The organism is Nostoc sp. DedQUE09 (assembly GCF_034530915.1).
Taxonomy (GTDB): domain Bacteria; phylum Cyanobacteriota; class Cyanobacteriia; order Cyanobacteriales; family Nostocaceae; genus Nostoc.
Window position 1 is genome coordinate 1 of sequence record NZ_JAVRCE010000031.1, and the last position, 57,671, is coordinate 57,671.

Consider the following 57,671-nt stretch of genomic DNA (forward strand, 5'->3'; position numbering starts at 1 on the left):
TTTTTCCCCTCAACACTTGCAATTTTACCTGTTTTAGGGAATGAAACAGCCCTGCTTTATAAGGGGGGATTAAGGGGGGTAAATCCAAGGTTTGGGTTTAATTGCCAGGATGTGTGTACACCGTAGCCTACAAGGAGAGGGGAGCAAAAACCCTATTTTTTCGTTACTCTTCCCTCTCCTTACGGAGACGCTTCGCGAACGTTTTTTAGGAGAGGGAGGCTGGGAGGGAGAGGTCTGTCGAACTCACGTTAATTTAGCTGTTCCCGGTTGGGAGCATCTCAATGAGTGTAAAAACACGCCTACCCTGGCGAATGGAAATCGCCTGGTATATTTGCAAAGGTGATATGCTCCCTCCTAGTTTCTGGCTGGGAACAATATAAACTGTGTTTACTGATAACTGTTAAAAGTCAGTTTTAGGAGTTTCTGTGCTATTAGGACTCTCTGTGGTTGGAGGTTGGTTAGTATCAGGAAGTTTCTGTTGGGTATTTTTCTGATTACCTTGATTTTTTAGCTCAGTTAGTGTCTGTTTCGCTAGATTTTCGGCTGCTTGTTTAAATAATGGTTCTATTCTATTTCGCCAATATTGAGTATTAGGCAATTTTTCTGGATGGTTTCTATAATCTAAAACTTTATCCCATTTACCATCATCTATTGCTTTGTTGATCTCATTAGATAATGCCTCCGCCTTCGCCCAATCTTCCTGCCACTGGTCAATCATTTTGCCTGTTTCTTGGATACCAGAAGCAGCATTTTCCGGAACCGATCTTAAAAGTGCGATCGCACCAATTATATCCCCTGAATCATACTTCTTTTTTGCTTGTTCTATAATATTGGCACTGTTATCATTAGGCTGCGATCGTTCTGATTTCCCAGCATCGTCAGTTGACCCCTTCGGCTTTTCTGATAATGGACTTACTACATCCTTAGATTTTGGTTTTGCCTTGGGAATTGTTCGAGTCGCAATTAAGCTACTATCATCTACAATCCTAGTTGCAATGCCCTTTTCACGCAGGCAAGAACCCCATTCCTGATTATTAGTTATCACATCCGAGTGTGCCCAAGCCGAACCACCAGATTTAAGCTTAACTTCTATCCAACCTCGTTTTGTCCGCTTGCCAGTAACCTCGAAATTGGTGTTATTCGCAACAGTTTGCACAATATTATTAGAATTTATCGAACTAGGTTCAGAACGGATATTAGAATTGCCGACGACAACGGCCGAGCATTTATTTGCTAAGACGGTATCCTTACCTGTAAGATTTAAAGCTAAATTTTTCACATTTGGATATACATTCGCTACCAAGGCAGCCGCACCACCTGCCAGTAATATGCCAATTAATATCGGCCAGGGGTCGGATTTACTAGAGTCTTTACGCGCAGGTTTAGCAGGGACAGGATTTGCTGGTGCTACTGCAATAGTTTGCAACCGAGATACTTGAGGCTGGGATTTGGCTACTTGGTAACTGGGATTTTTGGCGGCTTCTTGAGGTATGGAAAGTGCAGGTACAGGATTAATCACGTCTTTACACGCTTGCAGTGCTTCCGTAGCGTTTTGGTAGCGGTCTTTGAAGTGATAACGCACCATCTTGGACAACACTTCTGCCAGCCGATAATTTACGGTTACTGAATGCCGCCAGATAATTTCCCCTGTTTCCGGGTCTTCTTGCAATTCTGTTGGCTGTAATCCTGTTAATGCTTGAATGGCGATGATGCCAAGGGAATAGATATCGCTGTTGGGACGAGGTTTACCTTGCCCTTGTTCTGTGGGCATATAGCCAGGAGTGCCGATAACCACTGTAGCAGATGCTTGTCCGCCCACTGTCACTAGTTGTGTACGCAGTTGCTTCACTGCCCCAAAGTCTACTAAAACTAACTTATTATCTGAGGCGCGGCGGATGATATTATCCGGTTTGATATCGCGGTGAATCACGCCTTGGCGATGGACAAATTCGAGAATCTCTAGAACTTCCTGCAACAGTTGAACTACCTGGCTTTCACTCCAGCGCTTACCAGGTATCAGTTCTTCAGCTAGGGTATGTCCTTCAATATATTCTTGTACTAGATAAAATTCTTGGTTTTCGTCAAAATACGCTAGCAACCTGGGTATTTGGTCATGATTGCCCAGTTTTTCCAATGTTTCGGCTTCGCTGTTGAACAGACGTTTAGCAGTATCAAAAACTCTGGGGTCAGTTCCGGGTTTGAGGTGTTTAACAACGCAAATGGGATTGCCGGGTCGCCTAGTATCTTGGGCAATGTAAGTTTGACCAAATCCTCCCATCGCGAGGACTCGAATTACTTGGTAACGATGGTCTAGTAGCTTGCCTATCATGTTCACTCCCCAGAGTTATTACCTAATTTTCCAGCTGGTAATAAATATCTCCAAATTTTCTTCAATGAAATCCGCTATCTTGAGAAAAGATTTAGATTAAAAACGCAGCTTTTTAATAAACGCAGACTGTTTATTTTTCTTTTAGTGCCCCTGTTTATTACCAATGCCACCTAAAATAACAAATCCAGTTGCATGGCAGCAGGCTGAAATCCTCATGCAGCCTGCTTTCATTCGCGTTATCGACAACATCCGCAAGCAGCTTGATGAATCTTCCTGGACAGGAACTTACCATGATGTCCTGATTTGGCCGCCTAGCACCACTGATGAAATCAAAGCATTGGTGACTGAACTGTTGCGAGCAATGGAAACTGCAACGCCCCAAGAAGCAGATGAAATCAGAGGAACTCTGGCTCGTCTGCCGATGCCCCATCCAGGATATCATCTACGTTTGCAGCGTCAACAGCAAGAAGCGAGTATCGATTTGTGGGAACTGTGTTATGAAGTGTGTTTTCTTGAATACACACCACAGAACGAAGTTGCTGATATTGATACTAGTTTAATCGATGAATTCGGTGAAGTGGATTGGCTGCGTTTGGATGCTAAGTCAAAGGAGTTGGTTGAGCAGGCGTTTGCTAAATTGCCAGAGAGTTAAAGCCCTCAAAATAGAATTCTGGGGCTATACGAACCAAACCTAGCTGCGTGCGTGGGTTAATGAGCTTTTTAAGCCTGTCTTAGCCGCCTACCTAATAGTTTATACTGGCTTCCAATTATTTAAAGATGCTTGAATAGGAGCCAATTCGCTCAAATATTCATTAAGTTTTACTTTCTGAGTTTCAACAGTCGCAAGAATTTGCTCCTTTTCGGTCTCTCTAGTTTCGCGTTCTCTCAACACGCTGTCAAACTGCTCTTGAAACTTGTTCATGTATTCATTAATTTGCTGTTCTGCATGTCTGAAATCTTTCGATACCTGTTTATCAATAACTTTCTCTAGTAGGTGTTGGTTTTTTAAAACTTGCTCATCTATCTTTTGCTGAATTAACCTTGCTGTTTCTTTTAAGTCAATGTCGTAAACATTTCCTTGAATTGGAATATCAACATAATAATCTGGTTGACAGCAAGTCCCGCTTATCTTTTTTGATTTGTTTCCAATAATGACATCTTGTTGATGTTGAATTACTGCGTCAATACCTTTAAATTTAAATTTAGGAAATTGAATTTTATTAATATTAAGCTCAATTTCTAAACTTTGTCCCAGATAATCAGATAACTCATTTGATATCATTTGAATATCATTTTGGATTATTTGCACTAATTCTTCTCGGAATTTTGTTCCGTCCCTAACCAACCTATCTTGCGTTTCTAACCATAAATTTTGAATATGCGGAGCGCAAAATTGATTAATTGTGAGTTTAATCGTTTCAGCATCTTTTTTAGACTTAACTCTTATTTTATATGGATCAGCAATTTTAGTTTGCTCTATCTCCACATAAGAATCTTGGCTATTCAAATATTCAGGAAAAGATTTCGTAAGAGAATTTAATAAAGATTCTCCAACTTTAACACCTACTCTAAATATTTTACTTAAACCTCTTAAACCAGGAAAAAATTCAAGTATACCTTCAGTAAAATCCTCTATAATTCCTCCCAAATTATCTGTATTAAATTCTTGTGTTTCCATTTCTTGAGAGTTATTTGGAATTTTTGTTGTTTGAGATTTAGCAGACCTAGAGTGAGCAATCTGATCAATTTCATCTTGTATGTTAGTTTTAGCACCCTCAGCAAACATATTAATTCCTTTGCTAAAGCCCTTCATTAACTTCTGTTTTTGTTGCTCTACAGAGTTCTTGACATCTTCAACCTTTCTTTTAGCCGAAATAGCACGTTTTCTGTACTCTTCTACTTTTTGTTTAAGGGTTTCAATCTCCATCTCCCAGCCGATGAACCGTGTGTTCAGAGTATCTTCAATGGACTTACCTGCCTTAATAAGACTTGCCAAAACATCACTTAGAAGATTCCACCCAGAGTTTTGGACTACAGTTTGAATCACTGATTCTTCAATAGTCGGAATAAAACTATCTTTTAAAGCCCGTAGTGCAATTTTCTTTGGAGCAGGGGTTACAGAGTCGCCTTCCTCATTCTCTATCGCATATTTAGCACTAAAGAATCTTTTGAAATTCTTTAAATGGCTATCGCTGGCTGTATCTTGTTGGATTAATTTAGCTAAAAGTCCTTGCCATGCACTCGTAGGGTAAATTATGGGATCTGGAATGCCAAATCCTATCAAAGCCTGCTTCAAATCTGCTATTACATCATTAATGTCTCGATCTCCTTCTGCTTTTCGATCAACTTTGTTGAGAATGAAGTAGATTTTTCCTGTGTTATTTGCAAGAAATTCTCCACGCTGCGCTATCAAGTCTTGAAGCAACTCTGAATTAGTATTGTCCCTAAAAGATGAGTAATCTAAAACAAACAAAATAGCATCACATGTTCGCAGCGCTTCCAAAGCTGTTTGCTTGAGTGCAACTGTGCTAAAGCCTGCGGATTCCCACTCGTTGGGGCCTGGAGTGTCAACCAAGGTAAAACCAGTTAGTGATGACAGTTTGCTGATCGCTTCTATGGGATGCTCTAATTCAAAGCGTGTGGTATTGTCATGATTAGCTGTAGCTCGAAGCTTGTGAGTGTGATCTAAAAATTTTTGCCGAATCACACTAGAGTCACCTTCGGCAATAACAACAGGTTTCTTTTGCCCCTGTCGATACTCCAACAGTCTTGGCGTAGCGCTAGCGTCAATTGGTCGGATATCAGTACGGCAGACTGTACAGGCTTCTGATTCACTTGCCAGAACATCAGCGCCAATCACGGCATTCAAAAAGGTACTCTTGCCAGCCTTCATTGCTGCAATCACAGCTACCTGATACTTTTGCTCTTTCAATGCGTGTAGGGCTTTGTTGATCTCATCTTCGACATTCTGCAAACCTTTGGTATCGTCTCCTTCGCTGAGGCGGCCTTGGCGAATTTCTTGAAGGTACTGTAAAAGACGTGTGCCAGTGTTGTATATGCTGTTGTGTGCTGCTTGAAACTGTTCAGAGGACATAATTAATTATGTGAGGGAAAGTTTAGCTAAAGCACGTACAGCTTAAATTACTAATGAAAATACTTGCCTCAGTGATTGCACTGCCATACTAAAGGCGATCGCACCCCATCCTAATTAACTAATCATCCAGGTACTCGCATTCAAAGAAAGCTATATGAAGAATCTTGAAAAACTAGAAATACACTTAAGACCCCGTGCGACAGAAACAGTATCAATAAAGATACCAACAGATACATTGCGATCGCTCGAAAAAGTTGCAGATAATCGAGATATATCACTTCAAGCCTTGCTAAAGTTAAGTAAGTCGCGACAGCTTTAATATTTTCCACAAAATAACGATTTTCATTAACAAAAGAATGATTTTACTAACCACAGCTTAAATGTTTTTTACAAAATCACGATTTTCATGAACAAAATAATGATTTTGCTAACCACAGCTTTAATATTCTTCACAAAATCGCGATGTTGATAAGATTTTGATTAACGCTAGAAGAAAACCGGAGGTAGATTGAAGCCGCAAACGCTTATTTGCTAAGATTTCCAGTGCGACAACATTGAAACAGGGCAACTTCTCATCGCTATGCCAACATCTACACTTGACGATAAAGACGCAGCAGCTATCCAAGCCGCCAGAGTTGGGGTTGCAATCTGCGATCGCACCGCTTGGGGACGGATTAAAGTAGCTGGCGACGATCGCTTGAATTTCTTACACAACCAAAGTACTAATAATTTCCAAATACTCAAGCCAGGACAAGGTTGTGATACGGTTTTTGTCACTTCCACAGCCAGAACAATTGATTTAGTAACCGCCTACGTTAGAGAAGATGCAGTCATCTTGCTGGTTTCACCTAACCGTCGCCAGTTTTTGATGGAATGGCTGGATAAATATATTTTCTATGCCGACAAGGTGGAATTATCTGATATTACACAATACACCAATACCTTCAGCCTCATTGGCCCAGGAAGCGACGCTGTTTTAGAAAAGTTGGGTATTGGCGAACTTATTGGACAACCTTACGGTAGTCACCAAGTATACACAATCGCTCCGGCTGAGGGAGTGCGGATTGCTGTAGGTAGCGGGTTAGCTGCGCCTGGATACACCTTAACTTTCCCTTATACTGACAAAGAAACAGTGTGGAACAAACTGTTAGAAGCAGGAGCGGTAGAAATGAGCGATCGCGCTTGGGATGCTTTGCGAATCTTACAAGGCCGCCCCGCCCCAGATGCAGAACTCACAGATGATTACAATCCTCTGGAAGTTGGTTTGTGGCAAACAATTTCTTTTACTAAAGGTTGCTATATTGGGCAAGAAACTATTGCGCGGTTAAACACATATAAAGGTGTAAAACAACACCTGCTTGGTGTTCGCCTCAGCGCCCCTGTGGAAGTTGGAAGTGCGATCGCAGTTGGAGATGAAAAGGTCGGCAAACTTACCAGTTACACCCAAACTGCCGATGGTTACTTTGGACTAGGTTACATTCGCACCAAAGCTGGTGGTGTAGGTTTAAAAGTCAAAGTGGGAGAAACTGAGGGTGAAGTCATAGAAATCCCGTTTGTTTCTCACGAATATCCGTAAGTAGTTCAAATAAAAATATCTTTCTCTTTCTCCCTAGCACCGTAACAAAATTCATCTACCCAAGAAGCTATACTACGGGCATTTGTGGTTGGTAAATTCACTTTGCTTTTAACCTCTTGTGGTTGAATATTCGGTTCTTTGCCGTTGTTTTTAACTTCAGTAGTAATTGCTAGCGATCGCCCTGGTTTACCATTACTATTAATCTCAGTGGTAATTGCCAATGATGCGCCCACAGGGATTCGGGCAGGTGGTGCGTTGCTTTTAACCTCAGTAGCTAATGCCACAGATGGCATAGTTTTGGCTTTGCTGTTAACCTCACTGGTCATTGTCGCCGATCCTCGTGAAGGTAACTGGCCAGAGTGCCAGCGTACTGGTTGATATTCTCTTGGCAAACCAGAGGATGGCGTTTTTACCGGAGTGTCTGGAGCAATTTTAGTTGCAGCTACTACCAACTCCGGTTTGCGTGTGCGAACTACTTCAGTAGTAGCTGTAATCGATGGCATAAGTTCATCGGCGCGTGACAAGTTGGAATCTAGAGTATTGGCAAGAGAATGAGAGGCAATCTTGCTGGCACTTACAACCGATGACAGATGTTTATCCTCAGAATGCTTCTCATCTGCCAACTCGCTTTCAACTTGGCTTGTAGCCATAGAATGCTCTGATTTTATTAAACGTAACTCTTGATCAGGATTAAAGTTAAGACCTAAAGCGGCGACTATTTTATCTGGATCGTTATTCAGCTCCAACATAAAAGCAAGTATTTCATCAAACTGGGGTTCTAAAACAGACAGTGTTGCCAAAATAAAACCGGACAAAGGACGGCGCAGACCATCGTAAGTGGCCCAAATTCGCATTTTGACCAGCCAGGAAGTATTTTGCTTGTAGTAAATAAGCCACTTTTGTTTTAAGGATTGACGCAGCTGCTGGATATTCATTGGATGCCTCACTTCAGTCAACAAGATTGCAGACCTTGATATTTTTAATTAGCTTGATTTCTGGGGATGAAACCGATAATAAAGCATCTGTTTGACTCTTTGACCACCTAGCAAATGATTTTCTATCAGTAGAGATACTTCATCCGGTTGCACACCGCTATACCAGACCATATCGGGTAATATCAGCACCATTGGCCCATTACCACATTGTCCCAAACAGCTGCTAGCCGTTACAGTTACACCAGGGATTGGCAAAGCTGTAAAAGCTGCTAAAACCTTAGTTGCACCTTGCTTTTTACAAGTACGATTTTGACAGACTCGCACACATTTAGGAACAGAGTCCCGATCTATTTTTGAGAAGTCTGGTGGTTGAATGATGTTGGTCATTTGTTCTTTGTCATTTGTCATTTGTCATTTGCCAAAAGTCAGAAGTTGGAAGCTAATGACCAATGACTAATGACTAATGACTAATCTATTGCAAGTCCTTTTGAGGCTAGCCATTCAGAGTTGAATATCCGCGATTGATACCGGGAACCACTATCACACAAGATGGTGACGATGGTGTGTCCTGGTCCTAATTGCTTCGCTAAGGCAACAGCTGCCCCAACATTAATACCCGTTGAGCCGCCCATTAACAAACCATCTTTCCTCAGCAGTTGGTAAACTACTCGCAAAGCTTCTTGATCATCGATTTGGATGGCATCATCAGCAGGTGCGCCTTCCATATTGGCTGTGACACGACCGTTACCGATGCCTTCAGTGATTGAATTTCCTTCTATGTTGATTTCGCCAGTTTTGACATAGCTATAAAGTCCACTACCCAGCGGATCGGCAACAACACATTTAATTGCTGGATTTTGTTCTTTTAAGTACAATGCTACACCAGCATAAGTACCACCAGTACCTGTTGCAGTTGTCCATACATCTATTTTACCATCTGTCTGCGTCCAAATTTCCGGCCCTGTGGTTTCGTAGTGGGCGAGGCGGTTGGCTAAATTATCAAACTGATTTGCCCAAATGGCATTTTCCAACTCAGCTGCGACTCTGCCAGATAGCTTGACGTAGTTGTTTGGGTCTTTGTAGGGTACGGCGGGGACGGGACGAACTTCTGCTCCTAGTGCTGTCAGCGCGTCTATCTTTTCTTGTGACTGGGTATCGGGAATAATAATTAGGCATTTGTAGCCTTTGGCGTTGCAAATATGTGCTAGTCCAATGCCAGTATTACCAGCAGTTCCTTCTACAACGGTACCACCAGGTTTGAGTAGACCTTTCTTTTCTGCATCTTCGATGATGTAAAGTGCGGCGCGGTCTTTGACAGAACCCCCAGGATTGAGAAATTCTGCTTTTGCAAGGATTTCACACCCTGTTTCTTCGCTAAAACTGTTTAAGCGAATTAAAGGGGTGTTGCCAACAGCGCCAACGAAGCCATTCTTTATATCCATTTTGACTGTACTTGTGTGAGTCCCTATAAAAATTTTGGCTTATAGCTGTAGCATGATTTACAACTGATTTGCCTAAAATTCTATGATACTTACATTAGGCACCTTGCCGTTGGTGTACTCCCTATCTCACTCCTAACTCCCCACTAATTCACTTTCCGTAGTAAACCCTGGCATTACCGTATCCGAGCTTTCGCATATACTTGTTCCATTCCTCAGCTTGGAATCGATTGGGGAAAGGCCCGACTGCTACGTGTGGACCCCGTGGTTGCGTTCTTTCGAGGACTCCGCCAGATCGTCCTAAATCTTGGGTCAATCCGCCTAGATTCTGCCTAACTTGTGCTGCGATCGCAGGTAACTGTTCGGAAGTGGTGGGAATGGCGACATAATATCTAGAGACTCGCCTATTAGCATTTATATTATTGCGATCGTCTCTATAGTTATAGTTGCCATTGTCTGCATTTATTTCCTGTCCGTTACCAAAGCTGATAATTCGGGCGTTATATATGCCTAGTGACTGTAGCTCATTCACCCGTTGTTGGGCGTTGGCTACTCTGTTAAAAACTCCTGACTGAATTACAGTCCGACCTTGGAACTGGCGAATGTAAGCACTGGGTTCAATCTGACGTATGGCTTGTAGTGTTTGGAAATCACTACCATCAACATAAACTAAATAGCGCTCAAAGTTCTGGTTATATTGACTAAACTGTGAACGTTGAGAGGGCTGAAAGTTCTGCTCAAATTGATTGTTCGGTAATGGTTGAGAAGGCTGAAAATTCTGCTCAAATTGATTGTTCTGTAATGGCTGGGAAGGCTGAAAATTCTGCTCAAATTGAGTGTCTTGTACTGGTTGGGTGGGCTGAAAGTTCACTTCCGGTTGATTGAAGTCCTCTGCTTGACTTGGTTGTAACTGCGGTGATGGCTGTTGACCAAAAGGAATTGGCGGTAAAATCTCACCAGTTTCTTGAGCCAGTAGCACGTTGCTGTTGGAAATTTGTGCTTGCGCTGGGGTAGAGTCGGGAATCAGTACTAACCATCCTCCTACTAGCAAAAAAAGAAGTCTGATCGTAGGCTTCCAACCCTCAGAACTTCGGCGCCACATCTGAAATGGGATAAATTTACTTGATATTCCTCTCGACATAATAGTTAGAAAGTAGTCACAGTATTTTTTAGGTAATTTCCATCAGGAACTAATTAGTTCACCGTTGTAGCAACTATATAGCGTTAACGTAAAGTTACCTCATCTGCGTGGCAAAAAATACATCTGTAATTAATCTTAGATGAAGGAGTGAATAGCGATGTCTAGGATGGGCTACGCCGACGCTAATTCAAAGACTTGAAAACTGAAGTGCTTTAGTAGCAAGGCTTTGAAGAGTATATGCTACAATTGGACAACCACGCAGCTATCGTGTCGTGCTTTGTATGAAAAAAGTCGTCGTTGGTCTTTCTGGTGGCGTTGACAGTTCCACCGCCGCAGCTATCCTGCACCATCAGGGCTATGAAGTGATTGGTTTGACTCTTTGGCTAATGAAAGGCAAAGGTCAATGTTGCTCTGAAGGTATGATCGACGCGGCTGAACTCTGTGAACAACTGGGCGTTCCCCATCAGGTTGTAGATATTCGGGATGTCTTTCAGACGCATATTGTCGATTACCTGGTGACTGGTTACAGTGCAGGGATTACACCTTTGCCTTGCTCCCAATGCAATAAAACGGTGAAGTTTGGGCCAATGGTGCAGTATGCTCGTGAAGAATTGGGATGCGATCGCATTGCCACTGGTCATTATGCCCGCATTAGCTATGACGAATCAACTGGACGTTACCAATTATTAAGGGCTGTTGACCGTAACAAAGACCAATCATACTTTCTCTATGATTTGTCTCAAGATTTACTTGCAGCAACTATATTTCCTCTGGGTGAACTAGAAAAAACTGAGACGCGCCGGATTGCAACTGAATACGGACTGAAAACTGCTGACAAGCCAGAAAGTCAAGACTTATGCTTAGTGGAAAGTAACGGTTCCATGCGGGCATTTTTGGATAAATATTTAGCTCCCAAAACAGGCGATATTGTCGATACTACAGGCAAAGTTTTGGGTCAGCATGATGGTGTCCATCACTACACTATTGGCCAGCGCAAAGGCTTGGGAATTGCTGCTGCTGAACCGTTGTATGTGATTGAATTAGATGCGAAAAATAATAAAGTAGTAGTAGGCGATCGCACCAAGGTAACTCAACCAGAATGCACTATCGGACGGGTAAATTGGGTTTCCATTGCTGAACCATCCACCCCAATTCATGCCGAAGTGCAAATTCGCTATCGTTCAACGGCTACACCAGTGACGGTGATTCCGTTAGAAAACTCCCGTGTGCGTTTGGTGTTTGATGAACCCCAATTCAGCATTACCCCCGGACAAGCGGCGGTGTGGTACGACGGCGAGAAAGTGTTAGGTGGCGGAATAATTGAACAGTTTACTTAACAATTAATCGCTGATGTAGAGACGTTGCAATCCAATGTCTCTTTAATTATGTCGAAGAATCATCTTCGGTATTGGGATTTTGCAAGATATCCAAAATGCGATGATTTTCTGTTTTTAATCCGCGAACTTCTGCCTGCATTTGCAAACCTTTTTCTTTACATAAGCTCACATAGCGTCAGGTAGAGATCCTATATTGATACTTTTCACTAGTATTACTTTTCTAATTTTTACTCGAACATATCATGGCAAAAATTGCCATTTATTGACATATCAGTATCAAATTGCAGCAACGAATTTTAACAAGCGATCGCACGCTGCCAGCAATTGTACAATCAACTGTTAAGCATGAGTACCTACACTTCTAAGGGGTCGATAGTTTGGATATTTTTTACTGAATTCTATTTCAAGCACCAGGATCTCATTTTTAATTTGTTTCGATTGGTTATCGTATAACCAAGGTAGCCAATACAGGGTTTTATATACAGACAATGGAGCAATGTTTATATGAGCTTTGATAATCTCAAGTACTCGTCTATGACCTAAACCTGGTAAAACTGCTTTAATCCACCACTTTACTGAACTTGCATCACCGTAAACAAGTCCTTTTTCGAGAATCACTTCTAAAAAAATGGGCTTGAGTTGCGAACGCTTGGCTAATTCGCATCCTTTCCAAGCATTTGCACTTAGCACGCGCCAAACAAAGGTAAATTTCTGCTCGTCATCAAGTTGATGAAGCCATTTCAGTAACTCATTTTCTTGTTTTGAGTCCATTCGTTCATCAGCGTACTCTATCGGGTCAAACATACTTGATGCAATATTAGAAATTAATCAAGAAATACTTTTGTTAATTGCCCCTTCAAACTCCTCCAAAGCTTGTACGGTTCCTACTTGCCAAGCTCGTTCAACTATAGCGGCAATAATTTGAGTTACAGGGATATTTGGAAAATTAGGACTGCGATCGGATTCGATGTAATGTCCATCCCTAAGTAGATAAATCCTCAGCTTTTTACTATCGTAAATCCATAGTTCTGGAACAGCGATCGCTTCATAAGCATCAAGAGTTGTTTTTGATGTCACATCTGTTTCAATTGCCAAATCAGGAGGCGGATCGTTTGGTTCGAGTTTGCGACGACCAATCATTCTTTGGTAATTCTGGATGTAGAAACAAGCATCTGGTTCTACCCCTGCTGTATTTTCCCGCTTGAAGGTGGTTGAACCAAAGGGTTCATAACTTTTCCCTGCGATCTTCAACAAGATTTTTACAATATCCGAAATTAAGTCCTTTGATTTTTCATGTTCGGATAGAGGAACCATAATTTCCAACGTAGACTTGCTGTAAGCAACTCGTAGTGATCGCTTTTCCCCCAGTTCTTGCAAGATCGACTCAAATTCTTCCCAGCTGACATCTTGAATAGACACTGTACTATCAGGCGCTAGCCGCATTTGGCTAACAGGTTTAACAACGGGGGGTACAGCAGTCATAAGCATTTTCCTTATAAAGGAACATATTCTGATTGAGGCCGGATTAGCTTTAGAGTAACCTAATCAGCTCGCTTACAGGCTAGTTGCAAAATTTTCCTCCATTCCCTAAACTCTTTTTCTCTACGTACCAGCATTTGATAAGTTAGTACATAATCTGAAACAATAACAGTTAATACAAAGAGGGGATTACGTTGAGTCAAAATCCAGATGCCATAGCCCCGCACGGTGGACAGTTGGTTAACCGTATCGCCACACCAGAACAAAGAGCAGAGTTTCTCTCAAAAGCTGACTTTTTGCCGCGAGTACAACTTGACGCTCGCGCCGTTTCCGATCTAGAAATGATTGCGATCGGTGCTTTTAGTCCACTGACGGGTTTTATGAACCAAGAAGACTACGATCGCACTGTTACAGAAATGCGACTAGCTAACGGTCTTGTGTGGTCAATCCCGATTACACTATCGGTAAGCGAAGAAGTAGCTTCCCCGTTACAAGAAGGCGGCTTAATCCGTCTGGATAACTCCAGAGGCGAATTTATCGGAGTTTTGCAACTCACGCAAAAGTATAACTATGACAAAACCCGCGAAGCAATAAAAGTCTACCGCACTGATGATGTCAAACATCCTGGTGTGCAGGTACTCTATAACCAAGGTACTGTACATCTGGCGGGTGATATTTGGTTGTTACAACGCGAACCTCATCCCCAGTTTCCCACTTATCAAATCGATCCAGCTGCCTCACGGCAACTATTTAAAGACAAGGGTTGGAAAACCATCGTCGGCTTTCAAACTCGCAACCCCATTCACCGCGCCCATGAATATATTCAAAAGTGCGCTTTAGAAATTGTTGATGGTTTATTTTTGCACCCATTAGTTGGGGCGACAAAAGAAGATGATATCGCTGCTGATGTGCGGATGCGTTGCTATGAAATTTTGCTGGAACATTACTACCCCTTAGAGCGGGTAGCTCTGGCAATCAATCCAGCCGCAATGCGCTATGCTGGGCCTCGTGAGGCTATATTCCATGCTTTAGTCCGCAAAAACTACGGCTGTACTCACTTTATCGTCGGGCGGGATCATGCTGGTGTCGGTGACTATTACGGCACTTACGACGCTCAGTACATCTTTGATGAATTTGAGCCAAGTGAATTAGGCATTGTGCCGATGAAATTTGAACACGCTTTTTACTGCACGCGCACTAAGCAGATGGCAACATCTAAAACCAGTCCCAGCAGGCCAGAAGAACGCATTCACCTATCAGGGACAAAAGTTAGAGAAATGCTGCGGCGCGGTGAATTACCTCCACCAGAATTTTCTCGTCCAGAGGTAGCAGCAGAGTTGGCACGGGCAATGCGGATAGAAGTAACGGCTTAGGGTATTGGTAAAACAGTGCTGAGTGCTGAGTACTGAGTGCTGAGTGAGGAGTTAAGAGTTACGAGTTAGGAGTTACGAATTCTCCCCCTGCTCCCCTGCTCCCCTGCTCCCCTGCCCCCTGCTCTCCACACTTTTGTAACTTTACAATACAGAGTTCAGCCCTGTAAGCTGCTAACTGAATAGCTGAGGGCTGATAACTAATTATGAAACGTCGCGCGTTTTTAGAGAGAATTGGCTCAATACTCGCGGTATTGGGGATCGCTGAAGCTGAGTGGTTGCCTTTAGGAAATCGCTATTATCAGGCTTTGGCACAACCCAGTCCGCGCAAGTTGGCATTGTTAATAGGTATTAACCAATACCCAAAAATTCCAGCCCTCAGTGGTTGTTTGACGGATGTGGAACTACAAAGAGAACTTTTGATTCATCGCTTTGGTTTCCAAGGGTCAGATATCCTAACTTTAACTGAGGAACAAGCTAGTAGGGAATTCATTGAGGCGGCTTTTTTGGATCATCTGGGTAAGCAAGCTAAACCCAGTGATGTAGTCCTCTTTCACTTTAGCGGTTATGGCAGTCGTGTCAAATTAGAGACATCACTAGAGACAATGCAAAACGCTTTGGTGCCAACTAATGCCAGTTTCATATCGCAAGACGAGAAAATAGTCAACTATATATTAGAAGAAACTCTACTGCTATTATTGCGATCGCTCCCTACAGATCGAGTCACAGCAGTATTAGATACTAGCTATTATGCGCCAACCCCAGTATTAGGATTAAAAAGTCGCGCCCTTCAGGAATCATTAGAAACAAAGCTAGCAGCAGAAGAACTCGACTTTCTTCAACAACTTAAAACTCAAAAGTTACCCAGCACTCCAATCGTCTTAGCAGCTACCTCAAATCCAAAGCAGTCTGCTAGGGAAGAACTCTTTTCTGGTTTTAGTGCTGGGTTATTTACCTACGCCTTGACGCAGTATTTGTGGGAATTCACCCCAACTACCAGAATTCAAGTCGCTCTCTCTTATATGGAAAATTCTCTATCCAAATTGGGTAGTAAACAGCAAGCAGCGTTATTAGGTAGTCAAAAAAATCAACATTTAACGTCTCTACCGTCAGACAGTATTATTGGTGCAGAAGGCGCGGTGACAGCGATTGAACAAGACGGCAAAACAGTCCAGTTGTGGTTAGCAGGATTACCGCCACAAGTGCTGCTATACTACGGAGTTAATTCTCGATTTACCCTGGCAACAACAACAGAAGAATTAGTATTGCGATCGCGGACTGGGCTAACAGCAAAAGCGCAAATTTCCCAAATTGAAGGTGCAAATCCCCTACAAGTTGGGCAACTTGTCCAAGAAGCTGTCCGGGTTTTAGCCCGAAATATTCATTTAATAATTGCTTTGGATACTGGATTGGAAAGAATTGAGCGGGTAGACGCCACAAGTGCCTTCGCTGCCTTTCCCCATGTCTCCACCGTAGTCGTAGGGGAAAAACCAGCTGATTATTTATTTGCCAAACTACAGGAAATTCCCAGTCGTTATGGTCTATTTTCTCTTGGTGGCGAGGTAATTCTCAATACCACTGGAGAAGTAGGAGAAGCAGTGAAATTAACAGTGCAAAGGTTAGCACCAAAATTCTCAACTCTGCTTGCAGCCAAGTTATGGCGACTTACAGAAAATCAAGGTTCTTCCCGCTTGGCTCTCAAGGCTACTTTAGAAATAATTAGTGGTATATCACCACAGGTAGTGATGCAGCGTGAAACAATACGAACTTTAAAACCTGAAACTTCGATAAAAAAATCACTCCCCGCTCCGATTGTGCCTATCGGTAGTCGAATGCAATATCGGCTAGAAAACCAGAGCGATCGCCCAGTATATTTAATCTTGCTGGGATTAAATAATAATCATACAGCGATCGCTTTCTATTCTTGGGAAACCCCCCAAGAACTAAACGCTGCGGACACCAAACCTCTGCTTAAAGAAGCCGTCATTGCGCCAGGTGAAACCCTCACTCTACCCCAAACTAATGCTGCTTCTGAATGGGTGATTTCAGGGCCAGCTTGCTTTTGCGAACACCAACTAATTTTTAGTACTGCCCCCTTTAGCGAAACTCTCGCCGCCTTGAACACTACCAAGTATTCCACAGCCGAACAAGGGCCAATTAGCCCATTGTTGAATTCCCTAGACGTTGTACAAGCTTTGCTACAAGACTTACATAACGCTAGTGCCCTCAAAGCGGAGATGAACGGGACAACAGCCGATTCACATAGCTTGGATGTGAATCATTGGGCAAGTCTTAGCTTTAGTTTTCAAGTGTTGTAAGTTAATGTGATTGAAGAAGAATGCAGAATTCAGAATTCAGAATCAAGACACTCTCTACAAGAACTGCGCTATTCGCTTTTTCGGTCAGAATTCCCACTCCTGGCTCATGCTTCGTGCCTTATCCCAACGACAAATATTTACGCCCACCTACTTAATGCCTCTACTAAAGCCTGATTTTGATCATCTGTCCCAACAGTGATGCGTAATTTATCATCTAATCCAGGCTGCTTGAAGTAGCGGATTAAAATTCCCTGTTCCTTGAGTTTTTGATAAAGGTATTCTGCGTTTCCTTCTCTTGGCTGTGCCAGCAAAAAGTTAGCTTGAGAATCCCAGATATGAAAACCTAATTGTTTCAAGTCTGTTGCTAACTTAGTCCGTGATGCTTTAATCTTGGCTACACAAGCATTTTTATAAGCTTGGTCAGTGATGGCAGCCGTGCCAATTGCACAAGCGATCGCATCAATGTTATAGCTATCTTTAACCTTAAACAATCCCTGCAACAGTTTGGGATTCGCCACCCCAAAGCCCAATCGCAATCCTGCCAACGAGTACCCTTTAGATAGTGTCCGAAGCACAATGACGTTTTCGTATTCCTTAACCAAAGCCAATGCATTCTCTTCGGTAAAATCTATGTATGCTTCATCAATCACTAAAACTCCAGATAACTGGCTGGCTAATTTTCGCAAATGATTTGTTGCCACCACATGCCCCGATGGACTATTGGGCGACGCAATAAATGTCACCGCCCCATCGGCAGCAACTAATTCTTTCAAAGGTAGGCTGTAGTCTTTGCTGTAGGGAATCTCAATAATTTCCGCCGCTTGCATTTCTGTTAATGTGCGATATAGCACGTAAGTAGGCATCGGATAAACTACCTTTTTCCCAGGTTCAGCACAGGCTCGAATCACCACACTCAACAATTCGTCACTGCCATTTCCGACAATTATCCAATCACTAGGAATTCCTAACACTTTACTTGCAGCTTGCCGGAACTCCCCCCCGAAAGGTTCTGGATACCGCCGCAACCACTCACCATCAATATTTCGTAGCACAGCTAATGCCGCAGGAGAAGGAGGATAGGGATTCTCGTTGCTGTTAAGTTTAATAATCTGTGTACCACGTTGAGGCTGCTCACCAGGAATATAGCTAGCCATTGCATCAACATTAGAGCGAAAGTAGTTGGTCATAGGGCATGGTAAATTGGGTGGGATGTCTACGACGGGCGTAGCTGCAACACCTTATGGCGTATCTTAAGCAAATTTCAACCCGCAATTTTTGACGATATCGTTTTTTTGTCGCTTACATCAGAAAATAGGGCTTTATAAATTACGAATTACTAATTGTAAAAATATGTTAGATAAATGGAATCCAGAACTATACGAACGATTTCAAGCTGAAAGAAGTCGTCCATTCTACGACTTGGTAGACATGGTACATCGGCAAGAAAACTTACGAGTTCTCGATTTAGGGTGTGGAACTGGAAAGTTAACGAAATATCTGCATGAAACCTTAGCAGCACAGGAGACTTTAGGGATAGATGCTTCTGAGAAAATGCTGGAAAAGGCGCGTCAGTTTCAAGGCAATGGACTACGGTTTGAGCAAAGACGGATTGAGGAAAACCCAGGAGATGAAGAATTTGATGTGGTATTTTCTAATGCGGCATTGCAGTGGTTGACGGGACATGAGGTTTTATTTGAGAAATTGCGGGCAAAACTGCGACCTGGTGGGCAGCTTGCCGTACAAATACCAACGATGGATAATGAGCCAGTGCATCAAATAGCAGTTGAGACTGCACAGGAATTCAGTCAAGAATTAAGAGGATATGTGCGGCGTTTAGAGGTACTTCCTCCAGAAACATACGCCCGAATGCTTTATAAATTGGGGTTTGTCAACCAGGAAGTCAAGCTGCAAATTTATGGGCATGTCTTGCCCTCACGAGAAGCCGTAGTAGAGTGGTATCGCGGGACATTGCTAACGGCTTATGAGTCCCAATTGGATGCCCAAACCTATGAGCGATTTGTGGAACGCTATCAGCAGAAGCTATTCGAGTTGTTAGAGGATGAGCGCCCGTTCTTTTTTCCCTACAAGCGCATCTTAATGTGGGGGCGTATTTAAGAAACTGAAGCTAGTTGTGATTTTAAGCATAATCTGGTTCTTGTCAGCTTTTGGTGATCTCGGTTGGGGGAAGGCAGAGGGCAGAGGGCAGAAGGCAGAAGTCAGAAAGATATAATCGAGATACTTCAAACTTCACTCCTTCAAACATTTGAGGTATAAGCCTCAGCAAGTTCTATGTCGGTGCTAACTCACCTATTACCAGATTCAAGCAATCTGAGACTTGAGAATTGCCAACTTGACAAAATAAAAACTCAGATAAATTTGATTGTTTCGGCAATCAGTAGAGTAGTTAACTGTCCAGTTTGTAACCACCCAACTCAAAAAATTCATAGTCGCTATGAACGCTTATTAGCAGACTTACCCTGGGCTGATTACAGCATTACCTTACAGTTACGGGTAAGGAAGTTTTTTTGCATCAATAGGTTGTGTAAACGGCGCATTTTTACACAAAGGCTGACCAATGTAACCACACCTTGGGCTAGAAGAACTCTACGTTTAGCTCAACGACTGAGTGTGATTGGTTTAGCTAATGGTGGTGCAGCAGGGGAAAGACTCTTACAGCAATGGGGGATAAAAGTTTCTCGCAACACACTGTTAAATTTAGTCCGCTCAATCCCACTGCCACCAATCGTAACGCCACATACTCTTGGGGTAGACGACTTCTGCTTTCGTAAATGTAAAACTTACGGGACAGCACTAATTGACCTCGAACGCAGCCGACCAATTGCTCTACTAAAAGATGCAAAGGCTGAAACCTTGACAGAATGGTTAAAAGCGCACCCTGGTGTCAAAGTCGTCTCACGAGATCGGTCAAAAACTTATGAAAGTGGTATTCGTCAAGGCGCGCCAGAAGCTATTCAAGTTGCAGACCGTTTTCACTTATTGCAGAACTTATCTCAAACGCTCTATCAAGTCTTTGGTATGAATACCAAAGTACTTAAAGAAGTGGAAAAACAAGTATTTAGTACTGATACTAAAGTGCATTTAGAGGTGGAAACATCACTAATTGAGGGCATTCGGGAATTGGATGAGGATACATACTCCACCCAATTGCAGACCACTGAAATTCAAAACGAGTCTGGGGATGTTAAACCCTTTTTGGCAGAGAATACAGACGGATTGACTGCACAGGAAAACCCTCAAACCAACATTCTGCCGTCTGCCGTCTGCTCTCTGCCTTTCCCCGATAACCTTTCCATGATTGCTGAGACTAATAAGAGTCCAGTTGTGCCAAGGTTTCCCCAAAACACATCTTTAAAAAGAAAGGTTCAATCCGCCAAAGCACGGGATAGACGGAGGGAAATCCATGAGCAAGTTTGGAGACTGCGGACTATTGGCCTCTCAGGACTAGCAATCGCTCAATCCCTTGGAGTTTCTAAAACTACCGTATTCAATTACTTGCGTAGCTCAACTTTTACCGAACGTCGTGAACGTAGCGACCACGGTCTGAGTCTTCTCAACCCTTATCATGATTACCTCCTCAGTCGCTGGAATAGCGGGAACCACAACACCCAAGAACTGTTTGAAGAAATTCGCACCTGCGGCTATATCGGTGGTTATGCCACGGTCGCTCGCTTCACTCGTTATCTCAAGACCTTGCGCGGATTTGAGCCAGCAAAGTGTTCAAAGAAAAACGCGTCCCCCAGGGTGAGTTCTTCCTCCCATCGTCCTCTCACCCCCAGTCGCGTCACAGCTTTAGTCTTGCGACGACCAGAATTTATACAGCCTAATGAGCGTGAAATCATCGCTCAACTACAAACAGCCCATTCTGATTTGAAATCAGTTATTGAACTAGCTCAACAGTTTGCATCTCTTGTACGTCAACGTCTACCTGAGCAGCTCGATGCTTGGTTAAACACAGCTAAAAACAGCTCTGTTTCTTTGTTGCGCTCCTTTGCTGTTAGTTTAGAGTCTGACTACGATGCTGTGAAAGCAGGTGTAACTATGTCAGTCAGCAATGGCCCCGTTGAAGGACATATTAATCGACTGAAAATGTTAAAGCGGCAGATGTATGGTCGCGCCAAAATAGATTTACTGGAGCGACGGTTTTTGTTGGCTATTTGAGGAGAAAACTTTGACAATTTACACTTGATTATATGAGTTATAGAAATCAGTTTATCTGGCAAAGGGCGGTTCAACTTGCTATCAATTGTTATAAATTTACCCGCCTATTTCCTCAGTCAGAATTGTATGGTTTAACCAGCCAAATCCGACGTTCTTCTGTATCTGTAGCATCCAATATAGCCGAAGGATATGGAAGACGTTCAAAGCAAGAATATGTACAGTTTTTACATATTGCTTTAGGCTCTTTGAGAGAACTCGATACACAATTAATCATTGCTAAAGAAGTAGATTTAGCTGACAAAAACCTTTTCACTCCCCTATTGAATGAGGTCGAGGAAATGCAAAGTATATTAGTTGCTAGCTTAAACAAACTCAAAGCTTGAATTTATTACTTCTACCCTTCCGACTTCTGCCTCCTGCCTTCTGCCCTCTGCCTTCCCCCAACCGAGATCACCAAAAGTTGCCAAGAACCCATAATCTTGCTTGATTTAGAAGTTAAAGTTGCACAACCTGTCCAACTTCTGCTTCAAGTCACATAAACATGTGAGTGGAATGATAACTTTGCCGCCATTGGAAGCATAACTTTGCCGTTAACAAAGCTGTGATAATTATTCTATCGTTGGGCGATCGCATTCATATTTTAGCCATTAGAAGCATAACTTTGCCGGAAACCGAATTTGGAAGCATAAGCTTGCCGCAAGTCACACTTATTCTAGAGGGTTGCATCACCTACAAGTAGTTTACATAAGACAATGCTAATACTTTCTAGCATTTGGTAGTTTAGAGGTTAGAAATTTAACGCTTCCTTTAAACCTCCAAAATTACGGTTAAGAAAAATGAATACATTACTTTTTCAAGCTCAACTTATAATGTTCCATTTATCTCTATTAGCTGCCGAAAGTGAAGTCAGAGAACTTAAACTCATAGCGCCATCAATAGCAAGTATGGCAGCATTACGCGGAGTTGCATTACATAAAAAGTTCGGCGGCGGTAGAAATTTGACTTTAGCTGAAGCGATCGCACACGAAAAACCTCTGACCCTTGAAGATATTAATACAATGGTGGATTTTTTTGAAAAATTCAAACCAGACATGGACGATCCTGGGTGGTACAACCCTGAAAAACCCTCTGTAGGTTGGATTCGCTGGTCTCTCATGGGAGGACAGTCTGGTAAAAACTGGTCACTAGACACTAAAAAGATGGTTGAAGAAGGTTTGAAAGATAAATCTATAAAAATAAAGACGCCGGAATAAATATACAGCTTTTTCTAGGTAGCTCTATTTGGCGATCGCACTTGGGAACACTAATATAAGTAAAGTTCTAAAATATACTTTGATGTCCTCAAGCGAAGCCTTCACCAGAACCGAATTAATAGACCCAGCTTTAGAACTAGCAGGATGGAACCTGAAAGACCCCAACCAGGTAGGGTTCGAGATTCCAGTGGATGGCTATGATGCCGAACCTTGGAACGGTATCACTGACTATTGCTTGTATCAGGCTAATGGTGAAGTAATAGCTGTAGTTGAGGCCAAACGACAAAGTCACGATCCACGTATTGCTCAAACACAGGTAGAGCATTACGTTACAGAAATAGAGAAGCATCAAAATTTTCGCCCTTTTGCATTTATGACGAATGGGCGAGAATTTTATTTTTGGGATGTAGGAAATTCTGCTAAAAGACAAGTGGCTGGCTTCTTCTCGCCAGCAGATTTAGAAAATTTACTCTACATCCGCCAGAATAAAATTCCGTTGAATGTAGTGCCAATTAATACCCTAATCGCGGGTAGAAGCTATCAACAAGAGGCAATTCGGCGAGTATGTGAAACATTTGATGAGGGTCAGCGCCGCGCTTTGTTGATCATGGCGACGGGGACAGGGAAGACACGCACCACAATGGCAATTATTGACCTGTTTCTCCAGGCGAACCAAAGCCGTAAGGTATTATTTGTTGCCGACCGTGATAATTTGGTAGACCAAGCTTTGACCGATGGTTTTAAGCCACATATCCCTCATGAGCCGTGCGATCGCATTTTCACCCACAACATCGATAAAACCAAAAGGCTTTACACTGTAACCCTACAAACTTTGGCACGATGTTATCAACAATTTACCCCAGCTTTTTTTGACCTGATTATTTTTGATGAAGCCCATCGGTCAATTTTTAACCGTTTTCAGGAGGTAATGGAATACTTTGATGGGCGGATGATAGGGCTGACAGCGACTCCAGCAAGTTTTGTTGATCGTAATACTTTTAACACCTTTCATCGCTTTGATGGTACGCCAACATTTCTCTACGAATATAAAAAAGCAGTTAATGAGAAGTATTTAGTAGACTTTAGTCCATATCAAGCCCAGACCAAATTTCAAAAAGAGGGAATTAAAGGGGCAACTCTCAGTGAAGAAGACCGCAATGCTTTAATAGAACAAGGTCTTGACCCTGATGATTTAGATTATTCAGGTACAGATTTAGAGAAGACTGTCAGTAATAGAGATACTCTGCGAAAGCAGTGGGAAGAAATTCTGGATGTTTGTCATAAAGATGAGTCTGGACAACTACCAGCGAAGACAATTGTCTTTGCACTGACTCAAGATCACGCTTTGCGGCTGTGTGAGGTGTTTGAAGAAATGTATCCACAGTATTCGGATTTGGTACGGGTAATTACTCACAAAACTGAATACAAGGGAAAGCTGACAGGCAGATTCAAACATGAAGATATGCCTCGAATTGCTATTTCTGTGGATATGTTAGACACCGGAGTAGACATACCAGAGGTAATGAATCTGGTGTTTATGAAACCTGTACAGTCCCAGATTAAACTCTGGCAGATGATTGGACGGGGAACTCGCAGCCAAGAGGCTTGTAGACATTTGGAGTGGTTGCCAAATCGCACCAAGCAAGAGTTTTTGATTATCGACTTTTGGGAAAACGAATTTGAGGCGAAGCCACAAGAAGCAGTGGCGCAAACTATTCCCGTACTCCAAAGGATTTTTAACACACGCTTGGATTTACTGGAGTTGTATTTGTTTGAGCAAGTATCACCAGATTGTCAAGCAGTAATTGCCAGCTTGCGCCAACAAATTACAGAAATTCCCACAGATGCTTTTACTGTTAAAAAGCAACTGAATCAAATTGAGGAAGCTTGGACAGATTCATTCTGGAGTTACATCACTCAAAATAAATTGAAATTTCTCCGGCTAAAAGTTGCTCCACTGCTGCGGTTTGTTCCAGGGGTAGATGTAGCAGCAGCAACCTTTACTAGCAAGGTTGAGCGTTTGAAAATGGAAATTCAGACGGAAGGGGCAACACCAAATACTTTACAATCCATTGCTGAAGATATAAGTCGCTTACCAGATTTTGTGCATCAGGACACCCAAAAGCAAGGTGCGGTGAAGTTGTGTCTGTCGTCTCGGTTGAAAAATGCAACGGCGGCTGAATTGAATCAGGTGATTGCTGCTTTAGCTGAACAGATGAAGAATCGACGGCAACGCCCCAGTATTTTTTTAGAATTAGACTTGCCTGATTTTGTCGAAACCCGTGGTTTCATCTCTGTCGGTGAGGGTGGTGAGCAAGTATATGTGGAGGAGTACAAAAAAAGAGTTGAGGAAAAAATCACAGCAATTATTGAGAACCATTCTACTATCAACGCTATTCGCCAAGGTGAAGCAGTAACGGATATGCAACTGATTGAGTTAGAGCGCACTTTGCGTCAAGGTTTGGGTGGTGGTAATATTCAGCTTTCGGAGTCTAATATTCGTAAAGCTTATGGGTTGAAGAAGGCTAGTTTTTTAGCATTTTTAAGGTATCTGCTGGAATTAGATGCGATTCCTGATTATGAGGAAGTAGTTAAGCGTCAGTTTGATGAATTTATTAGTCTACGCCAGTATAATGCCAATCAAATTAATTTCTTGCGGGCGGTGCAGAGTGTATTTTTACAAAAACGTAGGTTAGAAGTAGCTGATTTGTATGAGGGTACTTTGGCAAGGTTTGGGATGAATGCGGTTGAAAAACTATTTTCTGATGGTGAGGTTGATAATTTATTAGGGTTTATAGAACTGTTAGCAGCTTAATTATTTAATTATTGTCATGGTTAAAAATCAATTGAAAGATACATTGAATCTACGTCGAAAAGAATTAATTAAGAATATTCAAATTTTATCTGAGCAAAAAACTAATATTTTAGACGCTATAGCTCAATCTTGCTACTTTATTGAGCAGAATATATGCAGAACAGAATCAGATATGAAGATAGTAACTAAAGAGTTTGTAAGCAATTTAAATAAGCGTAGGATGATCGAATACAGCAGTGAAGAGGTGGAACAATTTCAAAAACTTTCAATGCAAAGTATAGCATTGGAAGCAAGTGAATTAATACCAGAAGAATTTGGTCATCTTAATGATCCTAATTATTTGATGGACGAATTTGGTAACAGAATCGAAACTTTTGATGATTTTTTTATACAAAATGAGTATAATTTGAAATTATTTACTTTTATTTATCATCAATTTTTTATTACTATAATAGCTACTCTAGATGATTATTTTTCACAATTTTTATTATTAATTTTACAAGCTTATCCAGAAAAAGTAGAAAGTAAAAAAATTTCGATAAATTACAATGACGTATTTAATTTTTTAGAATTAGGCGAAAATGAAAATATTGTTGAATTAATAGATAGCCAAATTACTAATCATGTAAGGACTTTAATGCATGGAAAACCATTGGCATATCTTAATAATCTTGTTTCATATTTAGAAGATGAAAAGCTAATCCGTTTAGAAAAGTTAACTTATTGTGAAATGTGTTTACGGCGTAATGCAGGCGTACATAGCGGATGGGTTGGCAATCAGGAGTATAATCATAAAATAGAAGAACTTAAGAAAGTAGACACAGGCAATCAATTAAAATTTTCATCTAATGAGACTAATTTTTTAGGGCTTGATATTGACTATTTTAAGGAATCATCTGAAACTTGTAAGCAGATTATTAATACATTAAAAGAATACTGTGAGAATAAATTTCAACAATAAGATACTAATTAAAATATGCTCACTGACACCAATCTAAAATCAAAAGTAGATCAACTCTGGGATAAGCTATGGACTGGTGGCTTATCCAATCCAATGGATGCTATCGAGCAATTCTCATTTCTACTCTTCCTCAAACGCTTAGACGAAGCTGAAGATTTAAGAGAACGCCAAGCCAAGCGCCGTAAACAAGAGAATTATCAGCCACAAATCCCCCTAGAAATGCGTTGGCGACATTGGACACAGATGAAGGCTGATAATGCTTTAAGCCATATCAAAAATAAGGTTTTCCCCTGGTTGAAAGAAATGGGGAATCCTGAAAATCAGGAAGAAACCAATGAAATAGATAACTCGGAAATTCAGGAAGAAGCCAATAAAAATAAAAGTTCCTTCAGTCAGTATATGCAAACTGCGGAATTTAAAATTAATAAATCAAGTCTATTAATTGAAGCCTGCAAAGCCATTGATGAGATGAAAATCTCGGAACAAAATCAGGATATACAGGGGGATTTGTATGAGTATTTATTATCAAAGCTGGGTATTCCCGGTAGAAATGGACAGTTCAGAACACCCCGCCATATTATCCAGATGATGGTGGAAATGGTGGAACCTAAACCCACTGATAGAATTGGCGATTTAGCTGCGGGTACTTGTGGGTTTCCAGTAAATGCTTATCAATATATTTTGGAAAAACACACCAGTCCAGAAATATTGTATGACGACAAAGGACAAAAGCAGCTAGTTGGGGATATGCTCTCTCCTGAAGAGGCGGAATTTTTACAAACTCAGGCTTTGACTGCATACGATAATGATTCTGGAATGACGATGTTACGCATCGGTTCTATGAATTTGATGCTGCATGGCATTGAGCATCCCCGGTTCTTTTATAAGGATACCCTTTCTAAATATTTTGATGATAAACAAACCCTGGATTTAGTATTGATGAATCCGCCTTTTAAGGGAGCAGTTGATCCGGGTGATGCTCATCCGACTTTGGCGGGTAAAAGTAAAAAATCAGAATTGCTATTTTTGCACCTAATTCTGCGCGTCTTGGATATGGGTGGCAGATGTGCGGTAATTGTCCCGGATGGGGTGCTGTTTGGTTCCAGTAAGGCGCATGTTGAAATTCGCAAGAAGATTATCGAAGAAAATCGCCTTGATGGGGTGGTGTCGATGCCAAGCGGTGTGTTTAAACCTTATGCGGGTGTGTCTACGGCGGTGCTGCTTTTTACTCGCGGGGGAACGACTGACCGCATTTGGTTCTACGATATGGAGCATGATGGCTTTTCTCTGGATGACAAGCGGCAACCTGTAGCTGAGAACGATATTCCTGATATTCTGAATTGTTGGCGGCATCGATTTGATGCTGATTTCACAACTCAAAAAAAGGAACGGTTAGCTGAGTTAAAGATGCAAATTGCGCCTTTGAAAGTGGAACGTTTGCAACTGCACAAGGAAATTAATCGCTTAACGTTTGAAAATGCCGTTGCACCCGCAGATGATGAGCCAACGCGCATTGCTTTGGAAGCGGATAGGCAAAAACTGGCACAATTACATGAACAAATGACTCCGTTGCAAGGGGAAATTAATCAACTAAATCGTCAGTTTTGGGTGAATAAGGCGCAGGTGAAGGGGAATAAATATGATCTGTCAGCGAGTCGTTATCGTCAAGTTGAGCAGAATGAGGCGTTTTATGATTTGCCGCAAGTAACACTTGAAAGGTTATTTAAATTAGAGGAAGTGATGGCCGAAGAAGTTCAAGAATTAATGACTTGGGTAAGTTCTGATTAATGGCAAAAGAATTATTTGACCAGTTTAGGCAGGTTACTAATTTTCCAGAAAATTGGAAATTAGTGGAACTAAATGAATTAATCTACGATTTACGCGGTGGTTCCCCTCTAGAACCAGAAGATTTTCTTGATAAAGGTTTTCCGGTTCTCCATAAGGGAGCTATTAAGCCATTTGGAGAAATTGAAATAGACCCGAAAAAGAAAGCATTTACACATCGTGATTTCGTTAAAAAATATTCAAAATCAGTTATTAGTAGAGAATATACAACTGTTACTTTAAGAGATTTAATTCCTTCTGGCCCTTCAATAGGTTTAATCAGTACACTCTACTCATCCCCATATCCAGAGTACATACTTGCTCAAGGTGCCTATGCTTTTTTAGTTAATACAAAGCTTGTAATACCTGAGTATCTTGTCTGGCTATCTAATACTTATGATTATCGTAAATTTGTACGTACAATTGCAGTAGGCAGTACTCAAATTCATGTAAGGACACCAGTATTTACTTCTATCCCAATTCCTCTTCCGCCTTTAGCAGAACAAAAAAGGATTTCAGCAATCTTGGGAAAATGCGATCGCCTGCGGCGCACCCGCCGCTACGCCCGACAACTCAGCGACACCTTCCTACAATCTGTATTTTTGGAAATGATTGGCAATCCATTTACTAATCCAAAGAAATGGAAGCAACTTTCTATTAGAGAAATAGCAGATATTATAGTACCTACAAGAGATAAAGCTAAACATTTCTGTGGGAATGTTCCTTGGATTACATTACCAGATTTAAATGGATTGTTTATTAATTCTGCAAAAAACTTACTTACACATGAGGATGCGGCAGAAGTTGGTAATCGCTTAATGCCAGCTAAAACCGTACTTTTAAGTTGTGCAGGAAGCTTAGGTAAAGTAGCGGTTACTACAAGAGAAGTTTATGCCAATCAACAATTTTATGGTTTAGTAGCAAAATCCAGCTTAGTAAATCATTTATTTTTAGCTATCAGCTTGATAATGCTTGGCGAAGATTTTTTCTTTCAACTAGCAGGAATATCTACTATTGGCTTCTTTAGTAAAGACAAGGCTTTAGAAATTAAAATTCTTCTTCCCCCTCTTTATCTCCAAGAAAAATTCGCCCAAATCATCCAAAAATTTGAACGCCTCCGCACCCAACAACAAGAAGGCGAACGCCAAGCAGAACATTTATTTCAAACCATGCTGCATCAAGCTTTTCGAGGTGAACTGACATCTTCTGACTTCAATGATGAAACTGTATCCGTTTTCTCCCAAGAGATTCCCGTACGACAGCCAAAACCAAAATCTACAGTTGAAGTTGCTGAATATGTCCATACCAAAGTCAACCAGCAAGAAACAGAAGCAGTTCAACTAACCTTGCCAGGGTTGGAATAGATGGCGTGGAGATTCGCAACTCCGATAACCTTTGGGAAAATCTTATACAATAGTCGTGAACTCCGACTTATACTCCAAGCACATCCAAAAAAGGTGATAGACAGCGTTACTATTTCAACCCAATATATAATCGACGTACTCAGTAGACTACCTTTGGAGCCACTAGAATACTGTCAGCGATGGGTTGAAGTACCTTCAGATGAACGTGGTTATCGTAAAGCTTGTGTGACGGCTCTAGCCGAGGCCACAGGCTTAAGTCCACGTACAATTAATGACTGGGGCCCTAACTTTGAGAGGCGACCAGATCACGTTCTACATGTTCTTAGAATGGCGGATATGCTTAACCAGATCAGGAAAATCGTCTTGCCCCCTGATTATCCGCAAAAATAATTTAATCGGAATTTCCGACTAAAAGACTAGTATTGTAGGCAGAGATTTCTTAATCTGTAGACTGTTGTATTAGACTGCCGCTTGAGTACAACAGCAGTTGCCTTCACTTTTGAATCAACAAATTAACAGTAGGCAATAGCCAAGATCAAATTACTCAAGCCTTCATCTGGTACTTGCCCATCCATTACCAGCCCCAGATGTTTGTGAGACTTTCCCCTAATCCAGAAGAGCAGAGGATTGATGCTATCCGTCAGCTGCCTTTGGAGCCAATGGAATACTGTCGTAAGTGGGTAGATATTGACCCAGCCAGAGGTTATCGCAAAGCTTGTATCAATGCTCTGGCACAAGCCACAGGGTTAAGTCCTCACACCATCAAAGACTGGGGAACTAACTTCGACAGACGACCCCATTACATTCCTTTCCTGCTACGACAGGCTGATTTACTCAATCAATTTAAACAACTAGTTATCAGCCAACAAATAATTTTGCCACCCAACTTTCTTACTAACTAACTGTTCGTGATTTACGAGTAACTCGTGATAAAACCTCTTGCTGACACTGTATGAGGCGCTTTATTGTGTCTTATATCTGTATTCATTACCGTGAAAACAAGTGACATTATCTCATCCTAAAATTGCTCGTAATTCACAAAATAAATCTAATTTATCTGCACTAGCAGCAGTATGTGAGCAAAGAATAATAACCTCAGAACAGCAAATGCATTCTATCAGCACATTTGACATCACTAAATATCCTTTACTCGATATTTTAAAAGATATAAAAACGGGACGTATTCAACTGCCAGATTTTCAACGAGATTGGGTTTGGGATGATGCTCGTGTGCGTAGCCTACTTGCCAGTATCTCCCTTGCATACCCCATTGGCGCAGTCATGATGCTTCAGCAAAGTAACCTACAAGTGCAATTTAAACCTCGCCTCATCGATAACGTCAAAGAGCCAAAGTATGATAATCCCAGCCTGTTAATTCTCGACGGTCAGCAACGCCTAACCACTTCATTCATGGTTTTGCTGTCAGAGCAACCCGTTGTCATTAAAGATCAAAAAAGCCAAAAGCTGATAAAAAAATGGTACTACCTTGATATTGCCAAATCCCTTGACCATAACATCGACCGCCGCAGTGCCATTATCGCTTTCCCAGAATCAAAACAACTCCGAACATTTGGTGGAGAAATTATAGACTGTTCCACCCCAGAAAATGAGTATGAAGCCGGACTATTCCCATTATCAAAAATCTTCTTCTTTTCGGAGTGGAGAAGTAAATATTCCAAATATTGGCAATATGATGCTCAAAAACTCGAACTCATCGACACTTTAGAACTAGAAGTACTCAAAAAATTTGAGCATTATCAAATACCAGTAATCCAACTACGGGACTCCTTACCCAAAGAAGCAGTTTGCCAAGTATTTGAAGATACCAACACCTCCGGCTGTGACCTCAACTACTTCGACTTAATGAGTTCTAGCTACTGCGCCAATGACTTCAGCCTAAGAGACGACTGGAAACTGCGGGAAGCTCGTTTTCAGCAATTTAAAGTATTACGTTTAGTCCGTAACACTGACTTTGTACAAGCCGTAACCTTGGTAGCTGGCTACATGCGGAGAATGGAAGCAATAAAAAAAGGAGGTAATCTAGACAAATTGCCTGGTGTCTCCTGCGGTCGTGCAGATGTTTTAAAACTTTCCATCCCAGAATACTCAACCTGGGCTGATAAAGTTACCGCAGGATTTGAGGAAGCAGCCAGATTCCTGCATGGGCAGAAAATTTTTGACGCAATTGATTTGGCTTATCCCATTCAACTAGTAGCCTTGGCGGCAATTTTGACTATTTTAGGAGAACGTTCGCGTTCTGTTAAGTCTCGTTCCATGCTGGAACGTTGGTTTTGGTGTGGGCTGTTCAGTGAGATGTATACAGGTTGGCACGAAACCCGCACAGGACGAGATGTTGTGGAAATACCACAGTGGTTGCAAGAAGGGGGTTCACTCCCATCCACAATTCGCGAAGCAAATTTCTCCCCAGAGCGATTGCTGACCGTAAGAAAGCGCTATGGAGCAGTTTACCAAGGTTTATCAGCACTGCTGCGACTATCTGGAGCCATTGATTTAATTACAGGTGAAGAAATCAATGATGTGCTTTATTTTGAAGAACAGATTGACTCACATCATATTTTTCCTGTCGCCTGGTGCAGAAAGCAAGGCATCGACCCCAAAAAATATAACTGCTTAATTAACCGCACCCCTCTGAGCGCCAAAACTAACAAAAAGATTGGTAGCAAAGCACCTTCCATTTACCTTCAAGAACTTGAAATATCCGGTGTATCACCGCAGAGACTAAATGAAATATTGCGCTCTCATGCCATAGACCCAGAAACTTTACGACAAGACGACTTTGAAGGATTTTTCCAAGCACGCACAAAGGCTTTATTAGAGTTAATCGGAAAGGGAATGGGTAAGCCTTTACACTGGGAATCTTTGGAAGATTTAGGCAGTAAGTATCAGAACGGATGTATCAACAAACTGAATTATGAAATTCTTTTCACTAACTATATATAGTAGTTTTCCCTTTATTAGCTCCCAATTAAGTTAATTCCAATGGCTTAAATAACACTGTAAATATTAATAAGGGTTTGGCAAAAAAGCAGATTGATTTTAATTTATCTAAATATTATTAACTATATTAATAATATAAATCGTATAAACAGTATTAACAGTATTAACTATATGAACAGTATGAATAATATAAACAGTATTAACTATATGAACAGTATGAATAATATCCACCAGTCTTACTATTTGTAGTATAAATACAAAGCTGTTATTACAGAGCTTGTGATTGATATTTAGAATAATAAAATTGCTTTGTAGCATTTTGTAGTATTAAATATAAACTTTTTTAAATCGAAAGTAAATTGTGATTTTTTCATGCTAATTTTTACTTATAAATAAATAGGGTATTCATAAACAAATAGTCTATTCCTCAATAAAATGTGTCCAACTTATCTCATAGGTTTTAGCTTTGGATTTAAAGTAAGAGCCTAAATCTAATTGAATGCATTAGCAAATAGGTCTATCACTCCTTTTGTCTTTTTTAAGAAGTAATACAAAAGTTTAATAAACTTTATCTTTTATTTTGATTAGCTTGTGAGGCTTTTATTTTCCCTATAAAAGCTTGATTTTAGTGCCTTAGCATAAGGTTAACGGTAGAACCTCGTAAATTTGTTTATAGAAACTTACTGATCGACAAAAGCACAATTTTCACACAATAAACTAATAAGGTTTACAATGCTCATCCAAGAAGAGTTTGAACTTTGGTGCCACCGTCAAAATCTTACTGAGGCGGCCATAAAGGTTGTAGAACAAATTCGCTCATCCCAACCATCGCGCCTGGTAGGTGGAGGTAAAAAGAATGTTGCTGGGCGCTACCCCAGCCACAAGATGGGAGTGACTATACAGTTTGAGTCTCACAAAGTTGAACTTCCCTATATCTATCAATTGGAGTATGACGATGAGGTTTTAGAGTACTATGACCAACCACCTCCTATCAAGATTAGTTATCAAGCCAATAATGGGAGAAATTTAAGCTTCTTCTACACACCAGACTTTTTTGTACTCAAAAATAATTCAGTTGGATGGGTAGAGTGCAAAACTGAAAGTAAACTGCAAAAACTTGCTGAAGAAAGCCGCAATCGTTACGCATTGGGTGAAGACAATCAGTGGCACACCGCACCAGGAGAACATTATGCTAAACAATTCGGATTTTTTTTCTGCGTTTGGTCAGATGCAGAGATAAATTGGGTTTTACAACGTAATCTGAACTTTTTAGAAGACTATTATCATGCTGAGTGCCCTTTAGTAGAAAAGTCTGCCATTTTAGCTGTCTTATCGGTTATATCAGCGCAGCCAGGAATAACACTAGCTGCATTGCTTCATCTTGCTGAGGGAACTACTCCTGATGACATCTATTCTCTGATTGCCACCGATCAGATTTATGTAGATTTAACTGCCGCTCCCTTAGTTGAGCCAGAACGCTGCTTTGTTTTTCGGAATGAACAGACGGCTTTTGCTTACAGGTCGATAATTCTTACTCAGACAACCGCCAACGACATCAGTTCTCCAGTCATTGATATTATTCCTGGCTCATCAGTAATTTATGACGGCAATATCTTGACAATAGTTTTGGTGGGAGAAACATCTGTTTTACTGCATACAAAAGAGAGCCAAGCAGTTGAATTAGCATTAACTACCTTCGAGAATTTGGTTCGGGAAGGGAAGATAACAGGTTTTAGGAATAAGGTCGAATGCAATTTAAGCAATGAGATCAAGGAGATATTACTGAAAGCAAGTGAGCAAGATTTAAAAGATGCTAACTTCCGCTACAGCATTATCGAGCCGTGGCTAAAAGGACAACCAATAGAAGACAATAAAATACCTAAGCGTACCTTCCGATATTGGAAAGCTAAATATCTACAAGCCCAGCAAAAATATGGCTACGGTTACATTGGGCTTCTATCTTTCAACAACGTGAAGGGTAACCAGAATCGCAAATTGCCCGAACCGACCATACAACTGATGCAAAAGTTTATTGAGGATGAGTACGAAACCCATAAACAAAAGCGCAAATCAGAGGTATATGGTGCTTTTATCGAAACTCTGTCTTGTGCTGGTGTTCCAGAGGATCTAATTCCTAGCTACAAAACGTTTATCAAAGAAATCAAGATGCGTTCGGGTTATGAGCAAACGGTGAAGCGCTCTGGTTCTCGATCTGCCTACTCGCAGGAAGCTTTTTATTGGGAGTTAGAGTTAACAACACCTCGCCACGGCGATCGCCCTTTTGAGATTGGTCACATTGACCACACACCAGTAGATATTAAGCTACGGTGTTCACGCACAGCAAAGGTACTTGGCACAGCTTGGATAACGTTTCTAGTCGATGCCTACACCAGAAGAATACTTGCTGTTTATATAACGTTTGATCCACCTTCCTATCGGTCTTGCATGATGGTTCTGCGGATTTGCGTACAACGTTACGGTCGCCTGCCACAGATTATTGTAAGTGATAACGGGCCGGAGTTTCATAGCACTTATTATCAGACTTTAATAGCACTGTGTGACCATACTTTAAAGTATCGTCCGCCATCAAAAGCTCGGTTCAATGCTGTTGGGGAGCGTTTGTTTGGCACTGCAATGACACAGTTAGTCTACAACCTTGCAGGCAATACACAGATAACAAAGAAAGTCAGGCTGATGACTAAATCAGTTAATCCTAAAAACCTCGCGCTTTGGACACTTGATCTTTTTTACCATTATCTATGCGAATGGGCTTATGAAATATATGACACCAGAGAACATCCTGCACTAGGACAAACTCCACGGGAGGCATATACAGATGGAATGGCACAGTTCGGGATTCGTTCTCATCGCATGATCTCTTATGGACAAAACTTTAAACTTTTGACAATGCCAACTACAGATAAAGGAAAAGCCAAGGTAGATCCGAGTCAGGGCTTGCAAATCCGTCACATTCACTACTGGTCTAACGCCTTTCGTGACCCAGAAATCCAAAAGACATACGTCGATGTTAGATATGACCCATTTGATGCAGGCATTGCCTATGCCTATGTTCAGGGCCAGTGGGTTGAATGTATTAGTGAACAGTATTCAATCTTCAAGGGACGCTCAGAAAAAGAAATTGAGATAGCTACTGCTGAATTACGCAAACGTCACCAAAACCATGCAAAACAGTTCAACGTAAGAGCCAAACACTTAGCGAGTTTTTTATCAACTGTGGAAGCTGAGGAGGTTTTATTAGAACAGCGTTTGCGTGATTCTCAAGTGAAAAACGTGTTTCGCGTGATTGAGAGTGGTTTACCAAACCGCATTCCTTTCGGTCAATCGGAAGAAAAGGAAAGTAGTGATACCAAAGAGTCCAAGAATTGGGAGCCTCCGTCGCCGGAGAATATAAGCGTCAATGTGAACAAGCTTGAAATTTATTCGGAGTATTAATTATGTCAATTTCAGCTTCCTTTCCGCGATCGCTTCTTGAAAAAACGCAAGAAGATAAGCTTGCCTATTTTCTATCTTACAGAGCGGCGCATCCACACCTTATCGAAGCAACAGACAGAGTTATACGTACTATACAAGAGCCTGCGGGAGCATCTTTCATCTTCGTTTATGGTCCAAGCGGTATTGGTAAAACAACAATGCGCCTAAGAGTTGAGCAGATGTTGATCAAGCAAGCATTACCTACGCTAGAAACTGACCGATGTCACATTCCAGTAGTTAGTGTTGAAGCTGTTGGAACAGAATCTACTCAATTCAATTGGAAAGATTATTTCACCCGTTCTTTGATTTCATTAGAAGAACCACTAATTGATTACAAAGTGCATTATGGCTCACGGGGCGTTCGTCGTAATAATCAAGGGGAATTCACTATTGACCCAAAAATTACTTCACCAGAACTACGCCTAGCCTTTGAGAATGCTTTAAAATACCGTCGCCCAAAAGCTTTTCTAATTGATGAGGCGCAGCATATGCAAAAAATGGCTAGCGGTCGTCGACTCCAAGACAATCTGGACTGTTTAAAGTCTCTTGCAAATTTAACAGGAGTTCAGCATGTACTATTTGGCACATATGAACTATTGATGTTCCGCAATTTAAGCGCTCAGTTGAGCAGACGCACTGTAGACATTCATTTTCCACGATATCAAGCTGGAATTAGCGATGATGTTGAAGTTTTCATGAGTGTTCTGCTGACTTTTCAGCGCCATCTACCGGTGGAAGAAGAGCCAGACTTATTGGCACTTTGGGAATACTGCTATGCAGGTAGCCTTGGTTGCATAGGTATTCTTAAAGACTGGCTAACGCGTGCCCTCAAAGTTTCATTAGATGAGGGAGCCAAGACATTAACTCTAAAACATTTAAAGCAAAGAGCTTGGTCAGTTGCTCAACTTCAAACAATGTTAAAAGAAATTCAAGAGGGTGAAAAGCAACTCACAGAAGGTGCAGAAAAGCATAAACAACTCTATCAATCTCTTGGACTTACTGAAGAATTACCTATTGAATTGAACAATTCTTTATCTAATAACGCAAACGATCTACAAGAGAAAGTTTCAAAATCACCGGGGCGAAAAAAGAATGTAGGTAAGCGTAACCCTAAACGAGATCCAGTAGGAGGAGTAGAGCCAAATGCTAGTTGACAAACTTATTACTTACGAGTCTTGGGATCTAGAAAAAGCAAGTATTCCATCTCACAGCCGTTTATACGCATTGGAACCGATTGGAGTCGGAACACCTTATGTGGAAAGCCTAACAGGCTATATTGCTCGATTAGCGCAAGAGCATTGTGTACCTACAGGAATATTAGTCTTGAGCGAACTAGGACCATTTATTAAGGAAGGATATATCTTTAATAGTAAAGATAAACGCTGGGAGCAAATCTTTGATCGTGGTACGGCAAAAGCTCTGAACGGAGTGAGCAAAGGGGCTGTAAGAGCTATTCAAGGGCTTGAATCATTAACTTTGCGTAATGACCTGCGTTTTCTGACAATGCTCACCTGGATAGAAGTAATTCCTTTACAAAACCTACTTCGTTCTGTAAAGGCTTGGTGTCCAAGCTGCTATGAAAATTGGCGTTCAACTGAACAGATCATTTATGAGCCACTTCTCTGGTCACTAAATGATGTGACGATATGTCCATATCATTATCAATATCTCTGTACTCACTGCCCATACTGTCATAAAGAAAATAGGCTGTTGGCTTGGAGTTCAAGACCGGGTTACTGTTCAGAATGTGGAGAGTGGCTTGGCATTTCTCCACATTCTGATTCAGCAGATAATAATATCAAACTTACAGAAAATGAACTGAAGTGGCAGATGTGGGTTACAGAGAACCTTGGAAATTTAGTTTCCGCTACACAGAATTTATCTCCACCGCCCAAAGGAAAAATTAGCAAAATGCTTTTTGCTTATGTCAATGTCCTTACAAATGGCAATATAACTCTATTTGCTCAAAATCTAGGTATGGGTATAGTTCAAACCCATAGATGGTGCATTGGAAAATACTTACCGATAATCAACACACTTTTGCAAATTTGTTTTTATTTGGGAACATCACTGCTGGACTTTCTCACTACAGATGCCATTAATACAGATCATTGCACCATAATCATACGAAATCGGAATCAAACCAACAGGAAGACAAGAAGTAGTTACAAAAACTCAGAACAAATAAAGCTTGAATTAGACGCTGCTCTGATCGAAAACCCTCCGCCATCTCTGGCAGAAATTGCTCGACGTCTTGGCTATAAGCGAACTACCGTTTTTTACTATCATGCTCAAGATTTATGCCCTGATATAATAGCACGGCATGCTGATTATCAAGTTGCTAAACGCCTAAAAAAGATGCAGTCGGAATTAGAAGCAGTACTCAAAAGTCAAGAGTACCCACCACCATCTATGAAAGAGGTTGCCAGACGTTTGGGTAAAAAATCTGTACATAGCCTACCCAATAATTTCCCAGAATTATGTAGTGCAATTTCAGTACGATACGCTAGTTATGTCCAAGAACGCCGAACAGAACGGGTTAAAAAACAGAGTCAGGAAGTTCGACAGGTTGCGCTTCAGCTTCATTTGGAAGGTGTAGAACCCACTGCTAGCAGGATTTCAGTACTTCTCAAAAAGCCCGGATCGATATTACAGAAACAGGTTTTTGCAGCAGTACGCGAAGTGCGACGTGAACTCGGTTGGGAAGAATGAGGTCACTGTTCAGAAAACAACAAGTGCAGGGAAACCGCGAAAATTACATAAACCCAGACATTTTTACACACAGTATCAGTATGGCTGATGCGAATTTGAGTCAGGATGAAGAAGTTTAGGAGTAAGCTTGCTAACTATATATGAATCTTGGGATTTGAGGCTACCTTTAATGCCACCGCGTAGTCGTCTATACCAAATAGAACCTTTTGGTATAGGGACACCGTTAATAGAAAGTTTGACTAGCTACCTTGCTCGATTGGCTGAGGCTCACTGCCTATTTCCAGGAGTTTTAATGGAAAGAGAACTTACCCCAATTCTTAATAAGGCTTATGGAAGTACAAATTTACATAAAATCTCGAATTTTACGGGGGCACTAAATGGTACAGGTGTCATGGCTGCTGACTTAAGTAAAACTATCCAAACCTTGACTCTACGCACTGATCTTCAGTTTTTGACATTGCTAACTTGGTCTGAACTACTAACGTCTAGGAATCTACTCCGTTCTACTCGATCTTGGTGTCCAGCTTGTTATGAGGAATGGTACACAACCAGTCAAGTAGTTTACGAACCTTTACTTTGGTCACTGGATGTAGTGAAAGTCTGTACGCATCACAAGCAAAATTTGAGCCAAAAGTGTCTTCATTGCTGCCAGACAAATTACACCCTGGCTTGGCGATCGCGACCAGGATACTGCTCCAAATGTGGGGAGTGGCTTGGGTTGCAAATAGACCTAGAACTTTGCGATCGCAAAGTTTCATCTGAAGCTAACCTAGAATTTGAAATTTGGATGGCATTTGCTATTGGAGAGTTGCTTGCCCATGCTCCGTCTTTAAATTTTCCTTTATCAAAAGACAGCATCGCTAAAGCTCTATGTGCTTACGCAAACCAAGTCACTAAAGGTAATATAGCCGCGTTTGCCCGTCAGCTTCAAATTCCTAGAAATACATTATGGCTTTGGTGCAAAGGAGAGAGTATACCTTCAATCAGATCACTTTTACAAATTTGCTACTGCCTGAAAATATCAGTATTAGATTTTTTAACACAAGGAGTAGAGTCTGCAAGTTCTCTTGAGACCATGCGACTACCACCATCTCAAGTGGCAACCAAAGCAAGAGCAACGAGTAAGGTATTTGATACTAATCGAGTCGAACAAGACCTGAAAGCAATAATAATGAGTGACGAGTCTCCACCACCATCAATGGAAGAGGTGGCTAGGCGTCTCAATTACGACAGAAGAACCATTTGCAAGCACTTTCGACATCTATGTACTGCTATTTCTACCAGATACCTCAATTATAGGAAAACTGACTATCTACAAACAATAGAGGAATGCTGCAAGGAAATACGACAAATTACGGTTAAGCTTCATAATCAGGATGAATATCCGACTGAGGCTCGTGTTTCAGCACTGATGTCTAGACCAGGCTTCTTCCGGTATAAAAAAGTGCGTGCTGCTCTAAACCAAATAAGGCAAGAACTTGGTCTTTAGAATCAAGAGGTAGAATTTGAGCAAAATTCATTGTCTTTCTCTACCTTTACTCCGTTTCATCTGAGTCGGAAAGGAAGCGAAAAAATTGGAAGCATAACTTTGCCGAATTAAATTGGAAGCATAAGCTTGCCATTGCGGCAAAGTTATCGTTCCACTCACAAAACAGGTTTTGAGTAGCTATGTTTTAATAGTGGAGCTAAGCGGATTCGAACCGCTGACCCCCTCAATGCCATTGAGGTGCGCTACCAACTGCGCTATAACCCCAAAAATACTATTTAGATAAGCTTAAAAAGCTTACTAATTAGTTTTATAAATTCTATTAGCTTTATTATTATGCAAGTTTATGTAATTTAAGTCAAGACACCTATATTAAGTTATGTAAGTTATGTGGATGCGATCGCCATCAGTTACGCTTGTTATCAAAATGCACTGTCTGTGAAAAACCCTTTCCTATTCTGACTTTATGGATAAACAGACAATGCCAGCGATGTTTTACATCCTTTGCAGAAATGGCAGAATATCAAAAGCGCCACTCTGTTCTCAACAGTGTCAGCTAAATTTAATGATAAGTATAGCTGAGTGCTGAGTACTGAGTAAAAATCCAGTTTTTTCAAGACTTTGAGCAATCAACACTGTCCTAATCTGTGTGACTACGGCTATATTTCTGATTTCCATTCAATAAAATTCTAGGAAATCTTAATCTAAAATAACCTTTAAATACTTTTATACCAACTTTCATGGTAATTTAATGACTATTTTGGATAGTCATTGGATAGTCAAAGGAGAGTTAAAACAAAGATTCAGCTTTCATGACCACCAATGTACAAAACCCTTATTTAGTCTTACTTTTTAAAGTGGCTCAGGTCGGAGTTGAACCAACGACCCCAGGCTTATGAGTCCCGTGCTCTAACCAACTGAGCTACTGAGCCATGTTTTTCAAAATCATTAATTAATATAGCATGGAAATTTGCTCAAGACTAGCCTTTTTTGTAATTTTGTTAGAACTTTCATGCCTATTGAGGTAACAGAAAACAGAAGAGGGAGGAAACTCCCTCAACTAACAAGGCAATAATTTAGTTACAGACAGCCAATTATATGCGTTCCGGTAACATAGCTATTGGGTTAACAGCACCCTTGCCTGATGGATGGATTTCAAAGTGGGTGTGTGGTCCAGTACTGTGACCAGTGCTACCCATTAAAGCAATTGTTTCTCCCTGATTTACTGCCTGACCAGGTTGCACCAGAATCTTGCTGTTATGAGCATAGCGAGTCGTGCTGCCATCAGGATGGCGGATTTCGACGAGGTTGCCGTAGCCACCATTGTTCCAGCCAGCTTTTAGTATCGTCCCCTCAGCTGAAGCGACAACTGGCGTGCCAGTGGAGTTAGCAACGTCAATTCCTTTGTGCATTCTACCCCAGCGCCAACCATAGCCAGAAGTCAGGGTTCCCTTTGCTGGCCAGGTGTAAGCTAATGTTGAGGAAGATGGAGGAGGTGTAAGTTCGTCAATGGGTCTGGGAAGATATTGATCCACTGCTGCCAAAGGCGGTAAGACCTGTGGAGAAACTGTGGTTCCTCGCATCTTTCCTAAAGAGTCAGAGGCATTTACTTTTCTAGAAGGCGTTGCCACCCTTGTGGCAGATTGAGTCCGAGAGGGAGTCCACTGGCTAGCAGAACCTAGATTAGGCAAAAATTCTGGGTTTACTGCTTCGGCAGGCCGTACAGTAGTACGGAATTGGGGCTTAATTGGCTGAACGCTATAGTTAGCCCGAATCGGTGTTGGAACTGGAATTGGTATTGCTACACTATTGGGCCTAGATGCAGGGTTAGGTTCACTGAAATTATTGGGCGTAGAAATAGGAGTAACCATAGCAGCATTATTTGCTTCAATCGCTGCTGCTGGCACAACTAAATTACCAGACTGTTGAGCGCGATATTTCTGCTGTAACCTCTGGATTTCCGCTTGTAAGCCCCGCAAACGGTCATTATTGTTATTGTTTCCTCTTGCTACCCTATTTGCTGGTGTCTTAGGCTGTTGAATTTCGGCAAAAGCTTGTGGCACTGGAATGTCACCACCGACGCCATAAGACTTAGCTGTAGGGGGGGCAGTTTCTAAGTCGGTCGCACTATTTGCCTGAATCTGTACAGTTACCGGTGTAGGGACGGTAACGCTACTGTTGTCGGCAATAGTTGGTGATGGTGAACTAGGTAGATATGAGTTAGCGCTGCCAATATTCAAAGGTGAGCTAGCTACCTTTGGAGTTTTGCTAGACTCTACAAAAGTGGGCTGACTCGCTACAGTTGCGTCAACTTGAACAGCAGGAATTTGAACAGCAGGAGTTTGAACAGCAGGAGTTTGAACAGCAGGAATAACTAGTTTTTGACTAATTCGCAGTTCATTGGGATTATTGAGGTTATTTGCCTTAACTAGTTCTGATACTGAAGTGTTGTATCTGCTGGCGATCGCTGCTAGTGTATCTCCAGGTTTAACTTCGTAAGCTGTATGTGCCGAGGAGGCAATCATTATTGGCGCCGCTGGTACAGATGCACTTGTCTGTGTCTTCTGTTTTAACCTCGATATTAGGTTCGCTTGGCTTGCATCGCTAGAAGTGTCTAACTGGGATGGTAATGCAGTCTTCTCAACCACAGTTGTCGGCTGCACCAATGCTATATCAGCTTGTGATAAATTTTTGGTCTCTCCAGACTGCAACTGCGCCAGACTCTTTCTTAAACGGTTCGATTTTTCTTGTAAGCGATTTAGTGCGAACTCTTGTTGCGCCTTAAGTTGTGCATTTATTTCACTGTTGACTGCGGTTGACGTTGCCACTGTTTGTGGCTGGGCAGTTAGTAATGCGTTTGTAGTATCAACACTATCAGCACTATAGTCAGACAGATTATTGACTGTTGGAAAACTAGTTTCGGCTAAGGTATTGTTCAATCCCTGTGCCACTTGGGGCTTCAGGTAGGTGGAATTTTTATAACCTGCGTTTGTTTTAGAAAACGTGTTTGATGCAGGAACTTGCAAAGATATTCCACTTGCTGCGACTTGCCATTTAGCTTCAAGCCCAGGCACTTGTGAGATTGCCGTTGGTTCCACGATTACAGGATTTTCCGGCACGCTCGCTGCTGAGACTGCTTGGGACTCCAGCTTTGTGGAGGCGAATTTCACCTCGGTGTCAGGAACAGCAGGAATAGTTGAGGTTGCCTTTTGGCTGCCTACTGGCACCGCTGCTTGGGCTTGATCGCTTTGTCGAGTCACCAAAAGGCTGGTTGCTCCCATAGAGATTGCCAAGCCAATCATCGCCGCTTTTGTCCGCACCCGGCTGTTAACTTTTGGATTCATCACATTTAGCAGTTCTACCGGGGCATCATCGCTGCTGGGGGTATTGTTCAACACAGCTTTTACTCTCTTTTTCAATGCTCGTTTCAAAGACGACCTCCTATGATCACTAGCGCTTAACTGACCTCAATTTTTCTGTTGGATACTAGTAAATGATTTAGATCACAACAAACGATAGATCAAGATCACATTCACCAGAGATGCTTACGCAAGATTAACCTGCTTCTCTGATTTAGACAAGTTCACATTTGTTAGCAAAACTTAAATTTTGCTGTGTTTACTTGTCCGAACCACTCCTAACACCACTTAGGACGATTTTACTCTTTACCATTATCCGCCCTTGTCTTGCGTCAATTGCGGGGACTGGACAAACTTATTTGCCAAGTCCAAGTCGCTGCTGAAAATTAAATTGCGGCGACTTCTGGAAAAGTTATGCCCCCTGCTGTAGATATCTTCAAGATATTTCTACCCCATCAGTCTTCTCAACACGAGACTTTACGTTGATTATTCCCTAAAAAACAACCGTATTAACTATCGGCTACTTTTGGGCTGATTTCTGTCATTGATTGAGCCAAAATAGCTCAAATGTAAGAAATGACTGGATTTTAGCAATTTCGTTCCTAGTTTAGAATGTTTTAAATTCATCAAAATCTATCATTCAAATTTGGCAATATCCCAAGTTTCATATACAAATTTCTTATAATAACCTTACTATACTTGTAAGTATCTTCCACTACATTTTGCGAATAAATACAATTTTCGGTATATTCTTTTACATATTATTGCTGTCACCAAGAAAATTTTTGCAATCACAAATAAATCTTCTAATAGGTTTCTGGAAAGCTTATAAGTAAATACACTTATAACCATAAATGTAAGCAACTATTCTAAATAGCCTAACTGACGACGGGTTTCAAATAAGCCAATGGCCACACTTACTGACAGATTCAAGCTGCGAACCCCCGGTTGGCTCATGGGAATATACAGGGTCGCATCGCAATCTGACAAAATTGCTGGTGGTAAGCCCGTGGTTTCACTACCAAACAGTAGCCAATCATCAGGTTGAAACTGAAAGCTTACATAATTACACTTTCCACGAACCGTATAACCCAACCACCTACCGCCACGCCCTTGATGTACGGTTTTAAAGGCTTCGAGGGATTCGTGATAGTGTAGTTTGACATAAGACCAGTAATCTAAGCCGGCTCTTTTGAGGTAGCGATCGCTAATTTCAAACCCCAAAGGCCCCACTAAATGCAACTCTGTACCTGTAGCTGCACAAGTACGGGCAATATTACCTGTATTAGGAGGTATCTGCGGGTTGACTAAAACTACCTGAGGCATTATCCGTATAATTTAAGTATTGTATAAAACAATTTATGGTCAATGTTAAATCTACCAAAAGGTAGAGGCTATTCATAGGTTTTGTTAATAATAATCAAGCATCCTCTATCGATTAGATTTTTTAAAGGAAATACAAACCATCCCAGATCAATGCCTGAGAGGAGATTTGGCTATTATCGGAAAATATTAAGTTTTGTGTAGAAAAAGTAAGTACTTGTGTCTTTTGGGGCTGGTAGTGACTGCAATAAAATCTTCCATTTGGTATGAAGACGAAAGTGGGGCAAAAAGGGGATAAGGGGATAAAACAAAGTGTTTTCTCAATGCTCAATCCCCAATGCCTTTTGAGTTAACCCAGCAGAGACGAACATAATTTGTCTTCGAGTTCGATTTCGCGCTCTTGGGTGGCGATAATAGCCTGAGTGATGACGCGCTGGGTGTCAAAACCAACCGTGTGTAATTGCAACCACTGTTGAGCTTCATTGCCTTCGCGGAGGATTTTGTGCAAAGGGGAAAGGAAACAGCTAAAACCTTGTTGCTTGGCGATTGCCCAAACATCTTGGTACATTTGAGCAATCCAATCTCTGGCTACGATGCTTCTGCCATCTTGCCAATGCCTCAACTGAGCATCAAGGCTACCAGCAGCAGCAGCAGCTTCGTTGTCAGCAGTCAGAGTAACAAGTTCTTCAGCAGAGAAAGTACTTTGGGTTAACGGATCGATGCTGGGATTTTCGATTATTTGCAACAAACGCGCTTCTAATAAGGCAGTAATAGCTAATAAGGCAATGGGATCTGTGACTAAATCGCAAATTCGCAGTTCTAGGCGATTCAAGTCATAAGGACGGCGATCGCCATTTGGTCGCACCGATGCCCACAAGTGCCGCACATTCTGCATGGTTCCGGCAACGAGTTGATGTTCTACCCACTGGATATGATCGGCGTGGCTGGCAAATAAGGGCACATGGCTAGGCGTTTGTGGAAAGACGCCCCAACGGGTGGAGTGATAGCCAGTAGCTTTGCCATCCAAGAAGGGAGATGAGGCGCTGAGGGCGAGAAATAGGGGCGCTTCCATACGGATGACTCGACACGCCCGCATTAATACTTCTGGATCGCTGATGCCGACATTGATGTGTACGCTGGCGGTAACTACTTTCGTGCCGTAGGTGTTCTCAATGTAATCATGATAGGGGTTTGCTGGATCGGAACGGAGAAAGCGATCGCCCCCACCCAAAGATAAAGTACTCCCCGGTATCAGGGTGTAATCGCCCAGACGATTGAGGTAGTTTCGCAACTCCCGCCGGGGACGCAGCAAAGCACACAACAAATTTTCGTAATTATGGGATGGTTGAGTTATGTATTCGACGTTGCGGCTATCTGGTTCGCGCATAAATCCATCCAAAGCCGCAACGATTTTGTCGGAGAGACCGACGATTTCACCTTGAGGCGTGCCAGTATACATCTCAATCTCAAAGCCTTTTAATAAGACCACCTTGTTCTCCTCGGCTCTCTCTACCTATAAATTGTATCGAACAAGACGAATCTCTGGATCTATCTTTAAGTCAATCAAAGGTTAAGAATCATTTAATTGCCAATCCCCGCGAAATCAAGACGGCATATTTGTTCTGGGCTGTCTTTGATAAATTCTTACTATTGAAGTATGAAAAATATCCTAGTGTAGGTTAAGTACAGGACAAAATAAAATCATTGGGTGAATCACTCTCTTGAACAATCTTGAGACGTATAAATTGTGCCCATACTTCATCACTAAGTAAGTTTAAAGCAGTTTCGGGATTATTAATTGCGATCGCGCCGAGAACTTTACGCCATCCCTGTTGTAATAACTCAATAAAAGTCTCTTCAATAGAAACTTGACTCAGCAACGAAAGTGCAGTTTGAAAACTTGCTGAATCATCTGATAAATTTTTCGACTTTAATCCCTGTAGTGCTACATTCAACCATACAGGCAAAAGTTCAAACCAATTATTTTTCTGTATCTCTTTGAGTGCAATATCTTCCATACCTAGCGCACCCCATACACATAAAGACTCTAGCGCAAGTTTAGAATCGCGATTTTCTAGAGCATCTTGCCATAATTTTTGAGCGTGATTTTGGAAGCGATTAGCGAGAAATTCATAAGCTTCCTGGACTTGAAGGGGAATTGTCACTTTAAAAACTAACTCGCCTAGTGGTAAATAATTGCCGCGATAAGATAGCCAGTTATGAGATCCACAAAGATAGATTTCTCGATCAACTATTATTTCTTTGACATGGGAATCTCCCAACCAAAAAATCAGTACAGATGGTAAACCATCAGGCGTTTTGATCGCTCGAAGTTTTTTTTCTACTTCTGGTGGAATTGGTTTATCTTCATCTTCTTGTAGCCGTGCAATTCCATATCCAATTAAAATCCAAACTCTGCGATTAGCTAATTTTTGTAATAAATTTAGAAATTTTTCATTGACAACTGCCTGATTAACCCAAGGAGAATAAATTAAAATCTGACTTTTAGCCAAATTTAAAACGTCTGAAAAAGCTTGAGCAATCTGTCCATCGCGTAACTGTACAGCTTCACCTAACGCTTTATAGTTATCTATCTCACTAGTATTTTTTGTGGCAGCTTCTAGCGCCTTTTGGCGAATATTTTCAAGTCTAGCTTCTATTTCAGTATTTTTCTGCTTGAAAATGGCTTGACGTTCAAGATTGATGGTTTCAGTTGACAATTTACATAATGCTTGCAAGGATATTTTACCTTCAGTATGTAACACTTTTAACCAGTTAGATGCTGACTCTAAAATTTGCTTTCCATTTCTTATTTGAATAGTCAATTTATCTTCAAGAGCATCAAAAATAATGAAAAGCGATATTTTTCTCCAAATTTTTTGAGTCGAAGCTAGTACCCTACAGGAAGTGACAATTTTTCCCTCCTCTGGTGTATGAAGTGCTAAACCTGAAGCTTGAATGCTTTTTTGAATTTCTTCAAGAGGTAAGGAAGCAATATCAGCAATTGTATTATCAATAGTTATAAAGTCTGCTAAATCAGGCAAATTTATTACTGTCTCATTTAAGGATTCAGATTGAAAGGTTATCTTATCGCTTAAAGGGTCTGTAATAGCATAAATTTGTATAGGATATGGCGGCTGTGGTACAGACCCTCTTTCATAAAATGAGCGACCTTCAGGAGTAACTGTTAGTGGCGATGTTGGTGATAGAGTTTGTAAGGAACGAAGAGTTGTAGTAGTAGTTTTTATAAATACAGAATCAAGCCCAAGTACAGAGGCTAATTCATCCTCCGTTGGCGGAGGTTGAAATTCAATAGCAGCGCGGATAATAAATTCTTCAAGTACGTTAAACTGGCGGGGTTCCTTGATATTTACTTCTACCTGAGTTTGACGCAAACTATAACGGAATTCACGCGCTGCTAAAACTGATAAACTAGGACTTTGCGCTTCTATTTCGTCTACAAAATTATTGAGACTGTCATCAATCGGTTTAGCAGAAGAGGCGAAAAACATCAACGGAATAAGATTGGATAATTGAATTTGTACAAATACTTGTAACCCATGAGGCAAACTACTTTTATGCTTTCAACAACTCTTGGCGATGACTAGACCACCAAGCAAATCCAGCACCAGTCACAAACATTAGCAGACTATAAATTGCCCCAGGCATGGCCATTGTGGGAGTATTTAGCAGCATAGGGGTAGAAGCGATCGCGATCACCAGAGTCCCATTTTGAATTCCTACTTCTATGGTAGTTGCCGTAACGCTTTTTTCTCCTAATCGGGTTAAGGTTGCGATCGCAAAACCTAAAGCCATTGCTACTATATTCAAAACCAGAGTTCCCCAGCCCACATCTATTACATAAGAAATAAAATTATTCCGTTCTCGCAACAGCACTCCAGTAATTACCACCGTTAGGAAAAATAAAGACAGCCACTTTACAGGTTTATCTGCCAGCCCGGGTGCATATATACCTAACATGATAATAAATAGAGCCAAGGGTAGAAAAACAGCCGTCAGAAAATTTGCTTCCATTCTTAACCCGCGTTGGTAACAATAAAAGTTCTTCTGGATTTTACCGTATTCCCATTAAAATTCTAGTTATTGCTTGTGACAATCAATATAATTAACCACAAATAAACATAAATTCTCATAGAAGCGCACAGATGTACGCCCCTAAGCAAGCCTATATTTAATTCAAATGAGAATCGCTACAGCAGGCAGGCTTCATGGAAGATGAGTGGTTTGTACCTCTTCTAAGGATGGTGGAGATTTAGAAGAACTAGCGCTACTTTCTGGTGCTGAAAGTTCATCATTTCCAACTCCATCCCATGAATAATTGCAGATTTTAGTGCGAAGTAATGTACCAAATGTCAGGTTAATTACTACAGCGAAAGAATCGATAAAAATTAGATTCAAAAAGCGATCAATCATTAGACCCCCTTGAGCTAAATTGAGCATCAAGTGATAGTTGCTTTCTTACTACACATGCCACAATATCTTTTCCAGAAATGTGTCCGGCTAAATACTAAACCTCTTGTAAAAATATATTTTTGCCCTCTTAGGGAAAAGCGTAAAGGTTAAAGGGAAAGGATTTTGAGTTTCTTTACCCTTTTCCCCTTCACCTTTACCCCGACTTTCGCAAGAAGTTTACTGATCATTTAGACCGCCAGTTCTTGCTGGAGCAGGGAGAAAAAGGCTTTTGCGATTTGTGTACAGATTAATCTAAAAATAATTTGGGAGAATTTATTTTTTAGAAGTCTGTTAAGGGATTGACGGCTGTTGCAAATTAAGTTCTTGGAATGCTTCAGAAGACTCTTGCAATTGCAAGCTACCAGCAGATTTACCGTTGATTTGTAGAGTGTATTTACCCTGTGGCAAGCCTTCTAAATAATAGACTCCAGCACCGTTGGTGACAGAAAAACGCCGAGTCCCCCGATCTGGTTGTATGGCTTCTACTCGTGCGCCTGCGATCGCTTGGCCTTGAGCATCTGTGACTACCCCCGATCGCGTGTAAGAACGAATGAGCGGAATCATCACAAGGGTATAACTCCCAGCAATCACATCAACAGCTAAGGATTCGGCCGCAGCCTGCCAATCAGGAGGTAAACCTGCTGGATCGAGGTCGAGGCGATAAACGCCAGGAGACATCCTTACCAAAGTGCGATCGCCCTGGATTTGTGGTGAAAATAACTTAAGAGGTTTATTGTTCAAAGTCAACAATAAATCAGCGTTATCTGTATAAACTTCTTCCCCTCGATCTTTTTTGCCGTTATTGTTCCGGTCAAAAAATGGCTTAATCAAAAGTCCGCCTTGTGTACGGAAGTAATTAGAACGGCGATCGCCTGGACTAATACCCCCTTGCAAATTCAGGCTAGAAGCTAAATCTATGCTGAAAGTTGCTTCATCAGAACTCGGCGATACTCCTTGATAACGCGCCCGTAGTAGCAAACCTGGTAAAACTGTCGTTGATAATGTGGCTAGTAGTCCACTACCCTGAGAACCAATACCATAGCCCAACTGCGCTTCCCACCTATAGTTACCATCAATCGCCTGTTGTTGTGAACGATAGCGCCAACTCACACTTACCAAGCTGTCGCTACGATTTTGATTCTGTGTTTCATAATTTAACAGCAGGGTGCTGCCACTATTAGAAAAACTATTTTTAGAAAATTTGTAAGTCAATTCCGACAAACTGCTAATTTCATTACCGCGTTGCGTTAATTCTAGTCTCCCAAGACGTTGCAACAAATTCCAGCGCAGACGGTTTTTAGTATCTAAGCTGACACGGGCAAAGGTAAAGGCATCTTTGCCACTCAAGTTAATTTGCATTCCACCAGATGTTGCATCAGCTGTGTCAGTACTGGCGAATAAGGTGAATTGAGGCAAAACTCGCCAATCTAGATTAAAACGGCTAGACAAGCGATCGCTAATAAATGCAGCACTCAAGCTAGAAGATGGATTATAGCGAATATCTGTATTCACATCCCACTTATTACCCGTAAGTGCTGAAACTGCTACCTGCAAAGGTAACTTTCCCGGACGCCAAAATAATTCTGCTAAGGCTCTAGGCGATTCGTCGTACACTCCACCTAAGCCTACTGTCAGATTTTCCGATAAACCCCAACGCCCAGCTATTCCGCCCCGAAAGTCAGAAAAGTTGCCCAACAAACTTTGATTTCCCACAAAATCCCGTCGTAAGCCACCAGAAACGATAAGTGCTGAAGCACCTGCTGGTAATTGTCCTGGGACTGTAGAAAAAGTAGCTTCTTGAATTTCTGGTTGTGCGGTGAGTCGTCCTTGGGGATAAAGCAAGACGCGATAATTGTTGCCTAAAAACTGATTTTGGCTTTTAATATTTTCAAAGCGGTAAATGCCAGACGAATCAACTAAAATTTCGGCAATCACGCGATCACCAAAACCTTGTACTAATCGAGCTAATGTACCTGGTTCAGTCTTACCGGAAATTGTGCGTCCAATAGCATCTGCTTGTAAACGTTGGCGAGGATCAGAAGAACCGCCACCGAAGGGTTGAGGTGGTACAAACCCCTGTCGTTGAATGGATGTAAAACCCCAATAGTCTCCTGTTCCTTGAGTTTGCCAAAACGTTGGCTGGGAACCTATAAAATAATCGGCTGAATTAGTTTGTCGCAGAAACTGCGCTTCGGCAATATTCCAAGTTTGTGGATTTTCTAGATTTGGTTGATCCGTGCGGATGAACCACGAACCACCGAAAGCACTACCAACAGCCAGGAGATCACCTCTATAATTTGTTGATCTGGTAGCACTACCGCTAGCATTTACCTTTTGTTCAATTGCGGCGACACTAAACTTTTGAGGTGCAATGTGTGGTAATCCTTCTAGTTGAATTGGAGTTTCCGTTTCTGCCAGTTTGCCACTAGATTGATCTAATCCTGGAACATCTAAAACTATGGCGTATTCATTGATATCAAATTTCGCGGTTACGCCAAATAGAGTTTGTAAATCTTGAATTGTAAAGACTAATCCTAATTCTGGATCGGTGCGAAGTTTTTTTGGGTCGATGCGAGTCACAACACTAGGCGATCGCACTTCTAATTGACCATCAGGTAAAGTGGTAATATTTAATTTCAACCCTTGGATTACAGCATCATAGGGTAACAGCCAATTTGCAAAATCAATTGCTTCGGAACCATCTTCTTGACCACGCACTAAAATGCTTGGATTGACATTGCGGTTCCCTACATTCAATCCTACGGGAAAAACTTTAAATTCGGAATTATTAGCTACTTGAGCAGTTGTGGCCGTTGGCTGATTTGGAATTGCAGGCGTATCTGCCTTAGCTGGGGTGATAATAATTTGACAGATAAGAGCGATCGCAGCTAGCAGACATTTGCCTGTACTAGTTAATAACCGAAGTTGCACAAATTTTTTAGTTCTAAGTCAAATCTATTATCAAAATAGAGACATTGCAATGCGATGTCTCTACAACATATCATTCCCACGCAACAGGCAAAATTATCGATATTAATGCTGTATTTTACAGCAAGACTAATTCTCTCAAATCAGGCTATAGATGCCAGATTTAATTTGAATTTATTAATTACGAATTATGAATTATTACACAATCTATTTATTTGGTAATGTAGCTGATTGTGTAGGAATAGTAATATTTAGATTGAAGGGCAACTTACTTTTTTTACTGTCTTCACCCCAAAACAACTCACCACTAAGCTGATATTGACCGGGTTTGAGGGCTGGTTGGTCTTTGCTGGGGTAATTTAATAAGAAATTGCGATCGCTATTTGCCACCACAGCATTAGTATCTACCTGCCCAGTTTTGACAACAGTTTGCCCTTGACGTAAAATCCAATTTAAACTAGGGAGAACAGTTGCTTGACCGTTATTACGAACTAAAATTTGAATTTGTTTTTGCTCTGGGTTAAAGCTGGCACTATCAATCACTAATTGTGGAGAAAGATTGCCTTTTCTGACGTAAAACGTCACGCCAATTCGTGCCACCAAAGTAACGTTATTACCAGCAGCATCTTTGGATTCACTGAGAGTTTCATTAAACACTACCGCACGATATTCCCCATCAGGTAAATTAGGAGCCAAGCGGCTAATGAGGCGCACTCGCCGAACTTCTCCTGGTTTGACAGTCAACTCACGTGGTGAGAATTGTAGATATTTTGTCAGGTCACTGGGACTAGAGGATAAAGTTTGAAACCCTGCATCACGGCTATATGTGAAAGGTTGAGCATAGATCCGAATCCGAGAAGGAGTTTTACTGGTATTGGAAATTGTAATCATTCCTTGGGCTTGTCCGCGTTCTGCCTTGGCTTCAATCACCAGAGGAGAAACACTCATTTGTGCTTTAGCTGCAACAGGAAACAAAATTAGGGCGAATAAGCCAGCACTAACAGCAGCTAGAGAGCGCCAATTATTATTAAGCATATTTATAAATATGGCAGGATTGTCAATTTAATTCCTGATCTATAATTCCCAAAAGCAGACTTATTTTATCTCTAGGTAATCAGAAAAATATCTTGTCGCTTGAAGATTTATTCTCTAGCAACAAGATATTCAGCAATTATTTTTCTCAATCAATCTGAAGGAAAACTGGAAAAATTTTAGACTATGGCACGATAGTCAAGGTTGTCACATAGCTGTAGCTTCCAGGAACAAGAGGACTGCCTTTATCTACAATCATGTCTATATCCAAAGGCAAACCGCTACCAGAGGGTAGTAACACAGGACTACCACCCTGAGAACTCGTACTACCAAAAGGTGAGTTGATCATCCCGGCAGAGTGAATGGGTGTAAAGCCAGGGCCTCCAGTCTGCTGTGGTTTAGATATACTCACTCTGGCACCTTGGTTACAGCTAACAAAAACCTTACCAAATTGCCCTCCGGCAAATCCACCCGCTAGTGCAGTTGCATTAGTCTGCTGGTTAAGCCCTAATTTACCAGGAATAATTTGATCGAAGTTGCAGACACCACCGACATTTGCTGTAAAGGGAACGTCAGCAGTTTGTGCCATTGTTTTGGGTGCAACAGCAACAGAACCAACAATTATCAAAGCAGCGGTTAATAAAGAACGACGAATCATTTTTAAATCCTTCTCAAATGAATTAGAGTTCAATCAAACGAAGTATCAACAAAAAAGCAGTTATGGTGCGATGGTTAAGGTGACAACGTAGGTATAAATTCCTGGCGTAAACCCTACTGGTCGTTCTACTAACAAATTCACCTCTAGATTGGTGCTACCTGCTGGCAAAGTTGCGCTTCCACCACCAACATCACTGCGAACATTGGTCGAATCAAATTTTAAAAAGCCAATATGCGTTGTCCCAGATGGATCAGGACTAGGGCCAGATACAAGCCTGGGAGGAGAAACAGTAACGGTTGCAGATGTGCTGTTTTGTACACCTATAGTGGCGGGAGTTTGTGATTCCAACTTTGTCGAAATTCCGCCAGAATAGCTAGAAATAGTTGGTTCAGCAGTGCCAGAGGCAGGAGAAATAAAGGTAGCTTCAGCTGGAACTGTTCCACTGAACGGAACATCTGCACTTTGAGCTAGCACAGCTTGATCTAGAACGAATGCCTGCACGCTTAATGCACTTGCCAGCACCAGGCTAGAGGTTAACGCTAGACGGTAAAGCATAAAGAAGTTAACTAATTACTCAGCGTTGTCTTATCTCAGTGCTTCTCTTAAATTAACTATTAAATGCTACATTTTCGACCGCATAAATACGCTACTTATATCTTTAGAGGTAAATTCCGTTAAGATACTTAGCCTAAGTTACGTTTATGAAATTTAGGTTTTCTGCATCTGTCGATTGATGTCATGCTTACACACACCACTTTACAGAGTGGTTCAGAACCGAGATTTAGTAGCGAAAAATGCTAGTTCTGGTGAGGTTATACCAATTCAATTAAGGATTGCAAAACATCCTTGGGTAAAGACGCGGTGAATCGCGTCTCTACAGATGGTCTATTTGCCGCATTCTTTTTTATAATTGGTATTAGTTTGATTAGGCGATCGCTTCAACTTTATCTACCCAATTTTTGAGATTGTCATCAATAGGTTTAGCTGAAGAGGCGAGAAACATCAACGAAACCCCCATGAAGACTTACAATATTCGAAACTTCGGAATACATACTTCCGACTTTACCTGATTGATAGGTAAATAAATTATGACAACCTACAATTATTAGTAGTTCTTGAGCGCGGGAAAATGCAACGTTAACCCGTTCTGGCTTTTTGGCAAATCCTACATCTCCTTTGCTATTGTTGCGAACCATACTCACAATTACAACAGGTCTTTCCATCCCTTGAAATCTGTCTACTGTACCAGTACGAATTTCTAATGAAGGGAAAAGTTCAGATTGTAGACGTTCATCAATTTTTCTTAATTGAGCGCCATAAAAGGTAATTACAGCAATTTCTTTTTTCGGTTCACCATTAGCAACTTTATAAGCCCAAGTAGTCTCGAATTGGTGACACAGACGTTCAATCGCATCAATTTCTGGAGTATTAAAGTAAGAAGTTCCATTTCGTTGCTCTAAAAATTGATTTTCTATCGGCGTTTTTACCCAAAGAAGATGCTGAGATTCTTGGATAATTTCGCCTGCTAAATGATGTGCGCGTTTTGTGTCAGGTTCCAAAATACCAGATTCTAGTTTACCGTCATAGAACTGATTGATTGCTCCCATAATAAATGGGTGCATTCGATATTGTGTAGTTAGCATTTGTTTGATGCTTTCATCAGCAGATTCAAACTGGCTTTTAAACAGTGATTCTTCTAAGAATTGTAGTTCATCTCGTGTATTACCCATTGTTTGAGCAACTTCTTCTATAGTGCTAGTATCAAGCATGGGTGGTAATTGCCGATGATCGCCTACCATGACTAATTTTTTACCTTTCAAAGCAGGGATTAGTAATTCTGGTGGAGTACACTTACTAACCTCATCAATGATGACGACATCAAAGGATTTAAATTCTTCTGAAAAACCTCTATTTGCAGCTTGAACACAGGTGATACCGACGACGTTGGCATTATCTAGATATATGCGCCTTAAATCGTCACTATCACCTTCAGTTGGCTCTCTTAATTTTCCTATCCAATCTTGAACAAAATTCTGATATTTATTGAGATAATCTTCATCTCTTTTTAATTGCTGTTGCCAAGATTCAAAGCTAATATTTATGCTGCGTAATAACTCTATATTAAACAAGTCATTAGCAAATTTTTCTGGTTTAAATTTATCCGGTATTGTTTGCCATTCTGTCAACCACCAGCTTCTTTCTTCTATTAAACCTTCTGATGGTCGTGGTTGTAATTTTTGTTCTATTTCGCGTAGGCTAATTTGTAATTTTTGAAGCTGCTGTAGGGAAGTTTCAGTTTCTTGTTGTACCTTTGATAAATGCTCATAGAGAGAATTTTTAATCATCTCTAACACAGCAAAGGGTTCTAATAATGAAATTAAGTTTTCAATTTGGCTAATGGAAGTTTCCCAAGAATATACTTGATTTGAAAATTCTTGTGGCTGCTCCCAAATCTTTGATTGTGTTGCAAGATATTGTTCAGTTAGAATGCGTAATTGAGCAGGAATATTTTGTTGATTAAGTTCTTGCAAAATATTTATAACTCGTCCAAGCTGCAAGTTAGCATCCTGCTGTGCTTTTTCTACCTCAGCTTGAGTAATGGATATTTGCTGTTGACTAACTTCATTTTTTTGAAGTTCATTTAATTGGCGTTGCAGATGCTGAAGCTGTTGATCGGTTTCCGTCTTGACTTTTAAAACACATTGACGTGCATTTGCAAGGATTGTATCTAGCAATTCTTGTGTAATTCGGGTGAGAGTAGAGTCGATATTATTCCATTCCCATGATGTACCATAGGTTTTTTTCATTCTAATTAAGAAAAACTGGGTATTTTCAACTAGTAATTTTCGCTGTTTTGGGTTGAGTAGCTGATAATTATTAAACTGCTGATAAGTTTGCTCCCATTGGGTGCGATCGCTCTTTGATAGCACCATTGGAATCTGACTAAAATTTTGTTGTAAAAAATAGCTAAAGTTATGCTGTTTACCCCGCCTGTCAGTAAAACCTCCGTCTATTTCATAAGCGATCGCTTTTGTCAATAACTCCCATTCTGGCAGGTTAATTTTGTAAATTTTTGGTACTATTGGTAATTTTAATGTATTAGCAAACATTAACAAACCTAGCGGCAAGTCTACTAAATTCTCTGTTAATGGCAAACCTGATTGCTGACATTCTTTTAAAGTTTGATAGAGAACAGAAGGTGCTGTAGATTTCCATTCCTTAACTGCTGAGATAATATAATCTATTTCGCGTTTGCGATTTTCCCATATCTGGATTGTTTGCTGTATGTTTTGCTGTTTGGCAAGATATTTCTGATAATCTGGTTGTAGCTGATTTAATGAGGCGAAATTTTGCTGGACAATCTGTACTGATGCTGCAACTTCTAAGATGGCTTTACTTGCATTTTGGGCATAAGTCAAAGCAGTTTTAAATCCAGAAATTTCTCTTGCTACAGTTTCACGCAACCAAACCGCTAAACCAAAAGCACCAAGCGCCGGACGCACAAAACCAAGTTCATCAGTATATTTGATGGTTTGACGAACATTTGCTAAAAATTCTTCTACTAAATTGTTACCTTCTGTATATGGCTTAAGAAGCGGCAAAAAATCTGTAACTTCTGGAGCTTCCCAGTTTATATTTGGTGCAGTATTTAGTATATTGTCTAGTCCTGCAATTAGGGATTCAATGTCATTCTGTTTTTCTACTGTTTCATTATAAAATTTCTTTTGACTTTTAAAATCTGCCTCTAATTTTAACTTATTTTTAGTGAATTTATTTTGTTGCTGATTGAATTCTTCCTCTGCTTGAAAGTAGGCTGTGAATCTTTGTGATGATGC

At 41.1% G+C, this 57,671-nt stretch carries 41 protein-coding genes and 2 tRNA genes (1 of these 43 running past the window's edge); 21 read left to right on the forward strand and 22 right to left on the reverse strand.

The genetic code is table 11. The features are described 5' to 3' along the window. Window positions 1–400 precede the first annotated feature (400 nt). Complete coding sequence (locus RMY27_RS19670; RefSeq protein WP_322666013.1) at window positions 401–2,329, reverse strand: serine/threonine protein kinase; 1,929 nt, start codon at window positions 2,327–2,329, stop codon at window positions 401–403. 163 nt (window positions 2,330–2,492) lie between these two features. On the opposite strand from RMY27_RS19670, the gene RMY27_RS19675 reads away from it, so the two are divergent. Further along, the gene (locus RMY27_RS19675; RefSeq protein ID WP_322666015.1) at window positions 2,493–2,981 is read left to right on the forward strand and encodes a hypothetical protein; all 489 of its coding nucleotides are present in this window, start codon (window positions 2,493–2,495) and stop codon (window positions 2,979–2,981) included. A gap of 99 nt (window positions 2,982–3,080) precedes the next feature. Here the strand turns inward: RMY27_RS19675 and RMY27_RS19680 are convergent, their stop codons facing one another. Beyond that, window positions 3,081–5,423 (reverse strand): dynamin family protein, encoded by a 2,343-nt coding sequence (locus tag RMY27_RS19680; RefSeq protein WP_322666017.1) that lies wholly within the window; start codon window positions 5,421–5,423, stop codon window positions 3,081–3,083. Between the two features lie 154 nt (window positions 5,424–5,577). Between RMY27_RS19680 and RMY27_RS19685 the strand changes: the two genes are divergently transcribed. Then, complete coding sequence (locus tag RMY27_RS19685) at window positions 5,578–5,742, forward strand: hypothetical protein (protein ID WP_322666019.1); 165 nt, start codon at window positions 5,578–5,580, stop codon at window positions 5,740–5,742. Between the two features lie 261 nt (window positions 5,743–6,003). Then, on the forward strand, window positions 6,004–6,999 hold the full coding sequence (locus RMY27_RS19690; RefSeq protein ID WP_322666021.1) for a folate-binding protein: 996 nt from the start codon (window positions 6,004–6,006) through the stop codon (window positions 6,997–6,999). Between the two features lie 5 nt (window positions 7,000–7,004). On the opposite strand, the gene RMY27_RS19695 is transcribed toward RMY27_RS19690, so the two are convergent. The 4 genes from RMY27_RS19695 to RMY27_RS19710 form a co-directional block, all read right to left on the reverse strand. After that, a complete protein-coding gene (locus tag RMY27_RS19695) occupies window positions 7,005–7,934 on the reverse strand; it encodes a DUF5331 domain-containing protein (RefSeq protein ID WP_322666023.1) in 930 nt (309 codons plus the stop codon). 48 nt (window positions 7,935–7,982) lie between these two features. Continuing rightward, complete coding sequence (locus tag RMY27_RS19700) at window positions 7,983–8,321, reverse strand: (2Fe-2S) ferredoxin domain-containing protein (protein WP_322666125.1); 339 nt, start codon at window positions 8,319–8,321, stop codon at window positions 7,983–7,985. An 80-nt stretch (window positions 8,322–8,401) separates the two neighbouring features. Further along, a complete protein-coding gene (locus RMY27_RS19705) occupies window positions 8,402–9,376 on the reverse strand; it encodes a cysteine synthase A (RefSeq protein ID WP_322666025.1) in 975 nt (324 codons plus the stop codon). A gap of 148 nt (window positions 9,377–9,524) precedes the next feature. Beyond that, window positions 9,525–10,475, reverse strand: coding sequence for a hypothetical protein (locus RMY27_RS19710; protein WP_322666028.1), 951 nt, complete (start codon window positions 10,473–10,475; stop codon window positions 9,525–9,527). A 320-nt stretch (window positions 10,476–10,795) separates the two neighbouring features. Here RMY27_RS19710 and mnmA point away from each other — a divergent pair, with 320 nt between their 5' ends. Beyond that, a complete protein-coding gene (gene mnmA, locus RMY27_RS19715) occupies window positions 10,796–11,851 on the forward strand; it encodes a tRNA 2-thiouridine(34) synthase MnmA (protein WP_322666029.1) in 1,056 nt (351 codons plus the stop codon). 339 nt (window positions 11,852–12,190) lie between these two features. On the opposite strand, the gene RMY27_RS19720 is transcribed toward mnmA, so the two are convergent. After that, window positions 12,191–12,655 carry a hypothetical protein gene (locus RMY27_RS19720; protein ID WP_322666031.1) on the reverse strand — a complete coding sequence of 155 codons (465 nt, stop codon included), beginning with the start codon at window positions 12,653–12,655 and terminating at the stop codon, window positions 12,191–12,193. 24 nt (window positions 12,656–12,679) lie between these two features. Beyond that, window positions 12,680–13,333 carry a Uma2 family endonuclease gene (locus tag RMY27_RS19725; protein ID WP_322666033.1) on the reverse strand — a complete coding sequence of 218 codons (654 nt, stop codon included), beginning with the start codon at window positions 13,331–13,333 and terminating at the stop codon, window positions 12,680–12,682. Window positions 13,334–13,524: 191 nt separating this feature from the next. Between RMY27_RS19725 and sat the strand changes: the two genes are divergently transcribed. Together sat and RMY27_RS19735 are read left to right on the forward strand one after the other, a co-directional pair. Further along, window positions 13,525–14,703, forward strand: a complete 1,179-nt coding sequence (sat, locus tag RMY27_RS19730; RefSeq protein WP_322666035.1) for a sulfate adenylyltransferase — start codon at window positions 13,525–13,527, stop codon at window positions 14,701–14,703. Between the two features lie 203 nt (window positions 14,704–14,906). Beyond that, window positions 14,907–17,018 carry a caspase family protein gene (locus RMY27_RS19735; protein WP_322666037.1) on the forward strand — a complete coding sequence of 704 codons (2,112 nt, stop codon included), beginning with the start codon at window positions 14,907–14,909 and terminating at the stop codon, window positions 17,016–17,018. A 137-nt stretch (window positions 17,019–17,155) separates the two neighbouring features. Here RMY27_RS19735 and hisC read toward each other — a convergent pair whose 3' ends face one another. After that, complete coding sequence (gene hisC / locus RMY27_RS19740; RefSeq protein WP_322666039.1) at window positions 17,156–18,205, reverse strand: histidinol-phosphate transaminase; 1,050 nt, start codon at window positions 18,203–18,205, stop codon at window positions 17,156–17,158. 163 nt (window positions 18,206–18,368) lie between these two features. Here hisC and RMY27_RS19745 point away from each other — a divergent pair, with 163 nt between their 5' ends. The 15 genes from RMY27_RS19745 (at window position 18,369) to RMY27_RS19815 (ending at window position 40,065) form a co-directional block, all read left to right on the forward strand. Beyond that, a complete protein-coding gene (locus tag RMY27_RS19745; protein WP_322666041.1) occupies window positions 18,369–19,133 on the forward strand; it encodes a methyltransferase domain-containing protein in 765 nt (254 codons plus the stop codon). A gap of 174 nt (window positions 19,134–19,307) precedes the next feature. After that, the gene (locus tag RMY27_RS19750) at window positions 19,308–21,197 is read left to right on the forward strand and encodes an ISL3 family transposase (protein WP_322666043.1); all 1,890 of its coding nucleotides are present in this window, start codon (window positions 19,308–19,310) and stop codon (window positions 21,195–21,197) included. Window positions 21,198–21,229: 32 nt separating this feature from the next. Next, the gene (locus tag RMY27_RS19755; RefSeq protein WP_322666046.1) at window positions 21,230–21,580 is read left to right on the forward strand and encodes a four helix bundle protein; all 351 of its coding nucleotides are present in this window, start codon (window positions 21,230–21,232) and stop codon (window positions 21,578–21,580) included. Between the two features lie 453 nt (window positions 21,581–22,033). After that, window positions 22,034–22,450 carry a hypothetical protein gene (locus RMY27_RS19760; protein WP_322666048.1) on the forward strand — a complete coding sequence of 139 codons (417 nt, stop codon included), beginning with the start codon at window positions 22,034–22,036 and terminating at the stop codon, window positions 22,448–22,450. Window positions 22,451–22,532: 82 nt separating this feature from the next. Beyond that, window positions 22,533–25,265 carry a DEAD/DEAH box helicase family protein gene (locus RMY27_RS19765; RefSeq protein WP_322666050.1) on the forward strand — a complete coding sequence of 911 codons (2,733 nt, stop codon included), beginning with the start codon at window positions 22,533–22,535 and terminating at the stop codon, window positions 25,263–25,265. A gap of 16 nt (window positions 25,266–25,281) precedes the next feature. Continuing rightward, window positions 25,282–26,226, forward strand: a complete 945-nt coding sequence (locus RMY27_RS19770) for a hypothetical protein (RefSeq protein WP_322666052.1) — start codon at window positions 25,282–25,284, stop codon at window positions 26,224–26,226. 15 nt (window positions 26,227–26,241) lie between these two features. Then, on the forward strand, window positions 26,242–28,014 hold the full coding sequence (locus RMY27_RS19775; protein WP_322666054.1) for a class I SAM-dependent DNA methyltransferase: 1,773 nt from the start codon (window positions 26,242–26,244) through the stop codon (window positions 28,012–28,014). After that, window positions 28,014–29,414, forward strand: coding sequence for a restriction endonuclease subunit S (locus tag RMY27_RS19780; protein WP_322666056.1), 1,401 nt, complete (start codon window positions 28,014–28,016; stop codon window positions 29,412–29,414). The genes RMY27_RS19775 and RMY27_RS19780 overlap by 1 nt, the downstream gene beginning before the upstream one ends. Then, the gene (locus RMY27_RS19785; RefSeq protein ID WP_322666058.1) at window positions 29,415–29,804 is read left to right on the forward strand and encodes a hypothetical protein; all 390 of its coding nucleotides are present in this window, start codon (window positions 29,415–29,417) and stop codon (window positions 29,802–29,804) included. A gap of 197 nt (window positions 29,805–30,001) precedes the next feature. Continuing rightward, a complete protein-coding gene (locus RMY27_RS19790) occupies window positions 30,002–30,316 on the forward strand; it encodes a hypothetical protein (protein ID WP_114081968.1) in 315 nt (104 codons plus the stop codon). A gap of 100 nt (window positions 30,317–30,416) precedes the next feature. Beyond that, window positions 30,417–32,375 carry a GmrSD restriction endonuclease domain-containing protein gene (locus tag RMY27_RS19795; RefSeq protein ID WP_322666060.1) on the forward strand — a complete coding sequence of 653 codons (1,959 nt, stop codon included), beginning with the start codon at window positions 30,417–30,419 and terminating at the stop codon, window positions 32,373–32,375. A 729-nt stretch (window positions 32,376–33,104) separates the two neighbouring features. Beyond that, window positions 33,105–35,825, forward strand: a complete 2,721-nt coding sequence (locus tag RMY27_RS19800; RefSeq protein ID WP_322666062.1) for a TnsA endonuclease N-terminal domain-containing protein — start codon at window positions 33,105–33,107, stop codon at window positions 35,823–35,825. Between the two features lie 2 nt (window positions 35,826–35,827). Then, complete coding sequence (locus tag RMY27_RS19805; protein ID WP_322666064.1) at window positions 35,828–37,018, forward strand: ATP-binding protein; 1,191 nt, start codon at window positions 35,828–35,830, stop codon at window positions 37,016–37,018. Then, window positions 37,008–38,576, forward strand: a complete 1,569-nt coding sequence (locus RMY27_RS19810) for a TniQ family protein (RefSeq protein WP_322666066.1) — start codon at window positions 37,008–37,010, stop codon at window positions 38,574–38,576. Before RMY27_RS19805 ends, RMY27_RS19810 begins: the two co-directional genes overlap by 11 nt. A 127-nt stretch (window positions 38,577–38,703) precedes the next feature. Then, window positions 38,704–40,065 (forward strand): TniQ family protein, encoded by a 1,362-nt coding sequence (locus RMY27_RS19815; protein WP_322666068.1) that lies wholly within the window; start codon window positions 38,704–38,706, stop codon window positions 40,063–40,065. 191 nt (window positions 40,066–40,256) lie between these two features. Here the strand turns inward: RMY27_RS19815 and RMY27_RS19820 are convergent. The 13 genes from RMY27_RS19820 to RMY27_RS19880 all read right to left on the reverse strand — a co-directional run. Continuing rightward, window positions 40,257–40,329: transfer RNA gene (locus RMY27_RS19820), tRNA-Ala, on the reverse strand. Window positions 40,330–40,920: 591 nt separating this feature from the next. Continuing rightward, a tRNA-Met gene (locus RMY27_RS19825) sits at window positions 40,921–40,994 on the reverse strand. A gap of 162 nt (window positions 40,995–41,156) precedes the next feature. Then, window positions 41,157–43,493: a peptidoglycan DD-metalloendopeptidase family protein gene (locus tag RMY27_RS19830; RefSeq protein WP_322666070.1), complete on the reverse strand. Its 2,337-nt coding sequence runs from the start codon at window positions 43,491–43,493 to the stop codon at window positions 41,157–41,159. A gap of 792 nt (window positions 43,494–44,285) precedes the next feature. After that, window positions 44,286–44,747, reverse strand: coding sequence for a tRNA (cytidine(34)-2'-O)-methyltransferase (locus RMY27_RS19835; protein WP_322666071.1), 462 nt, complete (start codon window positions 44,745–44,747; stop codon window positions 44,286–44,288). Between the two features lie 346 nt (window positions 44,748–45,093). After that, a complete protein-coding gene (gene gshA / locus RMY27_RS19840) occupies window positions 45,094–46,233 on the reverse strand; it encodes a glutamate--cysteine ligase (RefSeq protein WP_322666073.1) in 1,140 nt (379 codons plus the stop codon). Between the two features lie 190 nt (window positions 46,234–46,423). After that, complete coding sequence (locus RMY27_RS19845; protein ID WP_322666075.1) at window positions 46,424–48,313, reverse strand: hypothetical protein; 1,890 nt, start codon at window positions 48,311–48,313, stop codon at window positions 46,424–46,426. 7 nt (window positions 48,314–48,320) lie between these two features. Then, window positions 48,321–48,779: a hypothetical protein gene (locus RMY27_RS19850; protein ID WP_322666077.1), complete on the reverse strand. Its 459-nt coding sequence runs from the start codon at window positions 48,777–48,779 to the stop codon at window positions 48,321–48,323. A gap of 192 nt (window positions 48,780–48,971) precedes the next feature. Continuing rightward, complete coding sequence (locus RMY27_RS19855) at window positions 48,972–49,178, reverse strand: hypothetical protein (RefSeq protein ID WP_322666079.1); 207 nt, start codon at window positions 49,176–49,178, stop codon at window positions 48,972–48,974. Between the two features lie 330 nt (window positions 49,179–49,508). Then, the gene (locus tag RMY27_RS19860; RefSeq protein WP_322666081.1) at window positions 49,509–52,148 is read right to left on the reverse strand and encodes a carboxypeptidase-like regulatory domain-containing protein; all 2,640 of its coding nucleotides are present in this window, start codon (window positions 52,146–52,148) and stop codon (window positions 49,509–49,511) included. 204 nt (window positions 52,149–52,352) lie between these two features. After that, window positions 52,353–53,180 (reverse strand): P pilus assembly protein, chaperone PapD, encoded by an 828-nt coding sequence (locus RMY27_RS19865; RefSeq protein ID WP_322666083.1) that lies wholly within the window; start codon window positions 53,178–53,180, stop codon window positions 52,353–52,355. Window positions 53,181–53,361: 181 nt separating this feature from the next. Next, on the reverse strand, window positions 53,362–53,835 hold the full coding sequence (locus RMY27_RS19870) for a hypothetical protein (RefSeq protein WP_322666085.1): 474 nt from the start codon (window positions 53,833–53,835) through the stop codon (window positions 53,362–53,364). 60 nt (window positions 53,836–53,895) lie between these two features. After that, the gene (locus tag RMY27_RS19875) at window positions 53,896–54,390 is read right to left on the reverse strand and encodes a hypothetical protein (protein WP_322666087.1); all 495 of its coding nucleotides are present in this window, start codon (window positions 54,388–54,390) and stop codon (window positions 53,896–53,898) included. Window positions 54,391–54,815: 425 nt separating this feature from the next. Next, window positions 54,816–57,671: the 3' portion of a translation initiation factor IF-2 N-terminal domain-containing protein gene (locus RMY27_RS19880; RefSeq protein ID WP_322666088.1), read on the reverse strand. It continues 1,623 nt past the right edge of the window; the window shows 2,856 of its 4,479 coding nt (coding positions 1,624–4,479); its start codon lies beyond the right edge, outside the window — the gene reads right to left on this strand; the stop codon is at window positions 54,816–54,818.

What these genes read in the sequence shown, in the direction of transcription:
- RMY27_RS19760 (WP_322666048.1), top strand. Translation starts at nt 22,034, where the DNA reads ATGAATACATTACTTTTTCAAGCTCAACTTATAATGTTCCATTTATCT.
- RMY27_RS19710 (WP_322666028.1), bottom strand. Translation starts at nt 10,475, where the DNA reads ATGTGGCGCCGAAGTTCTGAGGGTTGGAAGCCTACGATCAGACTTCTT.
- RMY27_RS19785 (WP_322666058.1), top strand. Translation starts at nt 29,415, where the DNA reads ATGGCGTGGAGATTCGCAACTCCGATAACCTTTGGGAAAATCTTATAC.
- RMY27_RS19765 (WP_322666050.1), top strand. Translation starts at nt 22,533, where the DNA reads ATGTCCTCAAGCGAAGCCTTCACCAGAACCGAATTAATAGACCCAGCT.
- RMY27_RS19790 (WP_114081968.1), top strand. Translation starts at nt 30,002, where the DNA reads ATGTTTGTGAGACTTTCCCCTAATCCAGAAGAGCAGAGGATTGATGCT.
- RMY27_RS19720 (WP_322666031.1), bottom strand. Translation starts at nt 12,655, where the DNA reads ATGTTTGACCCGATAGAGTACGCTGATGAACGAATGGACTCAAAACAA.
- RMY27_RS19680 (WP_322666017.1), bottom strand. Translation starts at nt 5,423, where the DNA reads ATGTCCTCTGAACAGTTTCAAGCAGCACACAACAGCATATACAACACT.
- RMY27_RS19770 (WP_322666052.1), top strand. Translation starts at nt 25,282, where the DNA reads ATGGTTAAAAATCAATTGAAAGATACATTGAATCTACGTCGAAAAGAA.
- RMY27_RS19675 (WP_322666015.1), top strand. Translation starts at nt 2,493, where the DNA reads ATGCCACCTAAAATAACAAATCCAGTTGCATGGCAGCAGGCTGAAATC.
- RMY27_RS19750 (WP_322666043.1), top strand. Translation starts at nt 19,308, where the DNA reads ATGTCGGTGCTAACTCACCTATTACCAGATTCAAGCAATCTGAGACTT.
- RMY27_RS19875 (WP_322666087.1), bottom strand. Translation starts at nt 54,390, where the DNA reads ATGCTTTACCGTCTAGCGTTAACCTCTAGCCTGGTGCTGGCAAGTGCA.
- hisC (WP_322666039.1), bottom strand. Translation starts at nt 18,205, where the DNA reads ATGACCAACTACTTTCGCTCTAATGTTGATGCAATGGCTAGCTATATT.
- mnmA (WP_322666029.1), top strand. Translation starts at nt 10,796, where the DNA reads ATGAAAAAAGTCGTCGTTGGTCTTTCTGGTGGCGTTGACAGTTCCACC.
- RMY27_RS19735 (WP_322666037.1), top strand. Translation starts at nt 14,907, where the DNA reads ATGAAACGTCGCGCGTTTTTAGAGAGAATTGGCTCAATACTCGCGGTA.
- RMY27_RS19755 (WP_322666046.1), top strand. Translation starts at nt 21,230, where the DNA reads ATGAGTTATAGAAATCAGTTTATCTGGCAAAGGGCGGTTCAACTTGCT.
- RMY27_RS19810 (WP_322666066.1), top strand. Translation starts at nt 37,008, where the DNA reads ATGCTAGTTGACAAACTTATTACTTACGAGTCTTGGGATCTAGAAAAA.
- RMY27_RS19700 (WP_322666125.1), bottom strand. Translation starts at nt 8,321, where the DNA reads ATGACCAACATCATTCAACCACCAGACTTCTCAAAAATAGATCGGGAC.
- RMY27_RS19695 (WP_322666023.1), bottom strand. Translation starts at nt 7,934, where the DNA reads ATGAATATCCAGCAGCTGCGTCAATCCTTAAAACAAAAGTGGCTTATT.
- RMY27_RS19870 (WP_322666085.1), bottom strand. Translation starts at nt 53,835, where the DNA reads ATGATTCGTCGTTCTTTATTAACCGCTGCTTTGATAATTGTTGGTTCT.
- RMY27_RS19855 (WP_322666079.1), bottom strand. Translation starts at nt 49,178, where the DNA reads ATGATTGATCGCTTTTTGAATCTAATTTTTATCGATTCTTTCGCTGTA.
- RMY27_RS19800 (WP_322666062.1), top strand. Translation starts at nt 33,105, where the DNA reads ATGCTCATCCAAGAAGAGTTTGAACTTTGGTGCCACCGTCAAAATCTT.
- RMY27_RS19835 (WP_322666071.1), bottom strand. Translation starts at nt 44,747, where the DNA reads ATGCCTCAGGTAGTTTTAGTCAACCCGCAGATACCTCCTAATACAGGT.
- RMY27_RS19805 (WP_322666064.1), top strand. Translation starts at nt 35,828, where the DNA reads ATGTCAATTTCAGCTTCCTTTCCGCGATCGCTTCTTGAAAAAACGCAA.
- RMY27_RS19685 (WP_322666019.1), top strand. Translation starts at nt 5,578, where the DNA reads ATGAAGAATCTTGAAAAACTAGAAATACACTTAAGACCCCGTGCGACA.
- RMY27_RS19865 (WP_322666083.1), bottom strand. Translation starts at nt 53,180, where the DNA reads ATGCTTAATAATAATTGGCGCTCTCTAGCTGCTGTTAGTGCTGGCTTA.
- RMY27_RS19690 (WP_322666021.1), top strand. Translation starts at nt 6,004, where the DNA reads ATGCCAACATCTACACTTGACGATAAAGACGCAGCAGCTATCCAAGCC.
- RMY27_RS19670 (WP_322666013.1), bottom strand. Translation starts at nt 2,329, where the DNA reads ATGATAGGCAAGCTACTAGACCATCGTTACCAAGTAATTCGAGTCCTC.
- RMY27_RS19780 (WP_322666056.1), top strand. Translation starts at nt 28,014, where the DNA reads ATGGCAAAAGAATTATTTGACCAGTTTAGGCAGGTTACTAATTTTCCA.
- RMY27_RS19745 (WP_322666041.1), top strand. Translation starts at nt 18,369, where the DNA reads ATGTTAGATAAATGGAATCCAGAACTATACGAACGATTTCAAGCTGAA.
- RMY27_RS19725 (WP_322666033.1), bottom strand. Translation starts at nt 13,333, where the DNA reads ATGACTGCTGTACCCCCCGTTGTTAAACCTGTTAGCCAAATGCGGCTA.
- RMY27_RS19705 (WP_322666025.1), bottom strand. Translation starts at nt 9,376, where the DNA reads ATGGATATAAAGAATGGCTTCGTTGGCGCTGTTGGCAACACCCCTTTA.
- RMY27_RS19775 (WP_322666054.1), top strand. Translation starts at nt 26,242, where the DNA reads ATGCTCACTGACACCAATCTAAAATCAAAAGTAGATCAACTCTGGGAT.
- RMY27_RS19850 (WP_322666077.1), bottom strand. Translation starts at nt 48,779, where the DNA reads ATGGAAGCAAATTTTCTGACGGCTGTTTTTCTACCCTTGGCTCTATTT.